At 73.2% G+C, this 57,050-nt stretch carries 52 protein-coding genes and 1 pseudogene (2 of these 53 running past the window's edge); 34 read left to right on the plus strand and 19 right to left on the minus strand.

From position 1 onward, the window contains the following. Window positions 1-133, minus strand: the beginning of a protein-coding gene (locus D1J60_RS02570) for an NAD-dependent epimerase/dehydratase family protein (RefSeq protein ID WP_125819957.1). It extends 788 nt beyond the left edge of the window; the window shows 133 of its 921 coding nt (coding positions 1-133); it begins with the start codon at window positions 131-133; the stop codon falls past the left edge of the window. A gap of 70 nt (window positions 134-203) precedes the next feature. On the opposite strand from D1J60_RS02570, the gene D1J60_RS02575 reads away from it, so the two are divergent. After that, entirely contained in the window at window positions 204-1,106 is a 903-nt protein-coding gene (locus D1J60_RS02575; protein WP_125819958.1) for a LysR family transcriptional regulator, read from the plus strand. A 28-nt stretch (window positions 1,107-1,134) separates the two neighbouring features. Here D1J60_RS02575 and D1J60_RS02580 read toward each other — a convergent pair whose 3' ends face one another. From D1J60_RS02580 to D1J60_RS02600, 5 genes are read right to left on the minus strand one after another with little or no spacing between them, the layout of a single operon-like run. Further along, a complete protein-coding gene (locus D1J60_RS02580; RefSeq protein ID WP_125819959.1) occupies window positions 1,135-1,620 on the minus strand; it encodes a dihydrofolate reductase in 486 nt (161 codons plus the stop codon). Beyond that, a complete protein-coding gene (locus tag D1J60_RS02585) occupies window positions 1,617-2,414 on the minus strand; it encodes a thymidylate synthase (protein WP_125594670.1) in 798 nt (265 codons plus the stop codon). The genes D1J60_RS02580 and D1J60_RS02585 overlap by 4 nt, the downstream gene beginning before the upstream one ends. Window positions 2,415-2,473: 59 nt before the next feature. Then, window positions 2,474-3,589: an LLM class flavin-dependent oxidoreductase gene (locus D1J60_RS02590; RefSeq protein ID WP_125819960.1), complete on the minus strand. Its 1,116-nt coding sequence runs from the start codon at window positions 3,587-3,589 to the stop codon at window positions 2,474-2,476. A gap of 10 nt (window positions 3,590-3,599) precedes the next feature. Continuing rightward, on the minus strand, window positions 3,600-4,967 hold the full coding sequence (locus D1J60_RS02595) for an NtaA/DmoA family FMN-dependent monooxygenase (RefSeq protein ID WP_125819961.1): 1,368 nt from the start codon (window positions 4,965-4,967) through the stop codon (window positions 3,600-3,602). A gap of 21 nt (window positions 4,968-4,988) precedes the next feature. After that, a complete protein-coding gene (locus D1J60_RS02600) occupies window positions 4,989-6,194 on the minus strand; it encodes an LLM class flavin-dependent oxidoreductase (protein WP_241253112.1) in 1,206 nt (401 codons plus the stop codon). Window positions 6,195-6,656: 462 nt separating this feature from the next. Here D1J60_RS02600 and D1J60_RS02605 point away from each other — a divergent pair, with 462 nt between their 5' ends. The 6 genes from D1J60_RS02605 to D1J60_RS02625 all read left to right on the plus strand — a co-directional run bounded on the left by D1J60_RS02605 (window position 6,657) and on the right by D1J60_RS02625 (window position 12,539). Next, the gene (locus D1J60_RS02605) at window positions 6,657-7,859 is read left to right on the plus strand and encodes an acyl-CoA dehydrogenase (protein WP_125819962.1); all 1,203 of its coding nucleotides are present in this window, start codon (window positions 6,657-6,659) and stop codon (window positions 7,857-7,859) included. 50 nt (window positions 7,860-7,909) lie between these two features. Continuing rightward, a complete protein-coding gene (locus D1J60_RS02610) occupies window positions 7,910-8,368 on the plus strand; it encodes an Rrf2 family transcriptional regulator (protein ID WP_125594666.1) in 459 nt (152 codons plus the stop codon). 473 nt (window positions 8,369-8,841) lie between these two features. Next, complete coding sequence (locus tag D1J60_RS02615; RefSeq protein WP_125819963.1) at window positions 8,842-9,960, plus strand: aliphatic sulfonate ABC transporter substrate-binding protein; 1,119 nt, start codon at window positions 8,842-8,844, stop codon at window positions 9,958-9,960. Between the two features lie 182 nt (window positions 9,961-10,142). After that, window positions 10,143-10,298 carry a hypothetical protein gene (locus D1J60_RS37115; RefSeq protein ID WP_164720819.1) on the plus strand — a complete coding sequence of 52 codons (156 nt, stop codon included), beginning with the start codon at window positions 10,143-10,145 and terminating at the stop codon, window positions 10,296-10,298. Between the two features lie 100 nt (window positions 10,299-10,398). Next, complete coding sequence (locus tag D1J60_RS02620) at window positions 10,399-11,280, plus strand: glutathione S-transferase C-terminal domain-containing protein (protein ID WP_125819964.1); 882 nt, start codon at window positions 10,399-10,401, stop codon at window positions 11,278-11,280. A 257-nt stretch (window positions 11,281-11,537) separates the two neighbouring features. After that, entirely contained in the window at window positions 11,538-12,539 is a 1,002-nt protein-coding gene (locus D1J60_RS02625) for a PHP domain-containing protein (RefSeq protein ID WP_125819965.1), read from the plus strand. A 13-nt stretch (window positions 12,540-12,552) separates the two neighbouring features. On the opposite strand, the gene D1J60_RS02630 is transcribed toward D1J60_RS02625, so the two are convergent. Next, window positions 12,553-14,025, minus strand: a complete 1,473-nt coding sequence (locus D1J60_RS02630) for an ornithine decarboxylase (protein WP_125819966.1) — start codon at window positions 14,023-14,025, stop codon at window positions 12,553-12,555. 139 nt (window positions 14,026-14,164) lie between these two features. On the opposite strand from D1J60_RS02630, the gene D1J60_RS02635 reads away from it, so the two are divergent. The 11 genes from D1J60_RS02635 to D1J60_RS02680 all read left to right on the plus strand — a co-directional run bounded on the left by D1J60_RS02635 (window position 14,165) and on the right by D1J60_RS02680 (window position 21,640). Beyond that, window positions 14,165-14,638 carry a tRNA adenosine deaminase-associated protein gene (locus D1J60_RS02635; RefSeq protein ID WP_164720820.1) on the plus strand — a complete coding sequence of 158 codons (474 nt, stop codon included), beginning with the start codon at window positions 14,165-14,167 and terminating at the stop codon, window positions 14,636-14,638. 221 nt (window positions 14,639-14,859) lie between these two features. After that, window positions 14,860-15,030: a hypothetical protein gene (locus tag D1J60_RS37120; RefSeq protein WP_164720821.1), complete on the plus strand. Its 171-nt coding sequence runs from the start codon at window positions 14,860-14,862 to the stop codon at window positions 15,028-15,030. Window positions 15,031-15,110: 80 nt separating this feature from the next. Next, a complete protein-coding gene (locus D1J60_RS02640; protein WP_206436468.1) occupies window positions 15,111-16,148 on the plus strand; it encodes a glycosyltransferase family 1 protein in 1,038 nt (345 codons plus the stop codon). A gap of 52 nt (window positions 16,149-16,200) precedes the next feature. Continuing rightward, window positions 16,201-17,304 (plus strand): GAF domain-containing protein, encoded by a 1,104-nt coding sequence (locus D1J60_RS37880; protein ID WP_125819968.1) that lies wholly within the window; start codon window positions 16,201-16,203, stop codon window positions 17,302-17,304. Between the two features lie 32 nt (window positions 17,305-17,336). Next, a complete protein-coding gene (locus D1J60_RS38590) occupies window positions 17,337-17,708 on the plus strand; it encodes a SpoIIE family protein phosphatase (RefSeq protein ID WP_347147204.1) in 372 nt (123 codons plus the stop codon). Window positions 17,709-17,715: 7 nt separating this feature from the next. After that, complete coding sequence (locus D1J60_RS02655) at window positions 17,716-18,237, plus strand: STAS domain-containing protein (protein WP_125819969.1); 522 nt, start codon at window positions 17,716-17,718, stop codon at window positions 18,235-18,237. Further along, entirely contained in the window at window positions 18,218-18,448 is a 231-nt protein-coding gene (locus D1J60_RS02660) for a DUF6480 family protein (protein ID WP_125819970.1), read from the plus strand. The genes D1J60_RS02655 and D1J60_RS02660 overlap by 20 nt, the downstream gene beginning before the upstream one ends. A gap of 54 nt (window positions 18,449-18,502) precedes the next feature. Beyond that, entirely contained in the window at window positions 18,503-18,805 is a 303-nt protein-coding gene (locus D1J60_RS02665) for a hypothetical protein (protein WP_125602733.1), read from the plus strand. Window positions 18,806-18,913: 108 nt separating this feature from the next. Beyond that, window positions 18,914-19,927, plus strand: coding sequence for an SPFH domain-containing protein (locus D1J60_RS02670; RefSeq protein ID WP_125819971.1), 1,014 nt, complete (start codon window positions 18,914-18,916; stop codon window positions 19,925-19,927). Further along, the gene (locus tag D1J60_RS02675; protein ID WP_125819972.1) at window positions 19,924-20,823 is read left to right on the plus strand and encodes a hypothetical protein; all 900 of its coding nucleotides are present in this window, start codon (window positions 19,924-19,926) and stop codon (window positions 20,821-20,823) included. The genes D1J60_RS02670 and D1J60_RS02675 overlap by 4 nt, the downstream gene beginning before the upstream one ends. A 235-nt stretch (window positions 20,824-21,058) precedes the next feature. Beyond that, the gene (locus D1J60_RS02680; RefSeq protein ID WP_125819973.1) at window positions 21,059-21,640 is read left to right on the plus strand and encodes a snapalysin family zinc-dependent metalloprotease; all 582 of its coding nucleotides are present in this window, start codon (window positions 21,059-21,061) and stop codon (window positions 21,638-21,640) included. 134 nt (window positions 21,641-21,774) lie between these two features. Here D1J60_RS02680 and D1J60_RS02685 read toward each other — a convergent pair whose 3' ends face one another. Next, window positions 21,775-22,251: a hemerythrin domain-containing protein gene (locus D1J60_RS02685; RefSeq protein ID WP_125602740.1), complete on the minus strand. Its 477-nt coding sequence runs from the start codon at window positions 22,249-22,251 to the stop codon at window positions 21,775-21,777. A 229-nt stretch (window positions 22,252-22,480) separates the two neighbouring features. Here D1J60_RS02685 and D1J60_RS02690 point away from each other — a divergent pair, with 229 nt between their 5' ends. Next, window positions 22,481-23,053, plus strand: coding sequence for a hypothetical protein (locus D1J60_RS02690; RefSeq protein ID WP_125819974.1), 573 nt, complete (start codon window positions 22,481-22,483; stop codon window positions 23,051-23,053). A gap of 17 nt (window positions 23,054-23,070) precedes the next feature. Next, window positions 23,071-23,424 (plus strand): hypothetical protein, encoded by a 354-nt coding sequence (locus D1J60_RS02695; protein WP_125819975.1) that lies wholly within the window; start codon window positions 23,071-23,073, stop codon window positions 23,422-23,424. Window positions 23,425-23,607: 183 nt separating this feature from the next. Here D1J60_RS02695 and D1J60_RS02700 read toward each other — a convergent pair whose 3' ends face one another. After that, window positions 23,608-24,084: a cupin domain-containing protein gene (locus D1J60_RS02700; protein ID WP_125599208.1), complete on the minus strand. Its 477-nt coding sequence runs from the start codon at window positions 24,082-24,084 to the stop codon at window positions 23,608-23,610. A gap of 355 nt (window positions 24,085-24,439) precedes the next feature. On the opposite strand from D1J60_RS02700, the gene D1J60_RS02705 reads away from it, so the two are divergent. From D1J60_RS02705 to D1J60_RS02725, 5 genes are all read left to right on the plus strand, one after another. Beyond that, window positions 24,440-27,859, plus strand: coding sequence for an Ig-like domain-containing protein (locus D1J60_RS02705; RefSeq protein ID WP_125819976.1), 3,420 nt, complete (start codon window positions 24,440-24,442; stop codon window positions 27,857-27,859). 141 nt (window positions 27,860-28,000) lie between these two features. Then, window positions 28,001-28,414, plus strand: coding sequence for a ribonuclease domain-containing protein (locus D1J60_RS02710; protein ID WP_125819977.1), 414 nt, complete (start codon window positions 28,001-28,003; stop codon window positions 28,412-28,414). A 154-nt stretch (window positions 28,415-28,568) separates the two neighbouring features. Further along, a complete protein-coding gene (locus D1J60_RS02715; RefSeq protein ID WP_125819978.1) occupies window positions 28,569-28,784 on the plus strand; it encodes a hypothetical protein in 216 nt (71 codons plus the stop codon). Window positions 28,785-28,946: 162 nt separating this feature from the next. Next, window positions 28,947-29,624: a response regulator transcription factor gene (locus tag D1J60_RS02720; RefSeq protein WP_125599198.1), complete on the plus strand. Its 678-nt coding sequence runs from the start codon at window positions 28,947-28,949 to the stop codon at window positions 29,622-29,624. A gap of 29 nt (window positions 29,625-29,653) precedes the next feature. Then, window positions 29,654-30,745, plus strand: coding sequence for a histidine kinase (locus D1J60_RS02725; RefSeq protein WP_125819979.1), 1,092 nt, complete (start codon window positions 29,654-29,656; stop codon window positions 30,743-30,745). 61 nt (window positions 30,746-30,806) lie between these two features. On the opposite strand, the gene D1J60_RS02730 is transcribed toward D1J60_RS02725, so the two are convergent. The 4 genes and pseudogenes from D1J60_RS02730 to D1J60_RS02745 form a co-directional block, all read right to left on the minus strand. Further along, window positions 30,807-32,276 (minus strand): non-reducing end alpha-L-arabinofuranosidase family hydrolase, encoded by a 1,470-nt coding sequence (locus D1J60_RS02730; RefSeq protein WP_125819980.1) that lies wholly within the window; start codon window positions 32,274-32,276, stop codon window positions 30,807-30,809. Window positions 32,277-32,375: 99 nt separating this feature from the next. Next, window positions 32,376-33,206 (minus strand): carbohydrate ABC transporter permease, encoded by an 831-nt coding sequence (locus D1J60_RS02735; RefSeq protein ID WP_125819981.1) that lies wholly within the window; start codon window positions 33,204-33,206, stop codon window positions 32,376-32,378. Further along, window positions 33,203-34,049: pseudogene (locus D1J60_RS02740) on the minus strand (sugar ABC transporter permease). The gene D1J60_RS02735 and the pseudogene D1J60_RS02740 overlap by 4 nt, the downstream one beginning before the upstream one ends. Before the next feature lie 4 nt (window positions 34,050-34,053). Further along, window positions 34,054-35,340: an extracellular solute-binding protein gene (locus D1J60_RS02745; RefSeq protein WP_125819982.1), complete on the minus strand. Its 1,287-nt coding sequence runs from the start codon at window positions 35,338-35,340 to the stop codon at window positions 34,054-34,056. 230 nt (window positions 35,341-35,570) lie between these two features. Between D1J60_RS02745 and D1J60_RS02750 the strand changes: the two genes are divergently transcribed. The 5 genes from D1J60_RS02750 to D1J60_RS02770 all read left to right on the plus strand — a co-directional run bounded on the left by D1J60_RS02750 (window position 35,571) and on the right by D1J60_RS02770 (window position 42,847). Next, window positions 35,571-36,584: a LacI family DNA-binding transcriptional regulator gene (locus tag D1J60_RS02750; protein WP_125819983.1), complete on the plus strand. Its 1,014-nt coding sequence runs from the start codon at window positions 35,571-35,573 to the stop codon at window positions 36,582-36,584. Window positions 36,585-36,593: 9 nt separating this feature from the next. Continuing rightward, window positions 36,594-38,813 carry a glycoside hydrolase family 3 N-terminal domain-containing protein gene (locus D1J60_RS02755; protein ID WP_125819984.1) on the plus strand — a complete coding sequence of 740 codons (2,220 nt, stop codon included), beginning with the start codon at window positions 36,594-36,596 and terminating at the stop codon, window positions 38,811-38,813. Beyond that, window positions 38,810-40,279, plus strand: a complete 1,470-nt coding sequence (locus D1J60_RS02760) for a glycoside hydrolase family 43 protein (RefSeq protein WP_125819985.1) — start codon at window positions 38,810-38,812, stop codon at window positions 40,277-40,279. The genes D1J60_RS02755 and D1J60_RS02760 overlap by 4 nt, the downstream gene beginning before the upstream one ends. An 80-nt stretch (window positions 40,280-40,359) precedes the next feature. Continuing rightward, window positions 40,360-41,331: a glycoside hydrolase family 6 protein gene (locus D1J60_RS02765; protein WP_125819986.1), complete on the plus strand. Its 972-nt coding sequence runs from the start codon at window positions 40,360-40,362 to the stop codon at window positions 41,329-41,331. Between the two features lie 76 nt (window positions 41,332-41,407). Next, the gene (locus D1J60_RS02770) at window positions 41,408-42,847 is read left to right on the plus strand and encodes an endo-1,4-beta-xylanase (RefSeq protein WP_125819987.1); all 1,440 of its coding nucleotides are present in this window, start codon (window positions 41,408-41,410) and stop codon (window positions 42,845-42,847) included. Window positions 42,848-42,895: 48 nt separating this feature from the next. Here D1J60_RS02770 and D1J60_RS02775 read toward each other — a convergent pair whose 3' ends face one another. Beyond that, the gene (locus tag D1J60_RS02775) at window positions 42,896-45,364 is read right to left on the minus strand and encodes a glycoside hydrolase family 9 protein (protein WP_125819988.1); all 2,469 of its coding nucleotides are present in this window, start codon (window positions 45,362-45,364) and stop codon (window positions 42,896-42,898) included. Window positions 45,365-45,537: 173 nt separating this feature from the next. After that, window positions 45,538-46,275: an L-ribulose-5-phosphate 4-epimerase AraD gene (araD, locus tag D1J60_RS02780; RefSeq protein WP_125819989.1), complete on the minus strand. Its 738-nt coding sequence runs from the start codon at window positions 46,273-46,275 to the stop codon at window positions 45,538-45,540. Between the two features lie 266 nt (window positions 46,276-46,541). Here araD and D1J60_RS02785 point away from each other — a divergent pair, with 266 nt between their 5' ends. Further along, window positions 46,542-47,600 (plus strand): LacI family DNA-binding transcriptional regulator, encoded by a 1,059-nt coding sequence (locus D1J60_RS02785; protein WP_125819990.1) that lies wholly within the window; start codon window positions 46,542-46,544, stop codon window positions 47,598-47,600. An 86-nt stretch (window positions 47,601-47,686) separates the two neighbouring features. Here D1J60_RS02785 and yjfF read toward each other — a convergent pair whose 3' ends face one another. The 4 genes from yjfF to D1J60_RS02805 form a co-directional block, all read right to left on the minus strand. Continuing rightward, complete coding sequence (gene yjfF, locus D1J60_RS02790; protein ID WP_125599159.1) at window positions 47,687-48,709, minus strand: galactofuranose ABC transporter, permease protein YjfF; 1,023 nt, start codon at window positions 48,707-48,709, stop codon at window positions 47,687-47,689. Next, window positions 48,706-49,803, minus strand: coding sequence for an ABC transporter permease (locus D1J60_RS02795; RefSeq protein WP_125819991.1), 1,098 nt, complete (start codon window positions 49,801-49,803; stop codon window positions 48,706-48,708). The genes yjfF and D1J60_RS02795 overlap by 4 nt, the downstream gene beginning before the upstream one ends. After that, window positions 49,800-51,359 (minus strand): sugar ABC transporter ATP-binding protein, encoded by a 1,560-nt coding sequence (locus tag D1J60_RS02800; protein ID WP_125819992.1) that lies wholly within the window; start codon window positions 51,357-51,359, stop codon window positions 49,800-49,802. The genes D1J60_RS02795 and D1J60_RS02800 overlap by 4 nt, the downstream gene beginning before the upstream one ends. 119 nt (window positions 51,360-51,478) lie before the next feature. Further along, window positions 51,479-52,489 (minus strand): ABC transporter substrate-binding protein, encoded by a 1,011-nt coding sequence (locus D1J60_RS02805; RefSeq protein WP_125599168.1) that lies wholly within the window; start codon window positions 52,487-52,489, stop codon window positions 51,479-51,481. Window positions 52,490-52,705: 216 nt separating this feature from the next. Here D1J60_RS02805 and araB point away from each other — a divergent pair, with 216 nt between their 5' ends. The 3 genes from araB to D1J60_RS02820 form a co-directional block, all read left to right on the plus strand. Then, the gene (araB, locus tag D1J60_RS02810) at window positions 52,706-54,400 is read left to right on the plus strand and encodes a ribulokinase (RefSeq protein ID WP_125819993.1); all 1,695 of its coding nucleotides are present in this window, start codon (window positions 52,706-52,708) and stop codon (window positions 54,398-54,400) included. A 78-nt stretch (window positions 54,401-54,478) separates the two neighbouring features. After that, window positions 54,479-55,990 carry an L-arabinose isomerase gene (araA, locus tag D1J60_RS02815; RefSeq protein WP_125819994.1) on the plus strand — a complete coding sequence of 504 codons (1,512 nt, stop codon included), beginning with the start codon at window positions 54,479-54,481 and terminating at the stop codon, window positions 55,988-55,990. A gap of 299 nt (window positions 55,991-56,289) precedes the next feature. Beyond that, on the plus strand, window positions 56,290-57,050 hold the beginning of the coding sequence (locus D1J60_RS02820) for a glycoside hydrolase family 6 protein (protein ID WP_125819995.1). The gene runs 976 nt beyond the window's last position; the window shows 761 of its 1,737 coding nt (coding positions 1-761); the start codon lies at window positions 56,290-56,292; its stop codon lies off the right edge, out of view.

Here is a 57,050-nt window from a genome sequence, read left to right on the forward strand (position 1 = left end):
GGTGCTCGACCCCCTCGGGCGGCGGGGTGGAGCCCCGGTTGACCACGGTGACCCGGTTCCCGGCGGCGTGCAGGCGCTCGACCAGGAGCCTTCCGAAGTAGCGGCTTCCGCCGATGACGATGATCTTTTGCATGCCCTCATCGTGGAGGCCTATCGTCACCAGCAGAAGTCATGATCTGCTGATCGCGTATGAAGGAAAACTGTTGATCGACGTACAGCGGCTCCGCGTCCTGCGGGCGGTAGCGGAGCACGGCAGTTTCAACCGGGCCGCCGCGGCCCTGCGCCTGACGCCCTCCGCCGTCTCCCAGCAGATCGCCGCGCTGGAGCGCGGCCTCGGCGCACGGGTGGTCGACCGGAGCACGCGCGGCGTCACCCTGACGCAGGCCGGGCGGATCATGGTCGGCGCCGCCGAGACCGTCGCGGCGGAGCTCGAGCACGCGCGGCGGCAGGTCGACCGGCTGGGCACGGGCCGTACCCGGCTCACCGTGGCCACGTTCACCAGCGGGGGCAGACTGCTGCTGCCGGCCGCGCTCGCCCGGCTGGCGGCGGAGCACCCCGGCACCGTGATCCACATCAGGGAGGGCGAGCCCGAGGACACCCTGCCGCTGGTCCGCCAGGGCGCCGTGGACCTCGCCCTCGCCTACCGCTTCGACGGCCCGCTGCCCGGCGGGCCCGGGGCCGGCTCCGGCTCCGGCCTGGAGTGGACCCCGCTCATGGAGGACCCGCTGTACGTGGTCCTGCCGCGGGAACACCGGCTGGCCGGGCGCGGGGCCCTGGACCTCTCCGAGCTGGCGGACGAGCCCTGGGTGCTCGGCTGCCTGCGCACCGAGGCGTACCTGCGCCGGTACGCCTCGATCGCCGGATTCGATCCGGAGGTGCGCGGGACCACCACCGACTACTTCTTCGCGCGCTCGCTCGTCGCCGCGGGCATCGGGGTCTCGCTGATCCCCTCCATCGCGCTGGGCCCGGAGGTCCCGGGCCTGTGCGCGGTCCCGGTCACGGCGCCGGGCCCGGTGCGGCACATCGGGGCCGCCGCCCGCGGCGGCGGCCGGCCCCTGGTGACGGCCCTCGTCCGGGCCCTGCGCGAGGAGGCCGGGCGGCTCTAGGGCGGCCCGCCACCGGGGCCCCGTGGCGCTAGCGGGTGTACCGGCGGATGCGGTAGCGCAGCCCGGACGTCGAGGTGCGCCAGGCGTCGTCCGCGCCGGCGGCCCATTCCGGGCCGGGTACGGGGGCGTGGGTGTCGCCGTCCACCTTCGCGTCGATCTCGGTCACCGAGAGCACCGTGGCGTGCTCCAGGGCGGCCCGGTAGATCTCGCCCCCGCCGATCACCCACGTCTCGCCGGCGCCGGCCGCCAGCTCCAGGGCCTCGGGAACCGAGCCGGCGCGCAGCGCGCCCTCGGCCCGCCAGTGCGGGTCGCGGGTGACGACGATGTTGCGCCGGCCGGCGAGCGGGCGGAAGCGCGGGGGCAGCGAGTCCCAGGTCTTGCGGCCCATCACCACGGGGTGGCCGAGGGTGGTGGCCTTGAAGTGCGCCATGTCCTCGGGCAGCCGCCACGGAATGGTGTTGCCGGCGCCGATGACGCCGTCGAGGGTCTGCGCCCAGATCAGTCCGACGGTCATACCGCCACCGGTGCCTTGATGGCCGGGTGGTGCCGGTAGTCGAGCAGCTCCACGTCGGAGTAGGCGTAGTCGAAGATCGAGTCGGCCTGGCGCAGCTTCAGCCGGGGGAAGTCGTACGGGGTGCGCGAGAGCTGCTCGGTGACCTGTTCGACGTGGTTGTCGTAGATGTGGCAGTCGCCGCCGGTCCAGATGAAGTCGCCCGGTTCGAGGCCGGTCTGCTGCGCCACCATGTGGGTGAGCAGGGCGTAGCTCGCGATGTTGAACGGCACGCCGAGGAACAGGTCCGCGCTGCGCTGGTACAGCTGGCAGGAGAGCTTGCCGTCGGCCACGTAGAACTGGAAGAAGGCGTGGCACGGGGCGAGTGCCATCCGGGACAGCTCGGAGACGTTCCAGGCGGAGACGATCATCCGGCGGGAGTCCGGGTCGCGCCGGAGCGTGTCGAGCACCTCGGTGATCTGGTCCACGTGCCGGCCGTCGGGAGTGGGCCAGGACCGCCACTGGACGCCGTAGACCGGTCCGAGCTCACCGTCGGCGTCGGCCCACTCGTCCCAGATGGTGACGCCGTGCTCCCGCAGCCAGCCGACGTTCGAGTCGCCGCGCAGGAACCACAAGAGCTCGTACACGATCGACTTCAGGTGCACCTTCTTGGTGGTGACCAGGGGAAACCCCTGGGAGAGGTCGTAACGCAGCTGGTGCCCGAACACGCTTCGGGTGCCGGTGCCCGTCCGGTCGGCCTTCGCCGTCCCGGAGGTGAGCACATGCCGCAACAGGTCTTCGTACTGGGTGTCCGCCACAACCGTCGAGTCTACGATTCCCCGGACGGTGCCTCGACCAGGACGCCGGGCGCGGCCGGTCAGCGGCGCTGCCACTCCTCGGCCAGCAGCCGGTAGGAGCGGACCCGGTCCGCGTGGTCGTGCGTGATGGTGGTGATCAGCAGCTCGTCCGCTCCCGTGGCCTCCTGGAGGCGTTCCAGGTGGTCGGCGACGGTCCGCGGGGAGCCGGTGAACTGGGTGTCGACCCGGTCGGCGACGAGTTCCCGGTCGGCCTCGGTCCAGGGCAGGGCGCGCGCCTCGGCGGGCGTGGGGAAGGGGATGGCGCCCTCGGCGGTGCGGATGCTGCGCACCCAGGGCGCGTAGCCGGCCGCCAGTTCGCGGGCGGTCGCGTCGTCCTCGGCGACCACGACGTCGGCGGACACGGTGAGGTACGGGCGGTCCAGCCCGGCCGACGGCTTGAAGGCCGCCCGGTAGCCCTCGGCCGCCTCCAGCACGCTGGCGGGGCTGACGTGGTAGTTGGCCGCGAAGCGCAGTCCGTTGCGGCCGGCGGTCTCCGCGCTGACCCCGCCGCTGCTCCCCAGGATCCACACCTGGACGTCGGCCCCCTCCCCCGGGACGGCGTGCGCCTCCACGCCCTGCGGGGAGCGGTAGTCGCCGCGCAGCAGCGCGAGGACGTCGTCGACCTGCTCGGCGTAGTCCTGCGGCTGGGCACCGGGCAGGTTCAGCAGGCGCTGCTGGAGCGCGACCCTCGGGTGGCCCAGCAGGTGCGCGAAGGAGAAGCGGGGCGGGATGCGCAGCCCGTTCGGCGTCCACCCCTCGAAGGGCTCGGCCGCCGCGGGGTCGCGCTGCGGGGGCCGGCCGGCGGAGCGGCCCAGGCCCAGGTCCAGGCGGCCGGGGTGGAGCGCGTCGATCAGGCCGAACTCCTCGACGGTGGAGAGGGCGGTGCGGTGCCCGAGCTGCACGGCTCCGGAGCCGAGGCGGATCGTCGTGGTCGCGGAGGCGGTGAGCGCGAGGAGGACCGCCGGGGAGGTCCCGGCGACGCCGGGGTTGAGGTGGTGCTCGGCGAACCAGTAGCGGGCGTAGCCGAAGGCCTCCGTCTGCCGGGCGAGGTCGATGCTGTGGTGCAGGGCCTCGGCGGCGGTGGAGCCGGACGGGACGGGGACGAGGTCGAGGACCCCGAGGGGGATGCCGGACATGCCGGGCTCCTTACAGGCCGGAGGGGGCGGGGGCGGGCACGGAGAGCCCGAGGTGGTCGCGGAGGGTGGTGCCCTCGTACTCGGTGCGGAAGACGCCGCGCTCCTGGAGCAGGGGGACGACGGTGTCGGCGAACACGTCGAGGCCGCCGGGGGTGATGTGGGGGACGAGGATGAAGCCGTCGGCGGCGTCCGCCTGCACCAGGTCGTCGATCGCCCGGGCGACGGTGGCGGCGGAGCCGACGAAGGTCTGGCGGGCGGTGGTCGCGATGACGAGCTCGCGGATCGACAGGTTCTTGGCGCGGGAGAGCTCGCGCCACTGCCGGGCGGTCTCCCGCGGGTCGCGGAACTGACGGACGCTGGCCCGGCCGAGGGCGATGGTGTTCTCGCCGGGTTCGGGGTCGGTCTCGGGCAGCGGCCCGTCGGGGTCGTAGGCGGACAGGTCGCGGTTCCAGACGTGCTCCAGGTACCTGATCGCGGTCTGTCCGCTGACCTGGAGGCGGCGCACCTCGTGCGCGGTCTCGTGTGCCTCGGCGTCGGTGTCGCCGAGTACGAAGGTGGCCGCGGGCAGGATCTTCAGCTGGTCGGGCGTGCGCCCGTACCGGGGGAGGCGGCGCTTGACGTCCGCGTAGAAGGCCCGGCCTTCGTCGAGGGTCCCGTACCGGCCGAAGATCGCGTCGGCGCGGGCGGCGGCGAACTCGCGGCCCTCGTCGGAGTCGCCCGCCTGGAAGACGACGGGCCGGCCCTGCGGGCTGCGCGGCACGTTGAAGTGGCCCTCGATGTCGAAGTGCGGTCCGCGGTGGGTGAAGGCGCCCGCCCGGGCGTCCCGCAGGAAGGTGCCCGAGACCGGGTCGGCGACGATCTCGGTGCCGTCCCAGGAGTCGAACAGCCCGGTCGCGGCGGCCAGGAACTCCTTGGCGCGGGAGTAGCGCTCCTCGCGGGGCAGGAACCCGCCCCGGCGGAAGTTCTCGCCGGTGAAGGCGTCCCAGGAGGTCACCACGTTCCAGGCGGCGCGTCCGGCGGACAGGTGGTCGAGGCTGGCGAACTGGCGGGCCACCTCGTAGGGCTCGTTGAAGGTGGAGTTGATCGTCCCGGTCAGGCCGAGGCGTTCGGTGACGGCGGCGAGCGCGGCGAGCACGGTGAAGGTGTCGGGCCGCCCGACCACGTCGAGGTCGTAGATCCGGCCGCCCTGTTCGCGCAGGCGCAGTCCCTCGGCGAGGAAGAGGAAGTCGAACCTGGCGCGCTCTGCCGTGCGGGCGAAGTGGACGAAGGAGTCGAAGTCGATGTGGCTGCCGGCCGCCGGGTCGCTCCAGACGGTGGTGTTGTTGACTCCGGGGAAGTGGGCCGCGAGGTGGATCTGCTTGAGCGGCTTGGTGCTCATGGTGGTCCTTCCGGGTCCGGATCAGGCGGCGGGCTGGGCTGCGTACCGGCCGGCCGGGCGTGCCAGGCCCAGCAGTGCGCGCAGGGTGTCCGCCTCGTACGCGCGGCGGAAGGCCCCGCGCCGCTGGAGCTCGGGCACCAGTGCCCGGGTGATCGCGGGCAGGTCGTGGGAGATGCCGCCGGGCCGCAGCCGGAAGCCCGTCAGGCCGGCCGTCCGCCAGTCCTGGAGCAGGTCGGCCAGCTGTGCGGGGGTTCCGGTGAAGACGGCTTCGCCGTCGCCGTACGGGGTGCCCGCGAGGGCGTCGAGGCGTTCCCTGCGCGCGTGTGCCGCGGGGGCGTCCTCGTCCAGGAAGACGGTGAGGTCCCCGAAGAGGTGCAGGGGCTCCGCCGCGGGCCCGGCGGTCTCCCGGGCCCGCCGGATCTCCGCGACCGCGGCGCGCACGGCGTCGGTGTCGTGCGCGGGGACGTAACCGGCGTCCGCGGAGCGGGCGATGAGACCGTACGCCGCGCGGGTGGCGGCCGCGGCGGTGACCAGGGGCTGTCCCTGGGGCGGGCGGGGGGTGATCGACGGTCCCCGGACGCTGAAGTGGCGGCCCTCGAAGTCGATGTGGTGCAGCTTGTCGCGGTCGACGAAGCGGCCGGTGGCCACGTCCCGGATCTCGGCGTCGTCGTCCCAGCTGTCCCACAGCCGCCGGACCACCTCGACGTGGTCGGCGGCCTCGTCGTACGCCTCGTCCTCGGGCAGGGCCGCCGCGCGCCGTCCGAAGTGCCGCAGTTCGTGGGCGGTTTGCGACACCCGGACGTCCAGGCCCGCGCGGCCCCGGCTGACGTGGTCGAGGGTGGCGATGGCCTTGGATATGTGGAAGGGCTCGGTGTGGGTGGCGGTCACGGTGGGGACGAGTCCGATGTGCCGGGTCAGCGGGGCGACGCGGGCCGCGGTGAGCACCGCGTCCAGCCGGCCGCGGACCTGGTCCGTGCGTCCGTCGGGTCCGTCCGGCGAGGACGACTGGAGGGTGAGGGCGTCGTCGAAGGAGACGAAGTCGAGCAGGCCGGCTTCGGCCTCGGCCACGGCGTCGGCCCAGTAGCGGGCCGTGAGGAGTTCGCCGGGCCGGGCACCCGGCTCGCGCCAGGCGGCCGGGTGCCGGCCGGCGCCGTCGAGCGCGACGGCGAGGTGCAGCGGTGCGGAAGCCGCCGCTCGGGATGCGGCTGGGGGTGGGGAGGCCGGCACGTCGGATCACGCCTTTCCGGATACGCCTTCCGGTCGGCCGTGCGAAGGGGGGCCGATGCCTGTTGCGGTATCCGCCGAAAACGCTATGTCCGGCCGTTGCGCCATACAATGACCGCCTCGTTAAGGGAAGTTGGCAGTCGTGTTGCCGCTCCGTCAAACGGTCCCCGCAGTAAGGCTCTTGCTGCCGCGTCTTTCATCGCGAGACCGCCCTGTCCACGATCTGGTCGTGGTCTTGCCCGGAGGGTTCTTCCGGGCAAGTATTCCTATCAATCCGATGGGAAAAGTGGGGATCCGGCGCCGCCCGGCTTCCTCCCCTCGCGCGTGCCCAGGCCTCCCGGCCACCGGCCGGCGCCACCGACAACGTCCCGGAGCAGCCGACATGACCACCGCCCTCCCTCCCGGCAACGTCCCACGCCCCTCCCCCGCGCCGTACCGCGCCGTCCGGGCCTGTCGGTGACGCCGGTGCCGACGACACCGAGCACCGCGGGCCGCCCGTCCGACGCCGCACGGCGCCGCGCGCTCCTGCGTACCGCCCGCGACGTGGCGGACGACCTGGCCGCCGACTCCGTGACCCGCGAGCAGGCCGGCCGGCCGCCGGTCGACGAGACGGCCCGGCTGCGCGAGGCGGGCCTGCTCGCCGCGCTCACCCCGCCCCGGCCGGGCCGGGGCGCGGACTGGCGCACCGGATGCGCCGTCATACGCGAGATAGGCGCGGCGGACAGCTCGCTCGGCGAGCTGCTCGCCCGCCACTACGTGCACACGTGGGGCGGACGCTTCTACGCGGCCGACCACGACGCCACCGCCCTCGAGGAGGAGTCGGCGCGCGAGCAGTGGCTGTGGACCGGCGCGGTGCGCGCGCCCGCCCCGGGCGGCGAGGCAGGCCCGCCGGACCTCACGCTGAGGCCGCGCAGTCCGGGGTACGTGCTGAGCGGGCGCCGCCCCGTGGACACGGCGGTGGCCGCCGCCGACCAGATCGCGGTGGACGCCGTGTGCGCCGTGACGGGCGACGTCCTGGTCGTGCGGGTCACGCCCGGCGCGCCCGGCGTGACCCTCGAACCCGCCCACGACCGCCTCGGCCAGCGCGTCGCGGGCGCGGGCGCCGTCGTGTTCGACCGCGTCGCCGTCGCTCCCGGTCAGGTGCTGGGACGCCGGCCGCACGACGAGGAGTCGACCGCGCCGTTCACCGCGCTCGCCGAGCCCGCGCTCCGGCTCGCCCTGTGCCACGTCGGCCTCGGCATCGCCGAGGGCGCCCTCACCGAGGCGCGCGACCTCAGCCGGGGCGGCCGCGCGCACCGGCCGCCCGGCGACGACCCGGACCTCTTCCTCGCCTACGGGGAGCTCGCCTCCGCCGCCCAGACCGCCACCGCGGTGGTCGACCGGGCCACGGAGGTGATGGCGCAGGCCCTCGACGCCGGGGAGCAGCTCGACGCCGAGGATCCCGCGGGGGTCGCCGCCCTGGTCGCGACCGCCGAGACGGTGACGTCGGAGGCCGCACTGCACATCACCGCCAGGGTGCTGGAGTTCGCCGACGCGCCGGGCCTGGACCGGTTCTGGCGCAACGCCCGCGTCCTGACGGCCCACCGCCCGGTCGCGCACCGGCTGCGCTCGATCGGCGAGCACTACCTCAACGGCTCCCACCGCGCGGTGGCGGCGGCCTTCCGCTGAGGCGGGGCCCGCGCGGGACGGCGGCCGGGGCCGTACGGGATAATGTCCGCATGCGGATCTCAGCCAGGGCGGACTACGCGGTACGGGCCGCGCTGCAGCTTGCCGCGTCGCAGGACGACGGACCGCTGAAGGCCGAGGCCATCGCCGACGCCCAGGACATCCCGCACAAGTTCCTCGAGGGCATCCTGAACGACATGCGCCGGGGCGGTCTCGTGCTGAGCCAGCGCGGCGGCAACGGCGGCTACCGGCTGGCCAGGCCGGCCCGGTCCATCAGCATCGCGGACGTCATCCGCGTCGTGGACGGACCCCTCGTCTCGGTGCGCGGGGTCCGCCCGCCCGACCTCTCCTACTCCGGCCCCGCCCAGTCGCTGCTCCCCCTGTGGATCGCGCTGCGGGCCAACGTGCGCGAGATCCTCGACGGGGTGTCGCTCGCGGACGTGGCGTCGTCGGAGCTGCCCTCCTCGGTGTCCGCGCTGGCGGACGCCCCCGGAGCCTGGACCAATCCCTAGCCTCTGACCTGCGATTTCTCGTAAGACGAGACAGCGGCGTCCACCATCTGGTCAACCTCTTGGGGCGGGTGCCCCCGTCTGCCAAGATGCCTACCAACCAGGTGGGAAAACTAGGGATCCAGGGAGGAAGGCCGTGCGCATGCCGCATCACGCAGACGTACACGTACACCGGCCGCCGTCCCTGATCTCCCGCCGGCACATCGATCTGGTCCGCACCTCCAGCGCCATCTGTCAGCCTGCCTGACCGCCCTCACCGGACCTGAACCGGCGGCCGCACACCAGCCGGTGCCGTGCCGCCCGCCCGTCCGTCACGCCGGCCGGACCTCGATTCCCGGGGCCGCCCGACGGCCCACCCGTTCCCCAGCCTGCGACCGTGATCCGGCCACCGACCGCCGCGCGCGGGTGCCGTGTGTACCGGTGGCTTTGAGACGTCCGTCTCAGCTCTTGAACCCATCCCGTGAAAGGACACCTCCGTGTCTGCCGCAAGATCGCTCAACGCCCTGCGCGCCATCGCCGTCACCGCCACGCTCCCCCTGCTGCTCACCGCTTGCGGCTACGGCTCCGAGGCCGAGAAGAAGGACGAGAAGCCGGCCGGCGCCACGGCGTCCGAGGGTGGTCAGCAGAAGCTCTCCGCGTCCGAGGTCCGCATCGGGTACTTCCCGAACCTGACCCACGCCACCGCCCTGGTCGGCCTCCAGGAGGGCCTGATCGAGAAGGAGCTGAACGGCACCAAGGTCAAGCCGCAGTCCTTCAACGCCGGCCCCTCCGAGATCGAGGCCCTCAACGGCGGCTCCCTCGACATCGGCTTCATCGGGCCCTCGCCGTCCATCAACGGCTACGTCAAGTCCAAGGGCTCCAACCTGCGGATCATCTCCGGCTCCGCCTCCGGCGGCGTCAAGCTGGTCGTGAACCCGGACAAGATCAAGACCCTGGACGACCTCAAGGGCAAGAAGATCGCCACCCCCCAGAAGGGGAACACGCAGGACATCGCGTTCCTCAACTGGATCGCCGAGAAGGGCTGGACGGTCGACCCCGAGTCCGGCAAGGGCGACGTCTCCGTCGTCCGCACCGACAACAAGGTCACCCCCGACGCCTTCAAGCAGGGCTCCATCGACGGCGCCTGGGTGCCCGAGCCCACCGCCTCCAAGCTCGTCTCCGACGGCGGCAGCGTCCTCCTCGACGAGACGGCCCTGTGGCCCGACAAGAAGTTCGTCATCACGAACGTCATCGTGTCCCAGAAGTTCCTGAAGGAGCACGCGGACGTCGTCGAGGCGGTCCTCAGGGGCACCGTCAAGACCAACGAGTGGATCAACGCCAACCCCGACAAGGCCAAGGCCTCCGCCAACGCCAAGCTCAAGGCCGAGAGCGGCAAGGAACTCGACGCCAAGGTCCTCGACCCGGCCTGGCAGAGCATCCTCGTCACCGACGACCCGCTCGCGAGCACGCTGAAGACCGAGTCGGACTGGGCGGTCAAGGCCAAGCTCCTGGAGAAGCCCGACCTGGCCGGCATCTACGACCTGACGCTCCTGAACAAGGTCCTCAAGGCCGCCGGCAAGCCCGAGGTCTCCGACGCCGGCCTCGGCGCCAAGTAGGCCCCCGGCACACCGCGTACGACGGCACCGGCTCCACCGAGGCAACCGCCTCCCGGGGCCGGTGCCGTCGCGCGTGGCGGACAGCACGCCGGCGGGACGGCGGACGGGAAGGCGGTCTTGACACCCGCCCGGACCGCGCCGACACTCCAGAACGGCGAATCCTGGTGAACCGGTAGGGAATCATGGGCTGTTCAGGGCTGGACCGCGGCACCGACGGCGTCCGCGCCGCCGCGCCGGCGCGCCCGCTGCTCACCTCCCGCCGCCACATCGACCTCCTGCGCGTGTGCAGCGCGGCGAATCCCCCGCACCCCGGCGGCCCCGCGCCCGCCCACCGCTGACCCGCGCCCCCACCCTCAGGGTCCCGGCCGCGCCGCATCCGGCGCCGGCCGCCGTCGCCGTCGTCGCATGCCCCGTGCCCGAGCACCCCCAGGGAGAAGCATGTCCACCACCCGCCCGACAGCCGCCCCGTCCTTCCGGAGCAGGATCGGCCGTGACGCGCACAGCGGCTACCCCGCCGTCCCCCACCGCTACCGGCTCCACCTCTCCCCGTCCGGCCCGTCCTGTCTGCGCATCGCCGTCACGCACAGCCTGCTCGGCCTGCGGGACGTCCTCCCGATGACGCTGCTCCCGGCCGTGCCCGACGCGCCCGACGGCGGACACCTGGCCCTGCGCCCGCTCTACCAGGCCAGCTACCACCGGTACCCCGGACCGGCCGTGGCCCCCGTACTCGCCGACGGCTGGACCGGACGGATCGTCAGCACGCACGCCCCGGACATCCTCCAGGACATGGGCCGGCTCTTCGGCACCGGCGGCCGGCAGCTGTACCCGGCCGGCGCCGACGACCGGATCGAGGCCGTGGCCCGCCTGTGCGAACAGGGCATCAACGCGGCGGCACAGCGCGCCGGCCAGTGCGGCGCCGACCCGGCGGCACGGGACACCGCGCTCGCCACCCTGCTGCGCGCGCTCAACGCGCTGGAGCGACGCCTCTCCAGCGCCGAGTACCTGCTCGGCACCGAACTCACCGCGGCCGACGTGCAGTTGTGGGTGACGCTGGTACAGCTGGACACCGTGCACCGCTGGCACCTGGACGCGGCCGCGGTGTACCGCCTCACCGACCACCCGTACGTGTGGTCGTACGCCCGGCGCCTGGCGGCCCACCCCGCCTTCGCGCCCCACCTGGACCTGGACGGCATCGCCCTGCGCCACCACGCCCAGTGCCGCGGCACGGAGGCCGCGGGCGCGGCGTTCCCCATCGTCGACTGGGCGGGCCACGTACCGGCCGCCACCCCCGCCCTCGGCACCGGCCGCCCCGGCAGCTGACGGCCCCCGCTGGCACCCTCCCCGGCCTGACCGCTGCCGGGCTCCGGGCCGTCCCCGGGGGTGTCCGGAGCCCGGCCGACAGCGGCCCGGAAGCATGGTTCGCGCAGCACGGGTAGGCGCCGGGCATGACCCACAACCGTGAACTCGCGGTGGTGACGGCCGGCGCGTTCCTACCCGACGGCCTCCGAGCGGAAGGGCACCGGCGGACGGCCGAGCCCGGCTCCGCCGGCGAGTAGCGCGCCCCCGCCCGGTCCGCCATGACCCCGGACGAAGCCCTGCGGCGCATCGCCTTCCTGCTCGAATGGCGCGGGGCGTCCCCGTACCGGGTGCGGGCCTTCCACACGGCGGCCGACGCCGTCCGCGGCCTGGAACCGGGCCCGGTGGACGCCGCCCGGGCCGGACGGCTGCGCGGGGTGGGTCCGGTCACCTCCGAGGTGATCGCCCAGGCGTCGGCCGGGGCGGTCCCGCGCTACCTGGCCCGCCTGGAAGCCGAGGCGGGCCCGGACGCCCGCGCCGGCTGGGAGCTCGCGGCGGCGAGCACCGGGGACTGCCATCTGCACTCCGACTGGTCGGACGGCGGGAGCCCGCTCGAGGAGATGGCCGAAGCGGCCCGCGCCCTGGGCCACCAGTGGGCCGTGCTGACCGACCACTCGCCGCGCCTGACCATCGCCCACGGCCTGAGCCCGGACCGGCTCAGGAGTCAGCTGCGGGCCGTGGCCGCCGTGAACGCCGGGCTGGGCCCGGGCTTCCGGCTGCTGACCGGCATCGAGTGCGACATCCTCGACGACGGATCGCTCGACCAGGAGGAGGAGCTGCTCGGCCGTCTCGACGTCGTCGTGGCGTCCGTGCACTCCAGGCTCCGCTCGGAGCCCGGGACGATGACCGCCCGCCTGCTGGCCGCGGTGCGCAATCCGCGCGTCGACGTCCTGGGGCACTGCACCGGCCGGATCATCACCGGCCGGGGCCGCCCGCAGTCCAGGTTCGACGCCGCGGCCGTGTTCGCCGCGTGCGCGGAGTACGGCACCGCCGTGGAGATCAACTGCCGGCCCGAACGCCGCGACCCGCCGGACGACCTGCTCCTCCAGGCGGCCGACGCCGGCTGCCGTTTCGCCGTGGACACCGACGCCCACGCCCCCGAACAGCTGCACTGGCAGAGCACGGGCTACGCCCGCGCGGCCCGGATCGGCCTGGGCGCGGACCGGCTGATCACGACCTGGCCGCTCGGGCGGCTGCTGGAGGGCAGGAGCGGCCGGCGGTGAAGCGGCGGGCCGGCTAGACCGTGTCCTCGCGCAGGACCCTGATGCTGGTCGCGTCGGTGTCGACGGCGTCCGGCAGGACCATGCCGGCCTCGACACCGGTGCGCAGGTAGCGCAGGACGTCCTCGTTCAGGCGCTCTCCGGGCAGGGCGGCGGGGATGCCCGGCGGGTAGGGCGTGAGCATCTCGGCGGCGACGCGCCCCGCGGCCCGTTCCGCCGGGACCTGCTCGGTGCGTCCGAAGAACGCGTCCCGGGGGAGCACGGCCTGCTCCAGGCGCAGGCCGGAGGGGGAGGGCACTTCCACGGGCTGCCCGGTGCGCAGTTGCGGGGCGTGCGCAGCGAGGTCGGTGAGGGCGGCGAGCAGGCTGCCGGCGGTGTGGTCGTCGTCGGCGTGGGTGAGCTGGGCGCTGACGCGGCGGTGGTCGCAGACGTGGAGGTTGACGCGGTGGTGCCGGCGCAGCCAGTCGGCGGCGCGGTAGCCGGTGACCCGCAGCGCGCTGATGTCGATGATGACCTGGAGGGGGTCCAGGTCGAAGGCCTTGCCGGGGCCGCAGAAGTCGTCGCGCCCGTGGACGTGCAGGCCGTCGATGCGGGAGAGGCGCTCGCGCATGCGGCCGGCGAGGGCGAGGGCGTCGTCGCAGAGGGCCTTGCCGTGTTCGGCCATCTGGCGCCGCCAGCCGTCGAGGGCCGCGTACACGAGGACGGACGGGCTGGTGGTGCCGAGCAGGTCCTCGCGGCTCTTCAGCACCTCGGGGGCAACCAGGTCGCCCTGGAGGTGGAAGACCGAGCTCTGTTCGAGCGCGGAGCCCATCTTGTGCACCGAGGTGACGCACACGTCGGCGCCGGCGTCCATCGCCCAGGTGGGCAGGTCGGGATGGAAGGGCAGGTGCGCGCCCCAGGCCTCGTCGACGATGAGCGGGACGCCGCGGCGGTGGCATACCTCGGCGATGGCGGCCAGGTCCGAGCAGGTCCCGTAGGGGGTGGGGGTGGTCACCAGTGCACCGCGTGCGTCGGGGTGTTCGGCCAGCGCCCGCTCGAAGGCCCCGGCGGACGGCGGGTGGGCCAGGTGGCGCTCGGCGTCCCACTGCGGGTCGACCCACACGGGGCGGATGCCGGACAGGATCAGCCCCGAGACCACCGACTTGTGGGCGTCGCGTCCGACGACCAGCTTCTCGTGCGGTCCGGCGACCGAGAGCATGGCGGACTTCACGGACAGGGAGCTGCCGCAGGTGGAGAAGAAGGCGTGATCGGCGCCGACGGCCTCGGCCATGAGCGCCTGCGCCTCCTCGATGATCCCCTGGGAGGAGGTGCGGTCGTCCAGCCCGCTGGTGGCCAGGACGTCCGAGCGGAAGACGGCGTCGCCGAGCACGGCGCGCACGCGGGGGTCGGCTCCCCGGCCCTGCTTGTGTCCCGGCGGGGTGAACGGTGTCTGCCCGGCCTCGTGGTAGGCGGCCAGGGCGTCCAGTACGGGTGTCCTCGACTGATCCATGCGGGGCCGCCTGCCCGCCGCTCGGGTGCGGAAACACCGTCCGGGCGGGCGCGGTGCGGGTGGCGGCCCGCTTGCTCCGTGCGGGCCACGGCGGCCCGTCCCAGGGCTACCGCGGGCACCGACGGGGCACCTGTGGGCCGTGACAGAACGAAGGAACCACCGGTACGCGGTCGCCGTAGCCCAGCAGGCCGGCCGCCGGCAGTGCACCCGTCTGGACCGCACCGCGCTCACGGGCCTCGACGAGGCGGTCGCCGCGGTGCGCGGCGCGGCGGCGTCGGACGTGGCGTACGGGTTCTTCAACGCGGACGAGTCGTTCTTCCTGATCCTGCGGGTCACACCGGCGGGGACGGGCCTGCTGCTGTCGGACGCGCGGGCCGCGCGGCGGCACACGCTCGCCGCGCAGGCCCTGGACGCCACGGGGACCGCCCCGCCCGACGGGGACGTGGGGGCCGCGCTCCCGGCCGGGGACCTGGACATCGTCTCCGCCCTGGGGCTCGCCGCCGACGGGATGGCCGCCGTCCTCGACGGCCCGGACGCCCTGCCGGACGACCAGCTGCGGGTGATCGCGGAGCGGTGCGGGTTCGCCGCCGAGTTCGACCGCGCGAAGACCTGATCCGCCCCGGCTCCCCGCCCGCTCGCCCCGGCCCCCCGCCCGTCCACCGCCCGCGCCGAGGCGCTGCCCGGCGGGCTCCGGCGTACCCGGGGTCCCCGCCGCCTGCCCGGGAACCGTGGCGCCATGCCGCCGCGGTACGACGGCATGCCCCCGGCCCCGGCGGGTACGCGCCCCTCGACCCCAGCCCACCGACCACCCCGACCAGCGAGGAGGTGTCGGTCATGGCGAGCCAGGCGGACACCCAGCCGATCCGCAGCCGCATCGCAGCCGACGAACGGGTCCGGACGTGCCGTCCGGCCGTGGTCAGCCCGCCCCGCCCCCGGGGCTGCGACGATCCGCGTCCCGAGACGGTTTCCGGCCCGGAGTGGAACATCGTCCGGGGCGAGGACTAGGCCGTGGCCGCCGCCCAGCCGGCGCCCCGCGCCCCCTGCGTCGCCGGCCCCCGCGGCCGCCCGGCATCCGGGTCGCGTCGGTGCCCGCCGGGCACGTCTACGTACGCCACATCCACGCGGCCGACGGCTCGGACGGCGTGACGCTGCTGCCCGACCCCCGCCCCAACGGCGCCCCCAGCACCTCACAGCAGTGGTGGCCCCCGGTGATGCTGGACCCGGACTGGGTCCGCGCCCACCACCGGGCCTTCGACGTGTACCACCTGCACTTCGGCTTCGACGCCCAGAGCCCGGAACAGTTGACCGCCCTGGTCGGCGAGCTGCGCCTGCGCGGCAAGCCGCTCGTGCAGACCGTCCACGACCTGCGCAACCCCCACCACCTCGACCGGCGTGCCCACGACGCGGCCCTGGACGTCCTCGTGCCCGCGGCCGACTGCCTCATCACGCTCACGCCCGGTGCCGCGGCCGAGATCGCCGCCCGCTGGGGGCGCACCGCCCACGTCCTGCCCCACCCGCACGTGGTCGACGAGCCGGAGCTGTCCGCCCCGCGCGGGCGGCGGGCCGAGTTCGTCGTGGGCGTGCACGCGAAGAGCCTGCGGCCCAACATGGCACCGCTGCCCGTCATCCGGGCCCTCGCCGGGATCACGCAGACGCTGCCCCGGGCGCGGCTGCGCGTCGACATCCACCACGACGCCCACGACCCCGCGGCCCGTGCCTACGCTCCCGACGTGATGGCGGGTCTGGGTTCGCTCGCCGCGAGCGGGCTCCTGGACCTGCGGGTGCACGACTACTTCGACGACGGCGACCTGTGGACCTACCTGCGGTTCCTGGACCTGTCCGTGCTGCCGTACACCTTCGGCACCCACTCCGGCTGGCTGGAGGCCTGCCACGACCTGGGCACGGCCGTGGCGGCACCGGACTGCGGTTTCTACGCGGAACAGCGTCCCTGCCACCTGTACCGGCACGCCCCGGACGGCCTGGACGTGCGGTCCCTGGAGGCCGCCGTGCGGCAGGCGTACGCGCACCGGCCGGCCCCGCGGGCCAACCCCGGGGCCCGGGCGGCTGAGCGGCGGGCCCTGGCCGCCGCCCACCGCGCCCTGTACGAACGCTGCCTGCCGTGAGCGGGCGCCGGCGTTCGCCGGTGTTCCCCTCGTCGGTACCGCCGGCGAGCTCGTGGGGGTCCTCGCGGTCGTCGATCACCGTCCGCGCGCCTGGAGCGCCGAGGACGTACGGGACCTGTCGGACCTGGCCGCGGCGTGCGGCGCCCAGATGCGGATGCGGTCCCGCTCCCGCAGCGGACGCGAGGCCCGTGAAGCGGCCGAGGACGCCGCGCAGGCGGCGGAAGGCGAGGCGACGCGCGCGCACGAGCTGCTCAGCCGGTCCGAACTACTCCTGCGCACGTCGGAGGACCTCGCCGGCACCAGCAGCCTGGACGACGTCCACCAGCGGGTGGCGGCCCTGGTCAGCGGAGACCTCAAACCGGCCCGCATGGACCTGCTGCTGGTACGGGAGGGGGTGCTCCACCCCGTGGCCGCCCCCGCCGACGACGGCCCTCCCGCCCCGTCCGGCACCGGGTCCCTCTCCCTCGCCTCGCACTGGCCGGCCGCGCGTGCGCTGCGCGAGGACCGGATGATCGTGGTGGCCGGCCCGTCGGAAGCCGGCGGGGCCGCGGCCGGCCTCCCGGCCACCCCCGGGTTCGGCGGCGTGGACCTGCGCACGGCCGTGTGCCTGCCGCTGCGCGGGACCCGCGACACCCTCGGGGTCCTGATCCTGGGCTGGGACACCCCCTACGAGATCGGCGTGGCGGAGCGGGCGGTGCTCGCCACCCTGGCCGTCTACACCGCCCAGGCCGTCGAACGCGCCCTCCACCTCGACGACCGGGTGACCGTCGCCCGCCGGCTCCAGCAGGCCATGCTCACCGACCTCCCGGCCGTCCCGGGCCTGGAACTGGCCGCCCTGTACCGGCCCGCGGCCCTCGAGGACATGGTCGGCGGCGACTGGTACGACGCCTACCCGCTGCCGGAGCTCCCCGGCACCGGCGGCACGGGGGCGCTGGCCCTGGCCGTCGGCGACATCACCGGGCACGACATGGGGGCCGCCGCCATCATGGGGCAGGTCCGCAGCATGCTGCGGCAGGCCGACCAGGACCATCCTGGCGGGGGCCCGCACGAGGCCCGGCCGCGCTCGAACGCGCCTGCGGGCGCCTGGACCTCCCCGCGGGCGGCACCGTCGTCCACGCCCACCTCCACCCGGCGGCGGCCGGACACTGGCTGCTGAGGTGGAGCAACGCCGGCCACCCCGCGCCCCTCCTGGCCGGCCCCGACCGCTCCGTGCGGCTCCTGGAGGAGCACGGCGTGCTCCTGCACTCCGCGCTGCCGCCCCGGCCGCGCACCAGCCACAGCCGCCTGCTTCCCCCCGGCAGCACCCTCCTGCTCTACACCGACGGCCTCGTCGAGGAGCGCGGGCAGGACATCGACGCCCGGATCCACCGGCTCGCGCGGCACCTGGCCGGCGCCCCGCCCGGCACCCCCCTGAACGCCCTGCTCCGGTCCCTGCTGCGGACGGCCGGCGCGTCGGATGCGCGGGACGACGCCGTCCTGCTCGCGGTACGGGTCCCCGGCCCGCCCGATGGCTTACTCACCGAGGAGCGGGTAGGGGCCGTTCACGACGGTATGAGGTGAGTTGGCCATGGACTGCGATTTCCGGATCACACTGAGGCGCTACGGGCCCACCGCGCACCTCACACCGACCGGAGAACTCGGCCTGGAGGCCGGGCCGGAGTTCGACCGGCTGCGGGACGTGCTCGACGGAGTGGACGTGGTGGCCTGCGACATGGGGCACGTGACCTTCATGGACATGGCCGGCCTGAACTGCCTCCTGGGACTCGGCGGCTACGCGGAAACACAGGGCATCGCCCTGTTCGTCTACAACTGGCGCAGGCAGCCCGCCCGCCTCCTCGAACTCGTCGACGAGCTCGACCACGCGCCGGACGGACACCGTTGCGCAGGCCGCTGGGCCGCGAGCCGCGCGCTGCGCCACAGCCTGCGGGACCGCATCACGGCCGGCCGTACCCTCGGCGCCGCCCGCACCCTCGGCACCGGCGGCGCGGCCGGCGAGGGCCGTTGTCCCGGAAGTCCGGTAAGTCCCCCGCCTCGGGCATGCCGGCCGTCATTGCGGGGACACGCCGGACATGAGAACCGACAACCCTGACCCCGATCCCCGCACCACCCCCGGTCTGGAACCGGGCGGATCGGTGCCGCCCGGCGAGACCCCGCCCGGCGAGGCCAGCACCACTTCCGGCGCCGGACCCTACCGCCCGCTGAAGCGCGGGTGGGGCAAGGGCCCACTCGTGATCATCATCGCCCTGGCGGTGCTGGTGGCACTCTTCTTCCTCGCGTACGCAATCGTGCTGGCCCTGTGACGGTCCCGCTCCCCGCCCCCGTTTACGTCGGGCGTGCGCGGCAACACGCGGTGCATGAGCACTCACTCGCGAGTACGCAGTCGGGGAAGCAGTCAGGCGGGCCGGGCCGTCGCGGTGGTGGCGGACGTGCTCGCCTTCGTCATCGGACTCTGGATCCTGCTCTACCTGTTGGAGGCGAACCAGGCCAACGGCCTGGTCGACGCGGTCCACGACGCCGCGTCCTGGCTCGCCGGCTGGTCCTACGACCTGTTCACCTTCAGCCGCGAATGGATCCAGGTGGTGGTCGGCTACGGCATCGCCGCCGTGGTCTACCTCCTGATCGGCCACGCCGCCGCCGGCTGGCTCTACCGGCGCTGACCGGAGAAAACCGCCCGCTCCTACAAGGGGACCCAACCCTTTTCGTCCCCTTGACGATATGAGACGAACCCCCTTATCGTCGTGCTGACGAAATTAAGGGGGTTCGCCATGGCGGACATCACCCGGCGCCTCGGCTGGCGCCATCTGCGCTCCGCGCCCACCGCCCACATCCGCCACCACTCGCGCGGCCGGCTGGTCCACGACGGCCGGGGGCTCAGCTTCTGGTACCGGTCGCTGTCCGCGGCGCTCTCCGAAGTGCCGGTCGACGACCGGGAACTGGCCATGGCGTTCCACGCCCGTACGGCCGACTTCCAGGACGTGACGGTGCAGGCCACCGTCACCTACCGGATCAGCGACCCGGCGGCCGCCGCGGACCGGCTCGACTTCTCCGTCGACCCGGACACCGGGAGCTGGCGCGGCGCACCCCTGGAGCAGATCGCCACCCTCCTCACCGAGACCGCGCAGCAGCACACGCTGGACGTACTGGCCCGGACCCCGCTGGCCGCCGCCCTGGTCGACGGCGTCGCGTCCGTGCGGCAGCGGGTCGCCGACGGTCTCGCCGCCGAGCCCCGGCTCCCCGCCACCGGAATCGACGTGGTGGCCGTGCGGGTCGTGGCGATCCGTCCCGAGGCGGAGGTGGAGCGCGCTCTGCGCACCCCGGCCCGCGAGCAGATCCAGCAGGAGGCGGACCGGGCCACGTACGAACGGCGGGCGGTCGCCGTCGAGCGCGAGCGGGCCATCGCGGAGAACGAGCTGGCCAGCCAGATCGAACTGGCCCGGCGCGAGGAGCAGCTGGTCGACCAGCGGGGCACCAACTCCCGCCGCGAGGCCGAGGAGAAGGCGGCGGCGGACGCCGTCCGGACCGAGGCCGAGGCGGCCCGCACGGTCCGGCTGGCCCGCGCGGAGGCCGAGGCGGCCCGCGAGACGGGCGCGGCGCGCGCCGAGGCCCAGGCCGCCTGGCTGCGGGTGCACGGCGAGGCCGGCCCGGGCACGCTGCACGCCCTGGCGGCGACCCGGCTGGCGGAGAACCTGCCGCGGATCGACAGCATCACCCTCTCCCCCGACGTCCTCACCGGGCTCCTCGCCCGGCTGGGACGCCCGGACGGCGGAGCGGGCGAGTGAGCCTGGCCCCGCGGGCGGTGCTCGTGCACCGCAGGACCGAGTACGAGGAACTGCTCGGGCGGCACGGGACGCACGGGCAGGCCGCGTTCTTCCTGTCCAGCCGGGGCCGCTCGATCGACGAGGTGGCCCGCCGCCACGACCGTGCGCGGCAGGCGCTGCGGGAGGTGGCGGCGGCGGTGCCGCTCACCTGGCGCAGCACCCGGGTGGAGCGGGCGGACCTGGACCGTTTCCTGTTCGGCCCGGAGGACGTCGTGGTCGTGGTCGGGCAGGACGGCCTGGTCGCCAACACCGCGAAGTACCTGCACGGTCAGCCGGTGGTGGGCATCGACACCGACCCGGGGCGCAACCCGGGGGTCCTCGTCCGGCACCGCAGCGCCGACGCCGCGGCCCTGCTGGGCGCCGCGACCGCGGCCGGGGGCCGGGCGGAGGAGCTGACCATGGTCGAGGCCGTCGCCGACGACACCCAGCGCCTCGTCGCCCTGAACGAGATCTACCTGGGCCCGCCCGGCCACCAGACCGCCCGCTACCGCCTGGGCCCCGACGGCGAGGAGGACCCGGGCGAGGCCCAGGCGTCCTCGGGCGTACTGGTGGGCACGGGTACGGGGGCGACGGGCTGGCTGCGTTCGCTGTGGCTGGAGCGCGGCAGCACCGCCGAGCTGCCCGCGCCGTGCGACCGGCGGCTCCTGTGGTTCGTGCGCGAGGCCTGGCCGTCGCCGGCGACGGGGACCAGCAGGGTCGCCGGAGAGCTGGGGCGGGGGCAGGGCCTGCGGCTGACCGTGGAGTCGGACCGGATCGTGGTCTTCGGCGACGGGATGGAGGCCGACGCCCTGGAACTGACGTGGGGTCAGAGCGTCCGGCTGGGCATCGCGGAAACCTCGCTGCGCCTGGTGACGTGAACACCACGGGCGCGCCGCCCGAGCGCGGGTCCTGCCCGCTGACCGGGCACCGGCCGGAGCACCGCGCGTAAATGGCTGGCAGGTGCATGACGAGTCGACGGCGTACGGGGCTACCTTCTTAGAGCTCCGGAGGGGCGGCTGTCCGAACGTCCGGCCCACTGACGGGCGGTGGCGGCGCCTCCGGCTCCCCGGCTCCGCCCCAGGGGCCGGACCCCCACACCCGAAGGAGCACGCCATGTTCCTGCGCACCTGCCTGAAAGTCGGCACCTCCGCGGCCGCGCTCGTCCTCGCCGCGGCGAGCGCCGCGACCGCGGCCCCCACGCCCGCGGCCGCGCCCGGCTCCCCCGCTGCGGCAACCGTGACGCTCCGTTACGACGACAGCCGGGCCGGCGGCTGGGAAGCCGCCGTCGCGGCCGGGGTGGCCTCCTGGAACGCGAACGTCAGCAACGTGCGGCTGGTCAGGGCCGCACCGGGCGTCCGGGCCGAGATCGTCATCGTGGCCACCACCGGCTGGCCGCAGGCCACCCTCGGACCGGTCCGTCCGGGGCGGCAGGTGCGGGTGGAACTCGGCGCGGAGGCCGTGAGCCAGGGGTACGACAAGACCCGCATCACGGCGCACGAGCTGGGCCACAGCCTGGGCCTCCCGGACACCAAGCCGGGACCGTGCACGCAGCTGATGTCCGGGTCCAGCGCCGGGACGGCCTGCACCAACGCCGTGCCGAACGCCACGGAGCGCTCGCGCGTGCAGTCCGCGTACGCGAACGGGCTCGCGGCGCCCGTACCCGCCGACGGCCGGGTCCTCGTCGACGCGCCCTGACGTACGGCGAGCCGTCAGGGACGCAGCCGGACCGGGCTGGTCGGGGCGGCGGGGTGTGGGGCAGGTCCCCGGCGCTTGCTGCCGGGGACCTGCCGTGAGGGTGTCGTGGGGGTCCTCGTGAGGCTGCCCCGGCGTCACTTGGAGTCAGCGCTGGGAACGGCGAGCGGGTCCCGGGGCGCGTCGTCCTTCGCGGCCTGGAGCCGCTCGCCGAGCTCGGTGAGCCGGTTGCGTCCCATCGCCTTGCGGACGTCGGGGAACCACTCCTGCTCCTCTTCCTCGACGTGGTGGCGGACCTGCTCCATCAGCACCGACATCTTCGCCTTGAACCGTTCGTCGCCCGGATCCATGTCCTTGATCTCCGACAGCATCCACACCACCGCGTGGTGCTCCTCGATGCTCTCCAGGATGTGGTCGGTGGTGTCGGGGGCGGCCTCGCGGGCGGCCGGGTAGAAGAGCCGTTCCTCGATCCAGGCGTGGACCGTGAGCTCCTCGATCACCTCGTCGGCGATCCGGCGTCGCTCGGCGGTGTCTTCGTCGTCGGTCTTCTCGAAGCGCTTGAACAGCTTCTCGACCGTCTTGTGGTCCTCGCGCAGCAGCACGATCGCGTCCATGACCAGGCCTCCTTCAGCGGAACGAGTGGTGGCTGAGCACCCTCGCACGGGGCTCCCGGAGCCGGACCCGCACACGCCGCCCCCGGGGGGACCGTCACTCACCTGGATGCCAAGGCGGAGGGCGGCGACGGCGGGGTGCGGCGGGGCACGGCACGGTTGTCACCGGTGCCCTGCGCCCCGGACACGCGCCGTGCTAGCTTCAACCGCCCGCACGCCACTGGAGGCAGCGTTGACGCGACCCCGACCCGCAGTCCTCTTCGACCTGGGCAACGTCCTGTTCTGCGATCCGTGGGAGACCCTCCTGCTGACCCCCGGCGCGGGACTGGCCGACCGCATGGGCCTGGGCCACGCTCTCGTGGCCGCCGCCGCGCGTCGGCTGTGGGACCGCTACAGCCTCGTCGAGGCCGACGAGGACGCGTACTGGGGTGAACTGGGCCGGGCCCTGGACGTGGTCATCGACCCGGCGCGGGTGGCGCAGGCGGAGGCGGAACTGCTGCGCCCCGGGCCGCACGCCCGAGCGATGCTGGCCTCGGCGGCGGCGGGCAGCCGCGCGGTGGGCATCGTCTCGAACAACACCTCCTTCTGGTACGCGAAGCAGGCCCGCGTGCTCGGCCTGGACCGCTACGTCGACCCCTCGCTCGTCTTCCTCTCCTGCCGTCTCGGCGTGTCGAAGGGCACCGCGGGGCGAGGACTGCTGGAACTGGCCGCCGAACGGGCCGATCCCGCCCGGAGCCTGGTCGTCGAGGACCGCAGGACCCACGTGGAGCGCGCGGCGGCCGTCGGGTCAGCCTCCAGGCGATAACCAACCGCATCCAGATCATGAACTTCGCCTTCACCACCCTCTCGGTCGTGATCGCGGCGATGCTCACCACCAAGGTTTCCGGGGCGGTCCTGATCCCCGCCTGCCTGGTCTTCGTACCGGGAGCGGCCAAGGCGAGCCTGCTGATCTGGCTCGGCGAGTACCACCGGTCACAACGGGCCGGCAGGGGCGCGGCGCTCGTCGAGTCCCGCATCAACGGCCTGCTGGGGCAGCGGGACCTCGTGGGCTGGGAGTCCCGCCTGCTGTCGACGAGCACGCGGCGCTGTGCGAGGTCCTGTTCCTGCGCTTCTACCTCCGCCGCTGGCGCGTCATCCGCACGGCGGGACCGCCCCCGGCCTGACGCCGGGGGGTGACCGCCAGACCGTTCGACGAGCCTGGTGTCCTCGGCCGATTCTCGCCGCCCGTTGTCGCCGCGGCGTGGCGGGCGCGTGGCAACTGCCGCGACGCCCGTCCGCCCCACGGCGATGGCCCCGGCCGCGGGCCGCGGCCGGGGCCGGAGTGCTCCCCCGGCCGCGCCTGCGGATCCGGGTTCCGGCTCAGGCGTGCTCGTCCGACGCCTGCCGGGCGGGCTGTACCGACCAGCTCGGCGGCTCGTCGCCGCCCTCGGCCTCGTCGCGCTCCGCGTCGGCGAACGTCGCATGGACCTTGCCCGGGGCGTGGTGGACCGGCGCGTACACGGCGTAGAGCCGCAGGGGCTCGTCACCGATGTTGGTGATGTTGTGCCAGGTGCCGGCGGGGACGAAGACCGCCCAGCCGTCCTCGACCTCGCGGTCGAAGTCGAGCCGGTCCTTCGCGCTGCCCATCTGGACGCGGCCGCGTCCCGCGTCGAGCCGCAGGAACTGGTCGGTCTCCGGGTGCGCCTCCAGGCCGATGTCCTCGCCCACCGGGATCGACATGAGTGTCAGCTGGAGGTACTTCCCGGACCAGGCGACCGAGCGGTAGTCGGTGTTCTCCACCGTCGCCTTCTCCAGGTCGAAGCTCTGGGGTTCCGGCCCGATGTCCTTGATGGTCATGCTTCTCTCCCGGTCGACGGAGGGGGTACAGGCTCGGTCGCAGACGTTGCGCCGGACCAACCCTTTCAGATCCACCGGGGTGTTGTGGCCGGACGACCGCCGCCTCGGCCCTACGCGTATCTCACGCCGAGAGGCTCCGCCCTCACTCGATCAGTTCACCCGTAGTCCTTTGGACCTGCTCCGTCCGGGTGGTTCTTCAGGGGATCCCGGTGAATTCCCGTGACGCAGTGCCGGACGCCCGGCGGCGCGGACGGCCCCGCTGCCACAGTCCTCCCGAACAGCGCGCGGAGTCGCAGGTCAGGTGCGGCCGCAGGGCTGTAAGGAGAGGGATGTACAGAGCAAGAGAGCGGGACGCATGCTGAGCCATCACCTTCGAAGGCGTGCCTTCACCATCGTCGGCACCATGCTCCTCGTGCTGCAGTCGTTCCTGGTCCTCGGCCCTGCGGCCGCCCCGGCGTGGGCGGGCGACGACCAGAGGATCGGCACCGGCAACAACGAGCCGCACAACGCCACCGCCAACCCGCGAAGGCCCGGACAGGTCGCCGTCATGTCGGGGTGCACCGTCCACATCGACCTCAACTACGGCCGGGACGGCTTCCCGATCACACGGACCTCGACCGTCACCCCCTGCAACGGCGACCCGGTCCTCACCTTCGACGCCGACGGCCGCCTCTTCGTCACGCACCTGTCGCGCGGCGGACTGAACACCAACCCGACCCCCACCCGGCTCGGGGTCGGCGTCGGCCGGATCAACGACACCACGACCGCCGGGACCCAGACCTACACACCGGTCCAGGTGAGCGGGAACGGCAACATCGACCACGACAAACCGTGGCTGGTGGCCGACGCCAACCCCACCAGCCCGTACGTGGGCAACCTCTACATCGTCTGGACGGAACTCCCCGCCGCCGGCGGTTCGCGGATCCTGTTCTCACGGTCCACGAACGGCGGCACGACCTGGTCCGCGCCGGCCTCCGTCTCCCAGGCGGGCGAGGGATTCGTCTGGCCCTCGCACGCGGCCGTGGCCCAGAACGGCGACCTGTACGTCGCCTACCACACCGCCACCTGCGCGGGCGACGGAACGGCGGGCACCATCCAGCTGGTCCGCGACGGCTCCGGCGGTGCCGACCTCGCCGCCGGCACCCCCCGCCAGCGCACCGTGCCCTTCGGGGCTGGCCAGGCCAGCGTCACCTGCAACCGGCAGAACGACGCGACCACCGAGATCCCCGGAACCGACTTCTGGCTGCAGGGCAGCGTGCAGCCGTACATCCTGCCCGACCCGGCCCGGGCCGGGAACGTCTACGTCGTCGCCAACGACGACCCGAACGACAACTACGGGGACGGCGACGACGCCGACGTCGTCATCGCCCGCTCCACGGACAACGGCCTGAACTTCACCCGCGGCCGCGTCGACCACGGGCCGGGCCAGACCTTCGCCGTCATGCCCAACGCCCACATCGACCAGGACGGCAACGCCGTCGTCACCTGGTACGACAACCGCAGCGGCCGGCGCAACGGCGGCACCGGACCGAACGGCGCCGACAACTTCCTGCTGGAGCTGTACGGCACCACCAGCCGGGACGGCGGCCAGACCTGGGCGCAGGACTTCCGCATCAGCGACGCCCCCTTCGACCCCGACCGCAACGCCCCGTGCCGCTTCGGAAACGTCACCGGCTGCGGCACCGTCGTCGCCGGCGAGACCCGCCAGACCCTCCGGATCGGCGAGTACAACGGTGTGTGGACGGTGGACGGGATCGCCTACGCGTCCTGGACCGGCAACACCACCCCGCCGACGCCCACCAGCCCCTCCGCGGGCAACCAGGACACCTACTTCGACGTCTTCTCCACGCTCGGAGCCTTCCCCGACACCCACGAGCCCAACGAGTCGATCGACCACGCGGTGGCCGCCGACCTCGGCTCGAACGAGCAGTTCAACCGGCGCGGACTCACCCTGCACACCGCGACCGACGTGGACTTCTTCCGGATCACGCCCCGCCACACCGGCCACCTCACCACCGAGATCCGCTTCAACGAGGTGATCGCCCCGCTCGCGGTGCGCGCGTACGACAAGTTCGGCAACCGCGTCGCCACCGGTACCGTCACCACCCGCGCCGGCACCTCCACCGGCCGGCTCGCGATCCCGGTCGTCCAGGACGAGCAGTACTACGTGGTGGTCGGCGCCGCCGGCGTGACCGACCCGACGCGGCCCGGAGACGCCTCACCGACCGACCCGCCGCAGGGCACGTACGACCTCGTCGTCGTCAACCGGGCGGCCCCCGAGCCGTTCGCCCTGGACCTCAAGCAGCAGTCCGACTCGGGCCGCTCCGACAGCGACGACATCACCAAGACCGTCGGTCCGGACCTCTTCCTGCGCGTGAACGACGCCGAGCTGCGCGCGGCCGGCATCACGCTGTCGCCGGAGAACGCCACGCCCGCCCTCACCGACGACGCCCCCGGCTACAAGGTGGCCGTGGAGCGCGACGGGGAGCGCGTCGGCTTCGCCACGCCGGTCGACCCGGTGAACAAGCCGGGGCTGTACCAGATCCACCTGGACCCGGTCCTGCGGGAGGGCGAGAACCAGATCACCGCCGAGGTGATCGTCGTCGACCCGTCCGACGACCCCCGGGCCGCCGGCACCGCCCACGTCACCGGCTCGGGCGCGGAAAGCGCGCACGCACTGGTGATCACCCTGGACACGACCGCGCCGGCCCGGCCGCCCGCCGCGCCCGACCTGCTGGCCTCCAGCGACAGCGCGGGCAGCGACGTCGACAACGTCACCACCCTCATCAAGCCCGCCTTCCAGGGCTGGTCGGTCGAGCCGAACGCGCTGGTGCGGCTTCGGACCACCCCGGCCGACGGCGGCACGGCCGTGGTCGGCAAGGACACCGTCACTCCGGCCGGTGAGTACGAGGTCGTCAGCTCGGCGCTGCGCGACGGCCGGTACGACGTCGACGTCGTCCTGGAGGACCTCGCCGGCAACGTGAGCCCGGCCTCCCCCTCCCTCCCGGTGACCATCGCGCACCACTCGCTCAGCCTCGCCGGTGCCACGGCGGACGTACTGGTCGACCTCGCTCAGGGCCAGGTCACGGGCTACCCGGGCGTCCCGGGCGGTTTCGTCGGCATCCAGGGGATCCCCCTGGTCAACCTGGACGCGAACGGACACGGCGCGGCCGTCACGGGCGGGACGGGCGACGACCGGCTCTCCTTCACCCCGCTCGGTGTCAGCAGCGGCCGGCTGACGCGCGGGGACTCCGCGCACGTGGTGAGCTTCTACAACGTCACCGGTGACGTGGGAATCAGCACCGACGGCGGAGACGACGAAGTCACCATCGTGGGCACCACCCGGGGCGACCGGATCCGCGGTGTGGTGGACACGTTCACCACGCTCCACGTCGAATCCCTGCCGCTGGTCCGCAAGCCGGAACCGCTCGTGCCTCTGCTCGGCCTGCGGATCACCACGGCGCAGACCGAGCGGATCGGTGTCCTGGCCCGCGGCGGCAAGGACACCGTCGACTTCCTCGTCAGGGACTCCGTCAGCGCCAACATCTCGGTCGACGGCGGAGACCCGTCCCACGTACGGCCGGAGAAGGGTGACGAGCTGATCGTCCGCGCCGGCTCGCCCGAGGGCCTGCTGAAGCAGGAATCCGACGGCACGTCGGGCTCGGGCTCGGTCCTCGTCGCCTACCCGCACACGACCCAGGCCAAGACCCGTATCGACTTCACCGACACGGAGGCCGTCACGCTGAAGGAGGGCGGGCACAAGGACCGGGGCTAGGACGTGTCCGACGGCGCCGGGGTCGCACCGGCCCTGGCGCCGACGCCCCGGTGACGACCGGGAGACGTCTGCCCAACTAGTTGAAAAACAAAGAGCATTGGCGTTGACGAGGCCCGCTCTACGCGCGTCATCATGGGCCGCATGAGGATTCCCCCACGCATCGCGGCCTTCGGTGGAGCAACCGCCCTCGCCGCCACCCTCCTCGCGGGACCGGCCGCCCACGCCGCCCCCGCGTCCGTCACCTCCACGGCTCCCGCCGCCGTGCAGGCAGTCGGCAGCGTCTGCTACTCCGCGCTGCCTTCCCAGGCACACGACACGCTCACCCTCATAGACCGGGGCGGCCCGTTCCCCTATCGCCAGGACGGCGTCGTCTTCCAGAACCGCGAGCGCCTCCTGCCCGCGCACACCACCGGCTACTACCACGAGTACACGGTGATCACCCCGGGCTCGCCGACCCGGGGAGCGCGCCGCATCATCACGGGGCAGTCGGCGCACGAGGACTACTACACCGCGGACCACTACGCCTCGTTCCGCCGGGTGGTCTTCGGCTGCTGACCACCGAACGCCACACGTGCGCGGGCCCGTCCGGGGGAAGCCCGGACGGGCCCGCGCACGTGGCAGGGCCGGTGACCGTCCCCGCCACTCGGCGGGGGTGCACCCGACGGTCGCCGGATGGCCGCCGGGGCGCCCGCGGCTCCAGGCTGGTGGCATGACGCACCGTAGCCGCGAGGCAGAACCCGACACGGCCCACCGGCCCCCGGCCGGAGCAGCGGGCCGCCGCGACACCGGGCTGCGCGCAGGCGCACTGGGGGAACTCCTCGGCATGACGCTGGCGGCGGGCGGCCTCTGCCTGGCCGTACTGCGCCCCGAACTGCTCGGAGCCGTGGTGCACACCCTCGCCACGACAGCCGGCAGGCTCGGGTGACACCCCCGCCGACCGGCCGGAGCGCACCCCCCGAACGGCTGGATCCGCTCCGCCGGGTGTCCACGGTCCGTTCGTGACCGCGTCACCGCGTACCCTCCCGGACGTACGGTCGACGCCAGGCGGACGCCGGGACAGAGCAGACGAGTGTGAGGCGGGACGCCGGTGATCCGGGTGGTGGTGGTGGACGACGAGGCCCTGGTGCGGTCCGGGTTCCGGATGATCCTGAACGCGTCCGACGACATCGAGGTCGTGGCGACGGCGCGGGGCGCGCAGGCCGCCGAGGTCATCCGGCAAGAGCGGCCGGACGTCGTGCTCCTCGACATCCGCATGCCGGACGTGGACGGTCTGACCGTCCTGCGGCAGATCCGGGAACTGCCCGCACCGCCGCAGGTGGCCATGCTGACCACGTTCGACACCGACGAGTACGTCCTGACCGCGCTGCGCTCGGGAGCCTCCGGCTTCCTGCTCAAGGACACCGAGCCCGAACAGCTCGCCCAGCTGGTCCGCACCCTGGCCGCGGGCGGGGTGGTGATGTCGCCGAAGGCATCCCGCGCGCTGCTGCGCGGCCACCCGGGGGCGGGAGCGCCCCAGGACGCGGACGTGGCCCGCGTCGGCCTCCTCAGCGACCGGGAACGCGACGTCCTCGTCCTGGTCGCCAACGGCCTGTCCAACGCCGACGTCGGCACGCGCCTCCATCTCAGCGCGGGCACCGTCAAGGACCACGTCAGCTCGATCCTGACCAAACTGCGGGTCACCAGCCGGGTCCAGGCCGCACTCCTCGCCGAGCGGGCCGGACTGCTCGGCCGCGACGGCGACGACGCGACGCGCGGCGACGGATGACGGGCGGGGGCGGGGCGCCGTGGCGGCGGATGCCGCCCTGGGCCGTCGACGCGGGCCTGGTGGCACTGGCCGGGCTCGACGCCTGGATCAGCCTCCTGGGCGAGGGCACCCCCTTGATGTGGGCCTGCGCCGCCGTGGGCTGCGCCGGACTGTTCCTGCGCAGGCGCCTGCCGCTGGCCGTCTTCCTGCTGACGCTGCCCATGACCCTGTTCATGGACGTGGCGGTCGCCCCGATCGCCGCCCTGTACACCCTGGCCGCGTCCACCCGCAACCGCCCCCTGCTGGCGGGCTGCGCCCTGCTGAACGCGGCCGCGGACACCCTCGTATGGCCGTTGCCCGGCGCGTTCACCGGCGACCGGACCTGGACGCTCGTCCAGTTCGTCTACACCCTGGCCACGGCCGTCGCCCCCGTGCTGTTCGGCCAGCTCGTGCAGGCCCGGCACGACGTGGCCCGACAGCTCGTCGAGGTCAAGGAGGCCCGCGAGCACGAACGCGCCCTGTACGCCCAGACCGTCCTGGCCCGCGAACGCGCCCAGCTGGCCCGCGAGATGCACGACGTCGTCTCCCACCAGGTCAGCCTCATCGCCGTACGGGCCGGAGCGCTCCAGGTCGCCGCGAAGGACGCCGACGCCCGCGAGGCCGCCCGCACCATCCGCACCCTGAGCACGAGGACCCTCGACGAACTGCGCCACATGGTCACCCTGCTGCGCGCCTCCGGCGGCAGGGAGACCGAACTGACCCCCCAGCCCACCCTCGCCGACCTCCGGCAGCTCGTCGCCAACAGCGGCATCGAGACCACCCTGGCCGGAGAGCTCCCCACCGGCATCAGCACCACCGCCCAGCGCACCGTCTACCGCACGGTCCAGGAAGCCCTCACCAACGTCCGCAAACACGCCCCCGGCGCCCGCGCCGACGTACGCCTGTGGCACGACGCGCACCACTTCGGCGTCACCGTCACCAACACCGCCCCCACCCGCCCCTCGGTCGCCCTGCCCAGCGCCCGCCACGGCCTCGTCGGCCTGCGGGAACGCGCCGAACTGCTCCACGGGGCCTTCACCGCCGGACCCACCCCGGAGGGCGGCTACGAGGTCGCGCTGCGGGCCCCCGTCCGGGCCGACTGAACGGCCGGACGGGGGCGCGCCGCGGCGGGCCCGGTGGTGCCCCGGACCCGCCGCGCCGGATTCAGCGCCGCAGTGTCAGCAGGCCCGGCCGGTAGGGCCACAGCCCGTAGTCGCCGCCCACCTTGGGGTCGCGCCCCTGGTAGAGGAACTGCAGGTTGCAGGGGTCGACGGTGAACGTCTGGTCGGCGCTGGTGCGGATCAGCTCGCCGTGGCTGATGTCGTTCGTCCAGCCGGCGCCGCTGTTGGCCTTGCCGGCGAAGGGACTGCCCTCGGTCGCGGCCTGGGGGGTCCAGGAGCCGTCCAGGCTGGTGGCCGTGAACGAGCGGAAGTACCGGCCCTGCGTGCCGATCGCCTCGACGATCATGAGGTAGCGGTTCTGGCCCTGGAGCTTGTAGACCTGCGGGGCCTCGAACAGGTTGTCCGTCGTGTCGCTCATGACCACGGTCGAGCTCGTGCCGAAACTGCCCGGGAAGTTCCCGATCGGCATGCCGGCCCGGTAGATCTTGCCGTTGTCGCCGGCGAAGAACAGGTACATGTTCGTCCCGTCGCCGATGAGCGTCTGGTCGATGGGGCCGGTTCCGGGGCCGGCGATGCTTCCGGAGAAGAGCTCCTGCTCAGCAGACCAGCCGTTCGGGTTAGCGGGGTCGGTCGACGTCCGGTAGGAGAAGGCGGTCCTGCCCCACTGGTAGGCCAGCACCCAGATGTTCTTGGGCGCGAAGTGGAAGAGCGTGGGCGCGACCGCGGAGGAGGACATCCCGTTCTGGGCGGCCGAGGCCATCTCCGACCAGTTGGTGAAGGGGCCGAAGTTCATCGAGCCCCAGCTCGCCCCGGTGTCGTGCGTGGTCGCGTAGACGAGCTGCCGGCCGTTGTAGGGCGCGACGGTGAAGTCCTTGAGCGAGGCCCACCCCGGCTTGGGCTGCGCCAGCGGGCCGGTCGACGTCCAGCGGTACGACGACGGGAGGGCGCAGGTGCCGGGGGTGCCGCCGCCGGCCCGGACGAGCTGCCACTGCTGGTTGGTGCCGCCCCAGTCCTCGTACTGGACGACGTTCGCGTTGTCCGCGGTGGAGCCGCCCTGCACTTCGAGGGCCTTGCCGCTGTGGCGCGCGATGAGCCGTACGTAGCCGTCGGGGCTGTCGGCGAGCCGCCACTGCTGGTTGGTGCCGTTCGCGTCGGCCCACTGGACGATCGGGGCGCCGTTCGCGGTGGACCTGTTCTGGACGTCCAGCACCTTGCCGGAGTGCCGGGAGGTGATGCGGTAGTAGCCGCCGCCGGAGTCGACGAACCGCCACTGCTGCTGGGCCTGGTCGTTCCTGGTCCACTGGGTGATGCGGGCCCCGTCGCCCGTGGCCAGGTTGTAGACGTCCAGGGCCTTGCCGCTGTTGCGGTTGACCAGCACGTACGAGGCGTCGGGGTCGACGGCCGCCGCGGCGGCGGGCTGTGCGCCGAGGAACGCGGTCAGGAGCAGCAGGGGCGCCAGCAGGGCGAGCAGACGCCGTGCCGGGTGGGCTGGGGAGGGAGGGCGGAACCGCATCGGAGAGCTCCTTCGTGTCGTGGCCCGGATGAGAGGGGCCGGCGGATGTTAGCGCTAACAACTTTGGGGTGGCGAGTACGCCCGTCCCGCGCGGACGGGTCAGCCCTTGGTGGCGCCCGCGGTGAGGCCGCCGATCAACTGCCGCTCGGCGACGGCGTAGAACGCGAGGGCGGGGACCATTGCAAGCACGATGTAGGCGAGGACGAGCGCGTAGTCGGTCGCGTACTGGCCCTGGAACTGCTGGACTCCGACCGGGACGGTCTGCCAGTCCGGGCCGTCGAAGACGAGCAGCGGCAGGAAGAAGTTGTTCCAGCTCGCGACGACCGCCAGCACGGACACCGTGCCGAGCGCCGGGCGCGCCATCGGCAGCAGGATCCGCCAGAAGAAGCGGAACTTGCCGCAGCCGTCCATGACGGCCGCTTCCTCGACCTCCGCCGGAATGGTCCGGAAGAAGCCGCGCAGGATGACGATCGTCGTGGGGAGCCCGAAGGCCGCCTGCGGGAGGATCACTCCGAGCGGGTTGTCGAGCAGGCCGAGGGTCCGCAGCAGCAGGAACAGCGGCAGGACGGCCACCGAGAACGGGAACATGAGCCCGATCGTGAACAGCGTGTAGAAGAGCTCCCTGCCCCGGAAGGCGTAGCGGGCCAACACGTACGCCGCCATCGCGGAGGCCGCCACCGTGCAGCACGTCGTGCCGATCGCGATGCCCGCGCTGTTGGCGATCTGCCGCCAGAACACGCCGTCGCCGAGGATGCCGGTGTAGTTGCCGGCCTTCCACCGCTCGGGCAGCCCGAACGGGTTGGCCGTCAGCTCGCCGGTGCTCTTGAACCCGGAGACGACCGCGTAGACGAGCGGCGCGGCGACGAAGGCGCCGATCACCCAGACCACGGCGTGCAGGGACAGGCCCCGTACCGTCCTGCGGGCGTTCATCGGCCGCCTCCCGGAGTGAGGGCGCCGCTCAGGTCCCGGCGGAGCACGTAGCGCTGGTAGAAGAGGGAGAAGACCAGGCAGATCATGAACAGCACCACGCTGATCGCACTGGCGTAGCCGACCTGGTGGCGCTTGAAGCCGAACTGGAACATCGAGACCGCCATCGTCTCGGAGGAGTGGTTGGGTCCGCCCGCGGTCATGACCCACACGAGGTCGAAGAGCTGGATGGCCCCGATGACCGAAAGGAAGGTGCTGATCCGGATCGTCGGGCCGAGCAGCGGCAGCGTCACGTGCCGAAAGCGCTTCCAGGGGCCGGCGCCGTCGATGGAGGCCGCCTCCAGGACCTCGCCGGGGATGCTCTGCAGTCCGGCGAGGAAGAGCATCATGTGGAAGCCCCCGCAACCCCTCCAGGCCGAAGGCGCCGGCGAGGTGGTCGGCCATACCGGCACCGGGGAGGAAGACCATCGTGAAGAGGACGGCCGTGACCACCTCGGACAGGATGTACGGCGCGAAGAACAGCATCCGGTAGACGGCCCGCCCGCGCAGCCTCTGGTTGAGGAGGACGGCGGTGAAGAGCGCGAAGGGCAACTGCACCGTGACCGAAAGGACGATCAGGTAGAGCCCGCGCTCCAGGTCACCGAGGAAGACCTGGTCGTGGAAGAGCCTGGCGTAGTTCCCCCACCCGACGAAGTCGTCCATGGGGCCGGTCCCGCTCCACTTGAAGAGGCCCGTGCGGACGGCGACGGTGATCGGGGCGAGGACGAAGACGAGGAAGAGGGCCAGGGCCGGGAGCAGGAACCAGGCCACCGAAGCCCAGCTCCGCAACCCGCGCGGGGCGGACACGGGGTCAGGCACCCTTCGCTGCCTCGGTGATCGCCGTGGTGACCTGTTCGGGGGTCTTCCTGCCCGCGATGAGGTCGGCCACGCTGTCGTTGACCTCCTGGCCGACCGCCGGCGGGTAGGCCTGGTCGAGGAAGAGCTGGAAGCCCGTCGCCCCGGCCAGGGTGTCGGCCACCGCCCTCCGGTTGGCGTCGGTGAGCCCGCTCTCCGCGCCCCTGACCACCGGCAGGTAGCCGTTGGAGGCCAGGAGCCTGGACTGGTTCTCCAGGACGAAGAACTTCAGGAAGTCCAGCCCCTCCTTCGGGGCGCCCTTGCGCAGCGCGAAACCGCCGCCACCGCCCAGCACCTCGGTGGCCCGGCCGGCACCGCCGTCCACCGTCGGGAAGGGGAAGAAGCCCAGGTCCGCCCCGAGGTCCGCGCCCGCGTCCTTCTGGACCGAGGGTGCCCACTGGCCCATCAGCTCCATGGCCGCCCTGCCGTTGCCCATGGTCGCGGCCTGGCCGCCGGGCGTGGAGTAGCCGGCGCCGAGGAAGCCCGGCTGGAAGGGCTGGAGGTCGACGAGTTCCTTGAGCCGGCTGCCCGCCAGGACGAAGCCCGGGCCGGTGAAGTCCTTGGCGGCAGCGGCCCGCTCCAGGGCGGGGAGTCCCGCGAGGCGCATCGCCAGGTAGGCCCAGTAGAAGTGACCCGGCCATTTCTCCTTGCCCGCGAGGGCGATCGGCGTGACGCCTGCCGCCTTGAGCTTGCCGACGTCTTCGAGGAGCTCGGCCCAGGTGGCCGGCGGAGCGGCGATGCCGGCCTTGGCGAAGAGCTTCTTGTTGTACCAGAAGCCGACCATGCCGACGTCGTAGGGCACCGCGTAGGTGCGGCCCTCGAAGCGGTAGGCCTGCAGGGAGACCGGGGTGAGGTCGGACGCCCAGCCGAACGCGTCGGTGAGGTCCTCGACCAGCCCCGCGTCGACCTGCTGGCGCAGCACGCCGCCTCCCCAGGTCTGGAAGACGTCGGGGAGCCTTCCCGACGAAGTGACCGCTGCGAGCTTGGACTTGAACGCCTCGTTCTCCAACGAGGTGGTCTTGATCGCGATGTTGGGGTGGGCGGCCGTGAACGCCGTGGACAGCTGCGGGAACAGGGACCTGCCCGGTTCGGTGGTGGCGATGTTCCACCAGGCGAAGGTCACTTCGCCGTCGGCCGCCGGCACCGGTCCGGAGCCGCCGCCGCAGGCCGCGGCGAGTGGGGCCGACAGGACGGTCAGGCCCGAGAGCGCGAGGAAGCGTCGTCGGCTCGGGGGTGTCGCCATGGGACCTCCGGGGTGAGGAAAGCCGGTTCGAGTTCGAAATGTTTCGTAACTTTCTCGAATTCGCGCTGCCACAAACTAGGAACGTGTGGCCCGTCGGTCAAGCCTTCTCGCTGAATCTCCTTTCACAGAAGCCTACTTATCGCTTGACAATCGGGTCGCGCCAATCGGAAACTCCTCGAAAGTTTGCGATACCTGTCGACAGCCCGCGGCGTCCGCGCGGAGGAGAGAAATTGAGCGAGCAGCGTCCGACCCTGGCCGTCATCGCCGCCGAGGCGGGGGTCTCCCAGGCCACCGTGTCCAAGGTGCTCAACGGCCGCGCCGATGTCGCGGCTTCGACACGCGAGCGGATCGAGAGCCTGCTGCGGTCCCACCACTACCTCCATCCCGGCCGGCAGGGCAGGGCCCGCAGGTCGGGCCTGGTCGATCTGATCATCGGCGGTCTGGACAGCGCGTGGGCGGTGGAGATACTGCGCGGCGTCGAGGCCGAGTGCGCCCAGCGCAGCGTGGGCACCGTCGTCTCGCTCCTCCCGCCGGGCGAGGCCACGCCGTCGAGCTGGGCCGCACTGCCGGTCCTGCACCACAGCGACGGCGTCATCCTCGTCACCGCCTCGGTCACCCGGGCCCAGCGCGCCCAGATCGAACAGGCCGGGGTGGCGCTGGTCGTCATCGACCCGATCGACCTGCCGGGCAACGGTGTGCCGAGCATCGGCGCGACCAACTGGGCGGGCGGCCTCGCCGCCACGGAGCACCTGCTGGAGCTGGGGCACCGCCGGATCGCCGCGATCGGCGGGCGCAAGGAGATGCTCTGCAGCCAGGCCCGCATCGACGGGTACCGCGCCGCGCTGGAGCGGGCCGGGATCGAGGTCCACCGCGAACTGATCCGGTTCGGCGACTTCCAGCACGAGGGCGGGTTCCGGCGCGCCCGGGAACTGCTCGCGCTCCCCGAGCCGCCGACCGCCATTTTCGCCGGAAGCGACCAGCAGGCGATGGGCGTCTACGAAGCGGCCCGGCAAGGCGGACTGAGCGTCCCGGGAGACCTCAGCGTGGTCGGCTTCGACGATCTGCCGATGTGCGGATGGCTGTCACCGCCGCTGACGACCGTGCGCCAGCCGCTGGAGGAGATGGGCCGGCTCGCCGCCCGCACGCTCTTCCAGCTGCTCGACGGCCAGCCCCTGGTCAGCCCCCGGATGGAGCTCTCGACCGAGCTCAAGGTCCGCCTGTCCACCGCCCCGCCCCGTCCCTAGGAGAACTCCTTGACCGAGCCCTGGCGCGACCCCCTGCTGCCCGTGTCGGTGCGCGTGGCCGATCTGCTGGAACGGATGACACTGGAGGAGAAGGCCGGCCAGCTCACCGCGTTCTGGGCGCAGCCCTCGGCTCCGGGAGCACCGGTCGCGCCCGTGGAGGACGACTCCGGCGAGTCCCCACCCGGGCTCGACCACGTCGCCGCCCACGGACTCGGCCAGCTCACCCGGGTGTTCGGCACCGCGCCGGTCACCGCGAAGGCCGGGATGGAACGGCTCGCCGCGCTCCAGCGGCAGGTGACCGCGTCGGGCCGCTTCGGGATACCGGCGGTGGTCCACGAGGAGTGCCTGACCGGGTTCATGACGTGGGGCGCGACGGTCTTCCCCGCGCCGCTCGCCTGGGGCGCGTCCTTCGACCCCGCGCTCGTGCGCCGGATGGCCGCCGCGATCGGCGCGGGAATGCGGCGGGCCGGTGTCCACCAGGGCCTGGCACCGGTCCTGGACGTGGTCCGCGACTACCGGTGGGGCAGGACGGAGGAGTGCATCGGCGAGGACCCCTGTCTCGTCGCGGCGATCGGCACCGCCTACGTGCAGGGCCTGGAGGGCGCCGGCATCGTGGCGACGCTCAAGCACTTCGCCGGGTACTCGGCCTCCCGGGCCGGCCGGAACATGGCCCCCGTCGCGGTGGGGCCGCGCGAGTTCGCGGACGTGCTGGTCGAGCCGTTCGTACGGGCGGTGCGCGAGGGGGGCGCCCGGTCGGTGATGAACAGCTACACCGATGTGGACGGCGTCCCCGCGGCCGCCGACGAACGGCTGCTGACCGGGCTGCTCAGGGGCGAACTCGGCTTCACCGGTGTGGTCGTCGCCGACTACTACGCCGTCTCCTTCCTGGAGACCCGGCACGGCGTCGCCGCTTCACGGGGCGCGGCCGGCGCGCTGGCGCTGGCCGCCGGGATCGACGTCGAACTGCCCACGGCCCGCTGCTACGGGGATCCCCTGACCGAACTCGTGCGGTCGGGAAGCGTACCGGAGGCGCTCGTCGACCGGGCCGCGGAACGGGTCCTGCGGCAGAAGGCGGAACTCGGCCTGCTCGACCCCGGCTGGGAACCCGCCGCGCCCGAGGCGGTCGACCTCGACCCGCCGGAGAACCGGGCCCTGGCCAGGCTCATGGCCGAACGGTCCACCGTGCTGCTCACCAACGACGGCATCCTGCCGCTGCGGCCCTGCCGGGTCGCGATCCACGGCCCGCACGCCGACGAACCCCGCTCCTTCCTCGGCTGCTACGCCTTCCCCAACCACGTCGCCGCTCCCGGCGGCCCCGGCCCGGAGATCCCCACGCTCGGCGAGGCGCTCGGCGCCGCCGGTTTCACGGTCACCGCGGACGACCCGGACGTGAACGTACTGCTGCTCGGGGACCGGGCCGGCCTGTTCGGCCGGGGCACCTCCGGAGAGGGCTGCGACGCCGAGACCCTCGACCTGCCCGGCGACCAGGCCGCACTCGCCGCCGCCGTCCTGGACTCCGGTGTGCCGACCGTCCTGGTCGTCGTCTCCGGACGGCCCTACGCGCTGGGCGGGCCGGCCGAGCGCGCCTCGGCCGTCATCCAGGCCTTCTTCCCCGGCCAGGAGGGGGCGACGGCGCTGGCCCGGATCATCAGCGGGGCGGCGGAACCGTCCGGACGGCTGCCCGTCTCCCTCCCCCGCCGGGCCGGCGGCCAGCCCGGCACCTCCCTGCACGCCCGGCTGGGCGGGCGCACCGACTGGAGTTCGGTGGACCCGACCCCGCTGTTCCCCTTCGGGCACGGGCTGAGCTGGACCCGCTTCGCCTTCTCGGAGCTGTCGGTGGATCCCGGGGCCCCGACGGACGGGGCCGTCACCGTCTCGGCCACCGTGCGCAACGTCGGCGACGTGGCCGGGACCGAGGTGGTCCAGCTGTACCTCTCCGACCCCGTGGCGTCCGTCGTCCGGCCACAGCAGTGGCTCGCCGGATTCGCCCGGGTCGAGCTGCCCCCGGGCGCGGCCGCCCGGGTCACCTTCTGCGTCCATGCCGACCGGACCTCCTTCACCGGGCTCGACCTGCGCAGGAGGGTGGAGCCCGGCGAGATCGGGGTGGCCGTCGGACGGTCCGGCGGCGACCTCCCGCTCCGCGGCTCCTTCACCCTGCGGGGGCCGGTACGCCATCCGGCCGCCGACCGGGTGCTGTCCGTGCCCGCCGATGTCGTCCCGGTGCCGTGACCGGGTTCTGCGGTGACCCCGTACTGCCCGGGTTCCGGCCGGACCCGTCCGTCTGCCGGGTGGGAGCGGACTACTACCTGGTGACCTCCAGCTTCGAATGGTTCCCGGGCCTTCCCGTCTTCCACAGCCGTGACCTCGTGAACTGGCGGCGCATCGGATCCGCGCTCGAGCGGGCGTCCGGGCTCGACCTCGCCGGCTGCGCTCCCTCACGGGGGCTGTTCGCGCCGACGATCCGCCACCACGAGGGACTCTTCCATCTCGTCTGCACGCTGATGGACGGTCCCGGCCACTTCGTCGTCACGGCGACGGATCCGGCGGGGCCGTGGTCGCGGCCGCGGTGGCTGGACGGCGAGGGCTTCGACCCGTCGCTGTTCTTCGACGACGGACCGGACGGAGGCGACGGCCGTGCCTGGTTCACCGCCGCCCGCGTGGTGGACGAGGCCGCCGGCCGCACCGAGATCTGGATGCGCGAGTACCTTCCCCGCGAACGACGGCTCACGGGACCCGAGTACGTCCTGTGGGCGGGGAGCCGCCCGGGCGCCCGGTGGTCGGAAGCCCCGCACCTCTACCGGATCGACGGCACCTGTCTCCTGCTCACCGCCGAGGGCGGCACCGACGTGGACCACAGCGTGGTGGCCGCCCGCGCCGGCCACGCGACCGGCCCGTACGTGGGCGCCCCCGGCAATCCGGTGCTGCCACCCGCCCGGGGCCCGGTCACCTGCACCGGGCACGCCGACCTCGTCCGCACCCCGGACGGCGAGTGGCGGGCCGTCCTGCTGGGCGTCCGGCCGGGCTCCGCGCTCGGCCGCGAGACCTTCCTCAGCCGGATCACCTGGGACGACGGCTGGCCGGTCTTCTCCCCCGTCCGCCACACGGGCCCGCGCCGCCCCCTCCACGACACCTTCGCCGCCCTCCGCGCCGACTGGAGCACCCTGCGCACCCCGCCGGCGCCGTTCTGGACCACCGGCGACGGACTGCGCCTGCGGCTCCGGCCCGAACGCCTCGGCGAGCGCACCACCCCGTCCCTCCTGGCCCGGCCCCAGGAGCAGCCCGAGTGCGACGTCTCCACGGAACTGCGCTTCGTTCCCGCCGCACCGGGCGAAGAGGCGGGCCTCGCCGTGGTCCTGGACGACGACACCCATCTCCTCCTCCTGCGCACCGCGGAAGGACTCAGCCTCCGCCGGGGGCCCGAGGTGCTGGCCCGGGTGCCGGTCCCGCAGGGCCCCGTACGCCTGGGGGTCCGCATCCGGGGCTTCCGCCACACCTTCGGCCATGCGGTACCCGGCGGCACCCGGCAGGACCTGCCCGCCGTCGAAGCCACCTTCCTCACCCCCCTGTTCACCAGCGTCCAGCTCGGCCTCTACGCCACCTCCAACGGCCGCCCCTCCACCAGCCACGCCCACTTCCCGTGGTTCGACATCACCTACCCGAGCCGGGAGCAGCCGCCCGGACACCGGGGCGTGTGACGCGCGGCCCACGGGCCCGCCCCGGGCAGCGCACTCCCCCGACCGGCAGCGCTTCCCCTTCCCCCACCGGAGGACCAACCATGCGCCGATCCGTCCGAGCCGCATCCGCCCTGCTGACCGGCGTCCTCGCCGGCGCTCTCGCCCTGCTCCACGCCGCCCCGGCGTACGCCGCCGACCCGACCACGATGACCAGCGGCTTCTACACCGACCCCGACAACTCCGCGCTGCGGTGGACCGCGGCGAACCCCGGCGACGGCCGGGCCTCGGCTATCCGGACGTCCATCGCCGACATCCCGGCCGCCCGCTGGTTCGGCAACTGGAGCGGCGACATCGCCGCCGCCGCCGGCTCCTACGCAGGCCGCGCGGACTCCGCCGACAAGCTGCCCATTCTGGTCGCGTACAACATCCCCGACCGGGACATCTGCGCCGGTCATTCCGGCGGCGGCGCCGGGAGCCGCGCCGCCTACGAGAGCTGGATCGCCGCCTTCGCCGGCGGCATCGGCAGCCGTCCGGCCGTCGTCATCCTCGAACCCGACGCGCTCGGTCACGAGAGCTGTATGACGGCCGGCCAGATCGCCGAGCGCAACGCCATGCTGAAGTACGCGATCGCCCAGTTCAACGCCAAGGCGCCCCACACCTGGGTCTACCTGGACGCCGGGAACGCCGGCTGGATCGGCGCCCCGGCCATGGCGCAGCAGCTGGCCGCCGCCGGGGTCGGCGGGGCCCACGGCTTCGCGCTGAACGTGTCGAACTACTTCACCACCGACCAGAGCACGTCCTACGGCAACGCCGTCAACTCGGCCCTGCGCTCCTACGGCTACACGAAGCCGTTCGTCGTCGACACCAGCCGCAACGGCAACGGCTCCAACGGCCAGTGGTGCAATCCCGCCGGCCGCCGGACCGGTACCCCCAGCCGGCGCGGCGGCGGTGCCGAGATGCTGCTGTGGATCAAGGTCCCCGGCGAGTCCGACGGCAACTGCGGCGTCGGGGCCGGCTCCTCGGCCGGGCAGTTCCTGCCGGAGGTCGCCTACAAGATGATCTACGGCTACTGAGTCCGCACGCGGATCCGTTCCCGCCCCGCTCCACTCCTTCCGTGCCCTTCCTGTTCTCTCTCCTGGAGGCTCATTCATGGGATCGAACGCCCTTCCCCCGCTCCTCGTCCGCCGCAAGAGCCGGGGATTACGCGCGGCCCTGGCCGTCGCCGTCCTCGGTGCCGCAGCCGTGCTCGCGGCTCCGCCGGCCTCCCAGGCCGCCGAGGGCACGCTCGGTGGCGCGGCCGCGCAGAGCGGCCGCTACTTCGGCGCCGCCATCGCCTCCGGTCGGCTCGGCGACGGCGCGTACACGTCGATCGCGGGCCGCGAGTTCAACTCGGTGACACCCGAGAACGAGATGAAGCCCGACGCCACCGAGCCCCGACAGGGCCAGTTCAGCTTCGCCGCAGGTGACCGCGTCTACAACTGGGCGGTGCAGAACGGCAAGCAGGTACGCGGCCACACCCTGGCCTGGCACTCCCAGCAGCCCGGCTGGATGCAGAACCTCGGCGGCGGCGCGCTGCGCCAGGCGATGACCAGCCACATCAACGGGGTGATGGCCCACTACAAGGGCAAGATCACCCAGTGGGACGTCGTGAACGAGGCCTTCGCCGACGGCAGCTCAGGGGCCCGGCGCGACTCCAACCTCCAGCGCACCGGCAACGACTGGATCGAGGTCGCCTTCCGCACCGCGCGCGCCGCCGACCCCGGCGCAAAGCTCTGCTACAACGACTACAACATCGAGAACTGGACGTGGGCCAAGACGCAGGCCGTGTACGCCATGGTCCGGGACTTCAAGCAGCGGGGCGTGCCGGTCGACTGCGTCGGCTTCCAGTCCCACTTCAACAACGACAGCCCCTACGACGGCAACTTCCGCACCACCCTGCGGAGCTTCGCCGCCCTCGGAGTCGACGTGGCCGTCACCGAGCTCGACGTGCAGGGCGCCCCGGCCGCGACCTACGCCAACGTGGCCAACGACTGCCTGTCCGTCCCGCGCTGCCTCGGCATCACCGTCTGGGGCGTACGGGACACCGACTCCTGGCGGTCGGAGCAGTCGCCGCTGCTGTTCGACGGCAACGGCAACAAGAAGCCGGCGTACACCTCCGTGCTGGCCGCGCTGAACGCCGCCGGTTCCTCCACTCCGATCCCCTCACCCGGTTCGGGGCCGGTCAAGGGCGTCGGTTCGGGCCGCTGCCTGGACGTGCCCGGTGCCGCCACCGCCGACGGCACCCGGGTCAACCTGTGGGACTGCAACGGCCGCGCCAACCAGCAGTGGGCGTACACCGCCGCGGGCGAGCTGCGGGTCTACGGTGACAAGTGCCTGGACGCCGCCGGTACCGGCAACGGCGCCGCCGTCCAGATCTACGGCTGCTGGGGCGGCGACAACCAGAAGTGGCGGCTCAACCCGGACGGATCCATCGTCGGCGTCCAGTCCGGCCTCTGCCTTGACGCCGCCGGCAACGGCACCGCCAACGGCACGGCGCTCCAGCTCTACTCCTGCTCGAACGGCGGCAACCAGCGCTGGACCCGCACCTGAGGCCCGCCCCGGCGAGGGTGGCGACACCCTCGCCGGGGCGCTGTTGCCTCAGGAGCAGACCGAACCGCCGAGCGTGAAGCGCGCCGGGGGTGCGTTGGTGCCCGAGTACGTCGCCTGGAAGCCGAAGCTCGCACTGGCGCCGGGCTCCAGGGTGGCGTTCCACCCGGCGTCCCGGGCGGTGACCGTGCTGCCGGACTGGCTCACCGTGGCGTTCCAGGCGTTGCCGATCCGCTGGTCACCCGCGAAGCTCCAGCCGAGGGTCCACCCGGAGAGCGGCGTGGTCCCGGTGTTCCGCAGGCTCACGGTCGCCGTGAAACCGTTGCCCCAGGCGTTGTCGATCCGGTACGCCACCGTGCAGGAGGCCCCCGCCGCGTCGTCGTCCGCCTCCGTCGCCGTGAACGTCGCCGGCTGCACGCCGGGACCGCCTGCGGTGAACGTCGCGCTGCCCGGCGACGCGTCGGCGTCCTGCGCGGCGGAGACCGCAACCGGCTGCGCCGTCGCCCAGTCGGCCGGGGTGAACACCAGGGTCGCTGCCGCCGTCAGGTCCGGGTCGCCGGAGCCGCGGGCCACGGTCACCGTGACGTCGCGCGCGGGCGCCGCCGAGAGCCGTACGCCCACCGGCACCGATCCGCCCTCCGGGACCGTCACGGCGGCCGGTGCCACCTGGACGGCGGGAGCCGCCGGGGCGCCGCGCCGTTCGGCGGCGAATGCCGCCAGCCAGGCCAGCGACGCGTTCCAGTTGATCGCCACCTCGTTGGTGGAGTACGAGCCGATGTCGTCCGTGTAGCAGGCCGCCGGCGCGCAGCCCTGGAGCTTCTCCCTGGCGACCGGGTCCTCCAGGGCCGCGTTCGGGCCGCCGGCGAAGGAACCGGCCGGCGGGTGCGGCAGTGAGGCGTCGTTCTGGTGTGCCCAGAACCGGTGGTGCTGGTTCTCGGAGTGGCGTTCGCCGTGGCCGGTGACGTAGGAGAGGTCGAGCGCGTTGCGGCCGAGCAGGTAGTCCAGGGACTCCAGCGCTCCGGCCCGGTAGCGCTGCAGGCCGGTGAGCTCGTACGCGACGGCCATCACCATCGCGTTGTTGGTGACGGAGCTGTTGGAGCCCCACGCGTACCCGGTGGCGGGGAGCGGTACCGGATAGCCCTGTCCGGCCATGGTGGAGAGGTGGCCGTCGGCGGCCGTGGTGAGCAGGCGGCGCAGCCGGGCGAGGTCGTCGGCGGGCAGGCCAGCGCCGGGGACGGTGGCGAGCGTGATGCGGCCGAGGGTGGCGGTGCCGCCCCACCAGAACCCGTCGGCGGGCCTGGTGTGGTGCGGGGAGGAGGTGACGGCGTCCCGGTAGCGGGACTCCCCGGTGGTGGCCAGGAGTTCCGCCGCCGCCCAGTAGAACTCGTCGGAGACGTCGGCGTCCTCGTACGCGCCGCCGCCGGTGTTGTCGCTCGCCGGGGCGAGCACGTCCGGGTTGGCCTCGGCGGCCGTCCAGGCGCGGCGGGCCGCGTCGAGGCAGCGTGCGGCGAACGCGCTGTCGTAGGGCGCGTACACCCGGGCGCACTGCGCGGCCGAGGCCGCCAGGTTCAGCGTCGCGGCGGTCGACGGCTTGTGCAGCTCGCGCTGCTCGGCGTCGAGATCGGGCCGGGTCGGCAGGGCGGTCCACTGGGCGTCGTGCAGCTTGTGGAAGGCCATCCCGGCCATCGGCTTCCCGGCCGGGACCTGCATCCGCAGCAGGAACTCCAGCTCCCAGCGGGCCTCGTCCAGCACGTCCGGCGTTCCGTTGCCGCGCTCCGGCACCCGCAGCGTGGAATCGCCGAGCGCGGCGTCGCCGCCCGTACGGCGCGCCCGCTCGAAGGAGTTGACCATCTCCCAGACGGAGATGCCGCCGTTGACGACGTACTTGCCGTGGTCGCCCGCGTCGTACCAGCCGCCGCGGGCGTCGACGCGGTAGTCGCACACTCCCGCCCGGCAGGGGACGTCGCTGTCGCCCTTGTTCGGGGCGATGCCCAGGTGCCCGGCGGGGCGGGCGTAGGCGCTGCCGCCGGCCAGGGCGGCGTCGATCGGGATGCCGCTGCGCTGCTGGTAGAAGAAGGACATGCTGTCCGCGCGCAGGGCGTCGTACAGCGAAGGCGAGATGTCGAAGGGGTGGCTGGTGCGGCCGTCGACGCCGAGGGTGTAGCCGGTGCCGGTGCCGGTGTACGCGCCGAAGTCCACCAGGTGCGTGGACTGGCCGGACGCCTGGTCCGCGCCGCGCACGGCGGTGGTGCCCGAGGCGACCACCGCGCCCGTGGCGTCGCGCAGCTGCCAGCCGAGCGGGGCGGTCGCGGCGCTGGCCACCGTGGCCCGCTTGGGGCCGTCGGGGAGGTATCCGAGCTGGTTGACCCGGACGGGTGTGTCGGCGGCGGCGGCCGTGGGGGCGGCCGCCGCCGGAACGGTCAGGGCCGTCGTGGACAGGCCGCCGGCGGCGAGCGCCAAGCCGGTGAGCAGGGCGGCCGCGCGGCGGGGCACGCCGCGCGCGGGGGTGGCAGGAGGCACGGGTGGGGCCTTCCTAGGCGGGGGTGTGGGAGCGCTCCCATCAAGCCAGCAGTCGGACGGACCGTCAAGTAGCCGTGCGCAAAGGGGACTTGCCGCGCCCGCCCGCTGCGCGGGGAGCCGGGCGGACTCCGGCCGGGCGGCACTCCCCGTCCCGCGCGAGGAGGTGCGGCGTCTCAGCCTCCGGCAGCGCGGGGGGCGTTGCCGTAGTAGGCGTCCGGTCCGTGCTTGCGGGTGAAGTGCCGCTCCAGGAGGTGCCTCGGCGGGTCGGAGACGCCCCCGAGGCGGAACCCCAGTGCCAGCGTGTGCAGCGCCATCTCCGCCACGGCCTCGCAGACGACGGCGTTCTCCAGTGCGGCCTTGGCGGTGGCGCCCCAGGTGAAGGGGCCGTGTCGCGAGACGAGCGCTCCGGGGACCTCTTCGGCCCGGCGGGGGTCGGCGCCGAGCCGGGCGACGATCACCTGGCCGGTGTTGTACTCGTAGTCCTTGGCGCACTGGGCGGCGGTCAGGTCCGCCGTCACGGGGACGGGCCCGTTGAAGGTGTCGGCGTGGGTGGTGCCGAGCACCGGGATGGGGCGGCGCGCCTGGGCGAAGGCGACGGCGTGCGCCGAGTGCGTGTGGGTGACGCCCCCGATGGCGGGGAACGCGCGGTAGAGGCACCGGTGGGTTTCGGCGTCGGTGGACGGCCTGAGGTGCCCGTCGACGACCCTCCCGTCCTCCAGCGCCACCACCACCAGGTCCTCCTCGGTGAGGTCGGCGTAGGAGACCCCGGACGGCTTGATGACGAAGACTCCGGCGTCCCGGTCCACTCCACTGACGTTTCCCCAGGTGAGAGTGGCCAGCCCGGCCTCGGGGATCCGAAGGTTGGCCGCGAGGACCTCGCGACGGAGCTTCTTGAGATGGGTCTCGCTCACTGCGCCCTCACCGTCTTTCCGCCACGGGACCGATCGCGGGCCGGGTCGGCACCACGGCTGTGCTGCGGCTGCTGTCGCCGCCCTGCTGCTCGCTTGAGATTGTGAACGCTAACAAACGATAAGCTCAAGAGGTTACAGGGAGATTTCCGCTCACACCCTTCGAAGAACGCGGCATAATGTGAACGCCAACATCGAGACCCCGCCGACCGCCTCCCGGCCGGTTCGGTACCGTGGGGGAAGGCCGCTCGGTGAGGAAAGGAAGAGAGTTGACCCAGCTCCCGGACGTCTCGCGAGCGCCCACTATGACGGACGTCGCGCGCGTCGCAGGCGTGTCCCACCAGACCGTTTCGCGGGTGCTCAGCGACCACCCGAACGTCAGCGCCAAGACCCGGGCCGCGGTGACCCAGGTCATCGAGCAGCTGGGCTACCGCCGCAACTCGGCGGCCCGGGCCCTGGCCACGCGCCGCACCCACACGCTGGGCGTCATCGCGGTGAACACCACGCTGCACGGGCCGGCCAGCACCGTGGCGGGGGTCCAGGAGGCGGCTCGCGACCGCGGCTACCTGACGTCCGCCGTCACGCTGCGGACGGCCACGCAGACGGCCCTCGCCGAGGCCATGCAGCACCTCGCCGGGTGGGGGGTGGAGGGGATCGTCGCCGTCACTCCGCAGCGCGCGGCGGTCAGGGCCCTCGCGGCCTTGGACGCGCCGTGCCCGGTGGTCACCGTGGAAGGCGGCCACACCCTGGCCCTGCCCGGGGTGTCGCTGGACCAGAACCTCGGCGCCCGCATGATCACGGAACATCTCCTCGCCTCGGGCCACGCCACCGTGTGGCACGTCGCGGGCCCCTCCGACTGGCTCGAGAGCGAGGCCCGCACGCAGGGGTGGGAGGACGCGCTGCGGGACGCGGGTGCCGAGGTGCCGCCCCTGCTGCGCGGCGACTGGAGCCCCCTGTCGGGATACCAGGCCGGCCAGCAGCTCGCGGGGCGGGTCCGGGCGTCACGGGCAGGGGGAGCGGGCCTCACGGCGGTGTTCGTGGCCAACGACCAGATGGCCCTCGGCGTCCTGCGCGCCCTGCGGGAAGCCGGACTGCGCACGCCCGAGGACGTGGCGGTCGCCGGGTTCGACGACATCCCCGAGGCGGAGTTCTTCCCGCCCCCGCTGACGACGATCCGGCAGGACTTCGCCTCGCTCGGCCGCGACAGCATCGGACTGCTCCTGGACCACATCGAGGGCCGGGCCGACGAGCCGACGCACCTCGTGGTGGCGCCCGAGCTCATCGTGCGCGCCAGCACCGCCCGCAGGATCTCCCTGCCGGGGTCGTGAAGGACCGCCGTCCGGAGCCCCCACGGCCCCGGACGGCGGATGAGGTCGCGGCCCGGCCCCTTCCGGGCACGGTCCGCGGAGCGGAGTCAGCGCGCGGTGGGCCGGCGGCCGCCGATCAGGCGTTGCAGCACGATGAACACGAGCAGCAGGGCGCCGATGACGATCCGGGTCCACCAGGAGCTGAGGGTGCCCTGGAAGTTGAGCAGCGTCTGGATCATGCCGAGGACCAGTACGCCGAGAGCGGTGCCCAGGACGAAGCCGGATCCTCCGGTCAGCAACGTGCCGCCGATCACGGTGGCGGCGATCGCGTCGAGTTCCATGCCCATGGCGTGCAGGGCGTAGCCGGAGAGCGTGTAGAAGGTCAGCAGCAGGCCGCCGAGAGCGGAGCACAGGCCGCTGACGCCGTACACGGCGATCTTGGTGGTGCCCGTCGGCAGGCCCATCAGGCGGGCGGAGGACTCGTTGCCGCCCAGCGCGTACACGTTGCGGCCGAAGCGCGTGTGGTGCAGGACGACGAAGGCGGTCACCAGCACGGCCAGCGCGATCAGGACGGGGATCGAGACGAACAGTCCGCCCGGTCCGTAGAGCCTGGTCTGGGCGACTGACGCGGTGACGGGATCGGTGATCGTGACGGACTCGGTGCTGATCGTGTAGCAGAGCCCCCGGGCGAGGAACATGCCCGCCAGGGTGACGATGAACGGCTGGATCTCGAAGGTGTGGATGATCCAGCCCATGAGCGCCCCGCTCCCGGCGCCGGCCAGGAGGACCAGGGGGATCACGGCGGCCAGGGGCCAGCCGTGCGACTCGACCAGCCAGGCGGTGGTCATGGTGGAGAGCGCCACCATGGAGCCGATGGACAGGTCGATGCCCCCGGTGAGGATGACGAAGGTCGCGCCGACCGCGACGACCAGCAGGAACCCGTTGTCGATCAGCAGGTTCAGCACGACCTGCGCGGAGAGGAACCCCTCGTAGAGCGCGGATCCGACGCCGAACACGACGACCAGCAGGACCGCGGTGACGACCAGGGGGATACGGGTCCGGGTGCGCGGCGAAAGGGTCGCGAAGGGGCGGGCCGTTCGCGCGGCGGCGTTCACGGTGCCGGTACTCATGCGCGTGCCTCCTGCTCCTGCGGGGTGGGGCCCGCCGCGGCGGGGAACCGGGGAGTGGTCGCCCGGCGGCGGACCAGCTTGGCCCGGAAGACCGGGGACTGCACGAGGCAGACGATGACGACCACGAAGGCCTTGAAGACGAGGGTGGTCTCGGGAGGGACCCCGAGGGTGTAGACGGTGGTGGACAGGGTCTGGATGATCAGGGCGCCCAGGACCGTCCCGCCGAGGGAGAAGCGCCCTCCGGTCAGGGCGGTGCCGCCGACCACGACGGCGAGGATCGCGTCGAGTTCGATCCACAGGCCGGCGTTGTTGCCGTCGGCGCTGGAGACGTTCGAGCTGATCATCAGCCCGGCGACGGCTGCGCACAGGGCGCTGAAGACGTACACCAGGGCGAGCAGACCGCCGGCCCGGATCCCCACCAGCCGGCTGGCGGTGGGGTTGCCGCCGACGGACTCGATCAGCATGCCGAGGGCACTGCGGCGGGTGACGAAGGCGGTGAGCCCGACGAGGACGGCCGCCAGCAGGACGGCGAACGGGAGGAGCAGCCAGTAGCCGCCCCCGATCATCTTGTAGGGGGCGCTGGTCACGGTGATGATCTGGCCGTCGGTGATCAGCTGGGCGACGCCGCGGCCCGCGACCATGAGGATCAGGGTGGCCACGATGGGCTGTACTCCCAGACCGGACACCAGCAGTCCGTTGGCCAGGCCCAGGACGAGGGCGACCGCGAGGGCGAGGGCGACGGCCGTGAGCGTGGTCGCGACGCTGCCGGGACGCGCCGCGCCGGAGAGGTGTGCGCAGGCGAGCGCGCCGGCGATGGCGACGGTGGAACCGACCGAGAGGTCGATGCCCCGGGTGGCGATGACGAGCGTCATGCCGAGCGCCACGAGGACGAGGGGCGCGCCGAAGCGCAGGATGTCGACGAGGCTGCCGTAGAGGTGGCCGTCACGCACCCGGACCGAGAGGAAGTCGTGGTGGAACGCGAGGTTCCCGAGGAGCAGGGCGAGCAGGACGAGCGCGGGCCACAGCAGGCGGTGGCCGGCCGCGCGCCGCGCGATGCCGCGGGCCGCCCCGGATGTGGCGGGCTGGGGGGTCATGAGTCCGTTCCGGTGGCGATGGTCGTCAGGAGGCGTTCGGGCGTGACGGAGTCGTCGTTGGCGAGGGTGGCCACCATGCGGTGGTCGCGGAGGACGGCGATGCGGTGGCTCAGGCGCAGGACCTCTTCGAGTTCCGCCGAGACGAACAGCACGGCGGTGCCTTCGTCGGCCAGGCGGGCCACGAGTTTCTGGATCTCGGCCTTGGCCCCGATGTCGATGCCCCGGGTGGGTTCGTCGAGGATCAGGAACCGGGGCTCGGTGAGCAGCCAGCGCGCGAGGAGGACCTTCTGCTGGTTGCCTCCGCTGAGGTGGCGTACCTGTGCTTCGGGGTCGGCGGGGCGGATGTCGAGGGCTTCGATCCAGTGCCGTGCCAGCTCGTCCTGTTTCGCGCGGGTCAGCGGCCTGGTCCAGCCGCGGGCGGCCTGCAGGGCGAGGACGATGTTCTCGCGGACCGTGAGCTCGCCCACCAGCCCCTCCGACTTGCGGTTCTCGGAGCAGAAGGCGATGCCCCGGGCGATGGCGTGCCGGGGGCTGCGCAGCGGCACCTTCCTGCCCTCGATGCTCACCTCTCCGGCGTCCGCGCCGTCCGCGCCGAACAGCAGGCGCGCCGCTTCGGTGCGGCCGGAGCCCAGCAGGCCGGCGAGTCCGATGACCTCGCCGGCGTGGACGTCGAGGTCGTAGGGTTCGATCGAGCCCGTACGGGTCAGCCGTCGGGCCCGGAGGAACGGCTCGCGGGCCGCCCGTTCGGGCCCTGGTCCGTGGGCGCGGCCCGACAGCTGGTCGAGGGTGGCCAGCTCTCCGCCGATCATGCGCTGGACGAGCGTCACCGGGGTGAGCTCGCCGATGGGGTACTCGCCTTCCAGGCGGCCGCCCCGCAGGACGGTGACGCGGTCGCAGAGGTCGAACACCTGGTCCAGGAAGTGCGTGACGAACAGGACGGCCACCCCGCGGTCCCGCAGGCGCCGCACCAGCCCGAAGAGCTGGGCCACCTCCTCGCGGTCCAGGCTGGAGGTGGGTTCGTCCAGCACGAGGACCTTCGCCGAGACGTCCACCGCCCGGACGATGGCGACCAGTTGCTGCACCGCCAGGGAGTGCGCGCCGAGCGGAGAGGTGACGTCGAGGTCGAGCTCCAGTTCCGTCAACAGCCGGGCCGCCCGTCGCCGCATCGCGGACCAGTGGACGAGGCCGAACCGGCGCGGTTCGCGCCCGATGAGGATGTTCTCGGCGACCGAGAGGTTGGGGCAGAGGTTGACCTCCTGGTAGACGGTGCTGATTCCGGCGCGCTGCGCCTGGAGGGGGTCCGTGAACGTGTGGGGCCGGCCGTCGACGAGGACGGTGCCGCCGTCGGCGGGGTGGACACCGGTGAGCACCTTGATCAGGGTGGACTTCCCGGCGCCGTTCTCGCCCATCAGGGCGTGCACCTCGCCGGGGAAGAGCCGCAGGGCGACTTCGTCGAGGGCGAGTACGCCCGGGAACCGCTTGCGGATGCCGTGGGCTTCCAGGACCGGCCGCGGGCCGCCGGTTCCCGTGGGCGGCTGCGTGGACGGAGATGTCATGCGCCCTCCTCTCGTGTGGGGGTGGAGCGGGCTCGGTCGCCGGGCCTCGCGGGCCGGCGGGCCCGGGAGGGGACGGCCGGGACCGCCGGGACAGCGGCCGCGGCGGGGAGCGCCGTGGGTCAGTAGTTCCGGGACGGCAGCGCGGCCGCGGCCTTGTCCTGGGGGAACACGCCCTCCTGGGTTTCGACCCGGGCGGGCACGCTCTCGCCCGCGACGACCTTCTTGGCCAGGTCCATCAGCTGGTCGCCGAGGAGCGGGTTGCACTCCACCACGACGTTGATCTTGCCCTCGGTCATCGCGACGAAGGCGTCCTTGATCCCGTCCACCGAGATCACCTTGATGTCCGTACCGGGCTTCTTGCCGGACTCCTCGATGGCCTGGATGGCGCCGAGGGCCATGTCGTCGTTGTGGGCGTACAGGACGTCGATGTCCTTCTGGGACTTCAGGAACGCCTGCATGACCTCCTTGCCCTTGGCGCGCGTGAAGTCGCCCGACTGGGAGGCGGCGATCTTGAACCTGCCGTCGGCCCGGATGGCCTCGGCGAAGCCGGCCTTGCGGTCGTTGGCGGGTGCGGAGCCCGTGGTGCCCTGGAGTTCGACGATGTTGACCGGGCCCTGCTGGTTGGCGTACGCGGCGGTCAGCCACTCCCCCGCCGACCTGCCCTCCTTGACGAAGTCCGAGCCCAGGAAGGTCTTGTAGAGGGAGGTGTCCTTGGTGTCCACGGCGCGGTCGGTCAGGATGACGGGGATGCCCGCGTCCTTGGCCTCCTTCAGCACCGTGTCCCAGCCGGACTCCACGACCGGGGAGAAGGCGATCACGTCGACCTTCTGCTGGATGAACGTGCGGATCGCCTTGATCTGGTTCTCCTGCTTCTGCTGCGCGTCGGAGAACTTGAGTTCGATCCCGGCCTTCTTGGCCGCCTCCTGGACGGACTTGGTGTTGGCGGTACGCCAGCCGCTCTCGGCTCCGACCTGGGCGAAGCCCATGGTGATCCTGCCGCCGGAACCCGCTTTGCCCCCGGAGGCCGGGCCCGGGGCGGGAGCGGCGGCGGGGCCCTGGGTCGAGCAGGCGGTCAGCGCCGAGGAGGCGAGGAGTGCGGCGGTGAGGACGTGGACTGCTCTGCGAGCCATGACGGGTGTCCTTTCGGGGAAGGGGAGCCGTCGCATTGTGAGCGCTAACAAGTGCGGTTCTCAACCCTCTTGCGACACGTTACCGCTCTGTTATCGCGCCGGATGCGAGGTCGAGCGACTCATCCTGCGATCTGGGCGCACCCTCTTGCCCCTCGGCATTGTTAGCGCTCACACTGCATGGCGTCCGGCACCACCACTCCTTCGGAAGGCACTCAGTTGACGTCACCCCACCTCCTCACGCCCACCCCCCGTTCCGGGGAACCGGAGCGGTACACGGTCGGTGTCGACTTCGGCACCCTGTCGGGCCGCGCCGTGGTGGTGCGGATTCGCGACGGGCAGGAGCTGGCGGCGGCGGTCCACACCTACCGGCACGGCGTCATGGACCGGTACCTGCCGCACGGCGGTGCGCAACTGCCACCGGACTGGGCCCTGCAACACCCCGAGGACTGGCGCGACGTCCTGCGCCGCGCCGTCCCGGCGGCCGTGGCGGCGGCCGGAGTCGATCCGGCCGCGGTGATCGGCATCGCCACCGACTTCACCGCCTGCACCGTCCTGCCCACCCTGGCCGACGGGACCCCCCTCGCCGAGACGGAGCTCGCCGGACGGCCGCACGCGTGGCCCAAGCTGTGGAAACACCACGCGGCCCAGCCGTACGCCGATCGCATCAACGAACTCGCCCACGCCCGCGGGGAGAAGTGGATCGCCCGCTACGGCGGCCGGATCTCCGCGGAGTGGCAGTTCGCCAAGGCCCTCCAGGTCCTGGAGGAGGATCCGCTCGTGTACGACACCTGCGCGCGGTGGATCGAGGCCGCCGACTGGATCGTGTGGCAGCTCACCGGAACCGAGTCCCGCAACGCCTGCACCGCCGGCTACAAGGGAATCCACCAGGACGGTGCCTACCCGAGCGAGGAGTACCTGGCCGGGCTGAACCCCCGGTTCGCCGACTTCGCCCGCACCCGCCTCGCGTTCCCGCTCTCCGCGCTCGGCTCACGCGTGGGCGGGCTCAGCACCGGGGCGGCCGCCTGGACCGGGCTGCGCCCCGGGATCGCCGTGGCCGCGGGCAACGTCGACGCCCATGTCACCGCGGCCGCGGCCCAGGCCGTGGAGGACGGCCAACTGCTCGCCATCATGGGCACCTCCACCTGCCACGTCGTCAACGCGCCCGTCCTCGCCGACGTCCCCGGCATCTGCGGCGTCGTGAACGGCGGCGTCGTCGAGGGGGCCTACGGCTACGAGGCCGGGCAGAGCGCGGTGGGTGACATCTTCGCCTGGGTGCTGGACCAGGGCCTCCCACCGGACTACCTCGCCGAAGCGGCCGAGCGCGACGAGGACCTGCACACCCTGCTGACCCGGAAGGCCGCCTGCCAGCCGGTCGGCGGCCACGGGCTGGTCGCCCTCGACTGGCTGGGCGGAAACCGGTCGGTCCTCGTCGACCACCACCTCTCCGGAGTCATCGCGGGCCTGACCCTCGCCACCCGCCCGGAGGACGTCTACCGCGCGCTGCTCGAAGCCACCGCGTTCGGCACCCGCGTCATCGTGGAGGCCCTGGAGACGGGCGGCGTACCGGTGCGCGAGTTCATCGTCGCGGGCGGACTGGCCAGGAACGGACTGCTGATGCAGATCTACTCCGACGTGCTGCGCCGCCCCGTCTCCCTGGCCGGGTCGGACCAGGCCCCCGCCCTGGGGGCGGCCATCCACGCCGCCGTGGCCGCGGGCGCGTACAGCGACGTACGGACGGCCGGCGCCGCCATGGGCCGCCGGCTGCCGGCCGTCTACACGCCGGACGCCTCCCGGGCCGATGCCTACGACACCCTCTTCGCCGAATACCGGCTCCTGCACGACCGCTTCTCCGCCGACGGCCAGCTGCACCGCCTGCGGCGCATCCGCGACACGACCCGCACGGCGAACTGATCCGCGCCGCCCTCCCTCCGCCCCCCTCCCCGCCCGCCCGCTCCGACGCGCCGCGGGACGTCACCTCCAGGAGTCCATGTGCCCAGCCGAACGTCTCCCGCCCAGGAAATCTGGTTCCTCACCGGCAGCCAGCACCTGTACGGGGAGGAGACGCTGAAACAGGTCGCCGAACAGTCGCGGCACCTGGCCGCCGCGCTGGACGACACCTCCACCATCCCCGCACGCGTCGTGTGGAAGCCGGTGCTCACCGACGCCGACGCCATCCGCCGCCTGTGCCTCGACGCGAACGCCGACGACCGGTGCACCGGGCTCATCGCCTGGATGCACACCTTCTCGCCGGCGAAGATGTGGATCGCCGGACTGGACGCGCTGCGCAAGCCGCTGCTGCACCTGCACACCCAGTCGAACGTGGCCCTGCCCTGGGACACCATCGACATGGACTTCATGAACCTCAACCAGGCCGCCCACGGGGACCGCGAGTTCGGGCACGTCCAGACCCGCCTCGGCGTGCCCCGCAGGACCGTGGCCGGACACGTCACGGACCCGGTGACCACCGCACGGGTCGCCATCTGGGCGCGGGCGGCCGCCGCGCGCTGCGAACTGGCCACCCTCAAGGTCGCCCGGTTCGGCGACAACATGCGCGACGTGGCCGTCACCGAGGGGGACAAGGTGGAGGCCCAGCTGCGCCTCGGCGTCTCCGTCAACACCTACGCCGTCAACGACCTGGTGGAGGCCGTCGACCACGCGCCGGAGAGCGAGGTGGCCTCGCTCGTCGAGGAGTACGCGGACCTGTACGACCTGGCGCCGGAGCTTCGCCGGGGAGGCGGGCGGCACGAGTCGCTGCGCTACGCGGCCCGCATCGAAGCCGGCCTGCGCACCTTCCTCGAAACGGGCGGCTTCCGGGCCTTCACCACCAACTTCGAGGACCTCGGCGGACTGCGCCAGCTGCCCGGCCTCGCGGTCCAGCGGCTCATGGCCCAGGGGTACGGCTTCGGAGGCGAGGGCGACTGGAAGACCGCCGTCCTGCTGCGCGCCCTCAAGGCGGCCGCCGACGGCCTCCCCGGCGGTACCTCCTTCATGGAGGACTACACCTACGACATGACACCGGGCAACGAGCTCATCCTGGGCGCGCACATGCTGGAAGTGTGCCCCACCCTCTCGACCGCCAGGCCCCGCTGCGAGATCCACCCCCTCGGCATCGGCGGGCGGGAGGACCCGGTCCGGCTGGTGTTCGACTCCGCCCCCGGGCCGGCCGTGGTGGCCGGCCTCGCCGACCTCGGCGACCGGTTCCGCCTGGTGGCCAACGACGTCGACGTCGTGGCGCCCCCGCACCCGCTGCCCGCCCTGCCCGTCGCCCGCGCGGTCTGGCGGCCCCGCCCGGACCTGCGGACCTCCACCGAGTCCTGGCTGACGGCCGGCGGACCCCACCACACCGTCCTCAGCACCGCCCTGACCTCCGCCCACCTCGAGGACCTCGCGGACATGCTCCGCCTGGAGCTGCTCCTCATCGACGAGAGCACCACCGCCCAGCGCTTCCGGCGCGAGCTGCGCTGGAGCCAGGCGTACCACCGGCTGGCAGCGGGGTTCTGAACCGGGGGGCGGGGTTCTGAGCCGGGGGGGGAGGAGCCGGGGAATTCCGGAGCGAAAGGCTTTCGATCCTCCCCCCACCTTGACGCCGCTGGGCGCCGTCCGCACAGTGGGAGCGCTCCCACTGTTCACGGCTCGTGCACGGTCCCGCCCTGCCACGGCCCGGACGGCGCTCCGCCCGCGGACATGCTCCGCGGCCGTGCCGTGGCCCGGTTCCGACGCCCGTGCCCTCCCCGTACGACGGAACGCCCCCCAGCGGCGCCAGGCCCCGCCTGCGCCCGATCTGAAAGGCACCCCGCGAAATGAGCCGCATCATCCCCCGCACCGCGTTACTGGCGGCCCTCGGCCTCGTCACGGCCGCGGGCGCCACAGCCACCGTCTTCGGCACCCCCGCCGGCGCCGCCTCCGCCGGCTGCAAGGTCGAGTACCAGATCACGAACCAGTGGAACACCGGGTTCGGCGCCCAGGTGGTCGTCACCAACACCGGTGACCCCGTCACCGCCTGGACCCTGGAGTGGACCTACGCGAACGGCCAGCAGGTCACCCAGGGCTGGAACGCCGCGATCACCCAGTCGGGGGCGGCCGTGACGGCCAAGAGCCTCTCGTACAACGGGTCGCTGGCCACCGGCGGTTCGACGTCCTTCGGGTTCAACGGCTCCCACACCGGCACGAACGCCGTGCCCGCGACGTTCAAGCTCAACGGCGTCACCTGCAACGGCACCACCGACCCGACCCAGCCCCCCACCACTCCCCCGACGACCCCGCCCACGACGCCTCCGCCCTCGGGCGGCAAGGCCGACAACCCCTACGCCGGCGCCAAGGTGTACGTGAATCCGGAATGGTCCGCCAAGGCGGCCGCCGAGCCGGGGGGCACGAGGGTGTCGAACCAGCCCACCGCCGTCTGGCTGGACCGCATCGCCCTCGTCACGGGCACCAGCGGCAAGATGGGCCTGCGCGACCACCTCGACGCGGCCCTGGCGCAGAAGGGCAGCGGTGAACTCGTCGTCCAGCTGGTGGTCTACGACCTGCCCGGACGGGACTGCTCCGCGCTCGCCTCCAACGG

The organism is Streptomyces sp. W1SF4, assembly GCF_003950035.1.
Classification (GTDB): domain Bacteria; phylum Actinomycetota; class Actinomycetes; order Streptomycetales; family Streptomycetaceae; genus Streptomyces; species Streptomyces racemochromogenes.

Excerpts from the sequence above, each read along its gene's own strand:
- D1J60_RS02795 (WP_125819991.1), bottom strand. The coding sequence starts at position 49,803 with ATGACCCCCCAGCCCGCCACATCCGGGGCGGCCCGCGGCATCGCGCGG.
- D1J60_RS02715 (WP_125819978.1), top strand. The coding sequence starts at position 28,569 with ATGACGCACCGTAGCCGCGAGGCAGAACCCGACACGGCCCACCGGCCC.
- D1J60_RS02765 (WP_125819986.1), top strand. The coding sequence starts at position 40,360 with ATGCGCCGATCCGTCCGAGCCGCATCCGCCCTGCTGACCGGCGTCCTC.
- D1J60_RS02770 (WP_125819987.1), top strand. The coding sequence starts at position 41,408 with ATGGGATCGAACGCCCTTCCCCCGCTCCTCGTCCGCCGCAAGAGCCGG.
- D1J60_RS02665 (WP_125602733.1), top strand. The coding sequence starts at position 18,503 with ATGAGCACTCACTCGCGAGTACGCAGTCGGGGAAGCAGTCAGGCGGGC.
- D1J60_RS02660 (WP_125819970.1), top strand. The coding sequence starts at position 18,218 with ATGAGAACCGACAACCCTGACCCCGATCCCCGCACCACCCCCGGTCTG.
- D1J60_RS37120 (WP_164720821.1), top strand. The coding sequence starts at position 14,860 with ATGGCGAGCCAGGCGGACACCCAGCCGATCCGCAGCCGCATCGCAGCC.
- D1J60_RS02670 (WP_125819971.1), top strand. The coding sequence starts at position 18,914 with ATGGCGGACATCACCCGGCGCCTCGGCTGGCGCCATCTGCGCTCCGCG.
- D1J60_RS02745 (WP_125819982.1), bottom strand. The coding sequence starts at position 35,340 with ATGGCGACACCCCCGAGCCGACGACGCTTCCTCGCGCTCTCGGGCCTG.
- D1J60_RS02630 (WP_125819966.1), bottom strand. The coding sequence starts at position 14,025 with ATGGATCAGTCGAGGACACCCGTACTGGACGCCCTGGCCGCCTACCAC.
- D1J60_RS02580 (WP_125819959.1), bottom strand. The coding sequence starts at position 1,620 with ATGACCGTCGGACTGATCTGGGCGCAGACCCTCGACGGCGTCATCGGC.
- D1J60_RS37115 (WP_164720819.1), top strand. The coding sequence starts at position 10,143 with ATGGGCTGTTCAGGGCTGGACCGCGGCACCGACGGCGTCCGCGCCGCC.
- D1J60_RS02705 (WP_125819976.1), top strand. The coding sequence starts at position 24,440 with ATGCTGAGCCATCACCTTCGAAGGCGTGCCTTCACCATCGTCGGCACC.
- D1J60_RS02680 (WP_125819973.1), top strand. The coding sequence starts at position 21,059 with ATGTTCCTGCGCACCTGCCTGAAAGTCGGCACCTCCGCGGCCGCGCTC.
- D1J60_RS02700 (WP_125599208.1), bottom strand. The coding sequence starts at position 24,084 with ATGACCATCAAGGACATCGGGCCGGAACCCCAGAGCTTCGACCTGGAG.
- D1J60_RS02610 (WP_125594666.1), top strand. The coding sequence starts at position 7,910 with ATGCGGATCTCAGCCAGGGCGGACTACGCGGTACGGGCCGCGCTGCAG.
- D1J60_RS02805 (WP_125599168.1), bottom strand. The coding sequence starts at position 52,489 with ATGGCTCGCAGAGCAGTCCACGTCCTCACCGCCGCACTCCTCGCCTCC.
- D1J60_RS02695 (WP_125819975.1), top strand. The coding sequence starts at position 23,071 with ATGAACTTCGCCTTCACCACCCTCTCGGTCGTGATCGCGGCGATGCTC.
- D1J60_RS02800 (WP_125819992.1), bottom strand. The coding sequence starts at position 51,359 with ATGACATCTCCGTCCACGCAGCCGCCCACGGGAACCGGCGGCCCGCGG.
- D1J60_RS02685 (WP_125602740.1), bottom strand. The coding sequence starts at position 22,251 with ATGGACGCGATCGTGCTGCTGCGCGAGGACCACAAGACGGTCGAGAAG.
- D1J60_RS02590 (WP_125819960.1), bottom strand. The coding sequence starts at position 3,589 with ATGTCCGGCATCCCCCTCGGGGTCCTCGACCTCGTCCCCGTCCCGTCC.
- D1J60_RS02595 (WP_125819961.1), bottom strand. The coding sequence starts at position 4,967 with ATGAGCACCAAGCCGCTCAAGCAGATCCACCTCGCGGCCCACTTCCCC.
- D1J60_RS02730 (WP_125819980.1), bottom strand. The coding sequence starts at position 32,276 with ATGCGGTTCCGCCCTCCCTCCCCAGCCCACCCGGCACGGCGTCTGCTC.
- D1J60_RS02655 (WP_125819969.1), top strand. The coding sequence starts at position 17,716 with ATGGACTGCGATTTCCGGATCACACTGAGGCGCTACGGGCCCACCGCG.
- D1J60_RS02725 (WP_125819979.1), top strand. The coding sequence starts at position 29,654 with ATGCCGCCCTGGGCCGTCGACGCGGGCCTGGTGGCACTGGCCGGGCTC.
- D1J60_RS02735 (WP_125819981.1), bottom strand. The coding sequence starts at position 33,206 with ATGAACGCCCGCAGGACGGTACGGGGCCTGTCCCTGCACGCCGTGGTC.
- yjfF (WP_125599159.1), bottom strand. The coding sequence starts at position 48,709 with ATGAGTACCGGCACCGTGAACGCCGCCGCGCGAACGGCCCGCCCCTTC.
- D1J60_RS02625 (WP_125819965.1), top strand. The coding sequence starts at position 11,538 with ATGACCCCGGACGAAGCCCTGCGGCGCATCGCCTTCCTGCTCGAATGG.
- D1J60_RS02620 (WP_125819964.1), top strand. The coding sequence starts at position 10,399 with ATGTCCACCACCCGCCCGACAGCCGCCCCGTCCTTCCGGAGCAGGATC.
- D1J60_RS02710 (WP_125819977.1), top strand. The coding sequence starts at position 28,001 with ATGAGGATTCCCCCACGCATCGCGGCCTTCGGTGGAGCAACCGCCCTC.